The 55,636-nt window shown below is 71.7% G+C and carries 56 protein-coding genes and 2 pseudogenes (2 of these 58 only partly in view); 18 read left to right on the top strand and 40 right to left on the bottom strand.

Translation table 11 applies throughout. From position 1 onward, the window contains the following. Both ACGFIA_RS16365 and ACGFIA_RS16360 read right to left on the bottom strand, forming a co-directional pair. Positions 1-266, bottom strand: the 5' portion of a protein-coding gene (locus ACGFIA_RS16365; protein ID WP_357390596.1) for a PhzF family phenazine biosynthesis isomerase. Its footprint begins 586 nt before the window's first position; only the first 266 of its 852 coding nucleotides appear in the window; its start codon is at positions 264-266; its stop codon lies off the left edge, out of view. 10 nt (positions 267-276) lie between these two features. After that, positions 277-921, bottom strand: coding sequence for a TetR family transcriptional regulator (locus tag ACGFIA_RS16360; RefSeq protein ID WP_393260636.1), 645 nt, complete (start codon positions 919-921; stop codon positions 277-279). Between the two features lie 80 nt (positions 922-1,001). Here ACGFIA_RS16360 and ACGFIA_RS16355 point away from each other — a divergent pair, with 80 nt between their 5' ends. After that, positions 1,002-1,940 carry an oxidoreductase gene (locus ACGFIA_RS16355; RefSeq protein ID WP_393260634.1) on the top strand — a complete coding sequence of 313 codons (939 nt, stop codon included), beginning with the start codon at positions 1,002-1,004 and terminating at the stop codon, positions 1,938-1,940. A 92-nt stretch (positions 1,941-2,032) separates the two neighbouring features. Here the strand turns inward: ACGFIA_RS16355 and ACGFIA_RS16350 are convergent, their stop codons facing one another. The 3 genes from ACGFIA_RS16350 to ACGFIA_RS16340 all read right to left on the bottom strand — a co-directional run bounded on the left by ACGFIA_RS16350 (position 2,033) and on the right by ACGFIA_RS16340 (position 4,050). Next, entirely contained in the window at positions 2,033-2,548 is a 516-nt protein-coding gene (locus tag ACGFIA_RS16350) for a hypothetical protein (protein WP_393260631.1), read from the bottom strand. 113 nt (positions 2,549-2,661) lie between these two features. After that, on the bottom strand, positions 2,662-3,414 hold the full coding sequence (locus tag ACGFIA_RS16345; protein WP_393260912.1) for a GNAT family N-acetyltransferase: 753 nt from the start codon (positions 3,412-3,414) through the stop codon (positions 2,662-2,664). Positions 3,415-3,672: 258 nt separating this feature from the next. Further along, the gene (locus ACGFIA_RS16340; RefSeq protein ID WP_393260909.1) at positions 3,673-4,050 is read right to left on the bottom strand and encodes an MmcQ/YjbR family DNA-binding protein; all 378 of its coding nucleotides are present in this window, start codon (positions 4,048-4,050) and stop codon (positions 3,673-3,675) included. Positions 4,051-4,284: 234 nt separating this feature from the next. Between ACGFIA_RS16340 and ACGFIA_RS16335 the strand changes: the two genes are divergently transcribed. Continuing rightward, on the top strand, positions 4,285-4,776 hold the full coding sequence (locus tag ACGFIA_RS16335) for a DinB family protein (RefSeq protein ID WP_357390604.1): 492 nt from the start codon (positions 4,285-4,287) through the stop codon (positions 4,774-4,776). A 9-nt stretch (positions 4,777-4,785) separates the two neighbouring features. Here ACGFIA_RS16335 and ACGFIA_RS16330 read toward each other — a convergent pair. Continuing rightward, positions 4,786-4,974: pseudogene (locus ACGFIA_RS16330) on the bottom strand (dihydrofolate reductase family protein); the annotation flags it as partial. 202 nt (positions 4,975-5,176) lie between these two features. Next, positions 5,177-5,443, bottom strand: coding sequence for a hypothetical protein (locus ACGFIA_RS16325; protein ID WP_393260628.1), 267 nt, complete (start codon positions 5,441-5,443; stop codon positions 5,177-5,179). A gap of 375 nt (positions 5,444-5,818) precedes the next feature. On the opposite strand from ACGFIA_RS16325, the gene ACGFIA_RS16320 reads away from it, so the two are divergent. Then, positions 5,819-6,181 (top strand): nuclear transport factor 2 family protein, encoded by a 363-nt coding sequence (locus ACGFIA_RS16320; RefSeq protein WP_357390608.1) that lies wholly within the window; start codon positions 5,819-5,821, stop codon positions 6,179-6,181. A gap of 93 nt (positions 6,182-6,274) precedes the next feature. Further along, complete coding sequence (locus tag ACGFIA_RS16315) at positions 6,275-6,928, top strand: Type 1 glutamine amidotransferase-like domain-containing protein (protein ID WP_357390610.1); 654 nt, start codon at positions 6,275-6,277, stop codon at positions 6,926-6,928. Positions 6,929-6,934: 6 nt separating this feature from the next. On the opposite strand, the gene ACGFIA_RS16310 is transcribed toward ACGFIA_RS16315, so the two are convergent. The 3 genes from ACGFIA_RS16310 to ACGFIA_RS16300 form a co-directional block, all read right to left on the bottom strand. Beyond that, positions 6,935-7,858, bottom strand: coding sequence for an AEC family transporter (locus ACGFIA_RS16310; RefSeq protein ID WP_357390612.1), 924 nt, complete (start codon positions 7,856-7,858; stop codon positions 6,935-6,937). A gap of 7 nt (positions 7,859-7,865) precedes the next feature. Continuing rightward, positions 7,866-8,378 carry a hypothetical protein gene (locus tag ACGFIA_RS16305; protein WP_140946045.1) on the bottom strand — a complete coding sequence of 171 codons (513 nt, stop codon included), beginning with the start codon at positions 8,376-8,378 and terminating at the stop codon, positions 7,866-7,868. A 62-nt stretch (positions 8,379-8,440) separates the two neighbouring features. Continuing rightward, positions 8,441-8,869: a hypothetical protein gene (locus ACGFIA_RS16300; RefSeq protein ID WP_357390614.1), complete on the bottom strand. Its 429-nt coding sequence runs from the start codon at positions 8,867-8,869 to the stop codon at positions 8,441-8,443. A 59-nt stretch (positions 8,870-8,928) separates the two neighbouring features. Between ACGFIA_RS16300 and ACGFIA_RS16295 the strand changes: the two genes are divergently transcribed. Further along, positions 8,929-9,513 carry a GIY-YIG nuclease family protein gene (locus ACGFIA_RS16295; protein WP_357390616.1) on the top strand — a complete coding sequence of 195 codons (585 nt, stop codon included), beginning with the start codon at positions 8,929-8,931 and terminating at the stop codon, positions 9,511-9,513. A gap of 2 nt (positions 9,514-9,515) precedes the next feature. Here ACGFIA_RS16295 and pyrE read toward each other — a convergent pair whose 3' ends face one another. The 4 genes and pseudogenes from pyrE to ACGFIA_RS16275 form a co-directional block, all read right to left on the bottom strand. Further along, positions 9,516-10,040 carry an orotate phosphoribosyltransferase gene (pyrE, locus tag ACGFIA_RS16290; RefSeq protein WP_043324701.1) on the bottom strand — a complete coding sequence of 175 codons (525 nt, stop codon included), beginning with the start codon at positions 10,038-10,040 and terminating at the stop codon, positions 9,516-9,518. 104 nt (positions 10,041-10,144) lie between these two features. Further along, positions 10,145-10,363 carry a hypothetical protein gene (locus ACGFIA_RS16285; RefSeq protein ID WP_357471089.1) on the bottom strand — a complete coding sequence of 73 codons (219 nt, stop codon included), beginning with the start codon at positions 10,361-10,363 and terminating at the stop codon, positions 10,145-10,147. Then, positions 10,360-10,719, bottom strand: a pseudogene (locus ACGFIA_RS16280) (hypothetical protein); the annotation flags it as partial. The pseudogene ACGFIA_RS16280 and the gene ACGFIA_RS16285, both read right to left, overlap by 4 nt. 302 nt (positions 10,720-11,021) lie before the next feature. After that, positions 11,022-12,212, bottom strand: a complete 1,191-nt coding sequence (locus ACGFIA_RS16275) for a helix-turn-helix domain-containing protein (protein ID WP_357390618.1) — start codon at positions 12,210-12,212, stop codon at positions 11,022-11,024. Between the two features lie 175 nt (positions 12,213-12,387). On the opposite strand from ACGFIA_RS16275, the gene ACGFIA_RS16270 reads away from it, so the two are divergent. From ACGFIA_RS16270 to ACGFIA_RS16255, 4 genes are all read left to right on the top strand, one after another. Next, entirely contained in the window at positions 12,388-13,134 is a 747-nt protein-coding gene (locus ACGFIA_RS16270; protein ID WP_357390620.1) for a GntR family transcriptional regulator, read from the top strand. A gap of 83 nt (positions 13,135-13,217) precedes the next feature. Beyond that, a complete protein-coding gene (locus tag ACGFIA_RS16265; RefSeq protein ID WP_357390622.1) occupies positions 13,218-13,766 on the top strand; it encodes an HD domain-containing protein in 549 nt (182 codons plus the stop codon). Positions 13,767-14,012: 246 nt separating this feature from the next. After that, positions 14,013-15,149: a Shedu immune nuclease family protein gene (locus ACGFIA_RS16260; protein WP_393260620.1), complete on the top strand. Its 1,137-nt coding sequence runs from the start codon at positions 14,013-14,015 to the stop codon at positions 15,147-15,149. A 363-nt stretch (positions 15,150-15,512) separates the two neighbouring features. After that, the gene (locus tag ACGFIA_RS16255) at positions 15,513-16,661 is read left to right on the top strand and encodes a hypothetical protein (protein WP_357471097.1); all 1,149 of its coding nucleotides are present in this window, start codon (positions 15,513-15,515) and stop codon (positions 16,659-16,661) included. Positions 16,662-16,789: 128 nt separating this feature from the next. Here ACGFIA_RS16255 and ACGFIA_RS16250 read toward each other — a convergent pair whose 3' ends face one another. The 10 genes from ACGFIA_RS16250 to ACGFIA_RS16205 form a co-directional block, all read right to left on the bottom strand. Next, complete coding sequence (locus ACGFIA_RS16250) at positions 16,790-17,074, bottom strand: hypothetical protein (protein WP_357390628.1); 285 nt, start codon at positions 17,072-17,074, stop codon at positions 16,790-16,792. Between the two features lie 61 nt (positions 17,075-17,135). Next, entirely contained in the window at positions 17,136-17,534 is a 399-nt protein-coding gene (locus tag ACGFIA_RS16245) for a hypothetical protein (RefSeq protein ID WP_274477829.1), read from the bottom strand. A 161-nt stretch (positions 17,535-17,695) separates the two neighbouring features. After that, positions 17,696-18,337 carry a DUF7003 family protein gene (locus tag ACGFIA_RS16240; RefSeq protein ID WP_357390630.1) on the bottom strand — a complete coding sequence of 214 codons (642 nt, stop codon included), beginning with the start codon at positions 18,335-18,337 and terminating at the stop codon, positions 17,696-17,698. Positions 18,338-18,592: 255 nt separating this feature from the next. Beyond that, positions 18,593-19,336, bottom strand: a complete 744-nt coding sequence (locus ACGFIA_RS16235; protein ID WP_393260616.1) for a glyoxalase — start codon at positions 19,334-19,336, stop codon at positions 18,593-18,595. Positions 19,337-19,484: 148 nt separating this feature from the next. Then, positions 19,485-21,305: an acyl-CoA dehydrogenase gene (locus ACGFIA_RS16230; protein ID WP_393260613.1), complete on the bottom strand. Its 1,821-nt coding sequence runs from the start codon at positions 21,303-21,305 to the stop codon at positions 19,485-19,487. 16 nt (positions 21,306-21,321) lie between these two features. Next, positions 21,322-22,782, bottom strand: coding sequence for an ATP-binding protein (locus ACGFIA_RS16225; RefSeq protein WP_357384953.1), 1,461 nt, complete (start codon positions 22,780-22,782; stop codon positions 21,322-21,324). 117 nt (positions 22,783-22,899) lie between these two features. Next, a complete protein-coding gene (locus ACGFIA_RS16220; RefSeq protein ID WP_357384951.1) occupies positions 22,900-24,093 on the bottom strand; it encodes an alanine--tRNA ligase-related protein in 1,194 nt (397 codons plus the stop codon). A 241-nt stretch (positions 24,094-24,334) separates the two neighbouring features. Next, positions 24,335-25,753 (bottom strand): glycosyltransferase family 4 protein, encoded by a 1,419-nt coding sequence (locus tag ACGFIA_RS16215; protein ID WP_393260906.1) that lies wholly within the window; start codon positions 25,751-25,753, stop codon positions 24,335-24,337. 179 nt (positions 25,754-25,932) lie between these two features. Then, positions 25,933-27,072 carry an acyl-CoA desaturase gene (locus ACGFIA_RS16210; RefSeq protein ID WP_357384947.1) on the bottom strand — a complete coding sequence of 380 codons (1,140 nt, stop codon included), beginning with the start codon at positions 27,070-27,072 and terminating at the stop codon, positions 25,933-25,935. A 14-nt stretch (positions 27,073-27,086) separates the two neighbouring features. Then, positions 27,087-28,178: a ferredoxin reductase gene (locus ACGFIA_RS16205; RefSeq protein WP_393260609.1), complete on the bottom strand. Its 1,092-nt coding sequence runs from the start codon at positions 28,176-28,178 to the stop codon at positions 27,087-27,089. 84 nt (positions 28,179-28,262) lie between these two features. Here ACGFIA_RS16205 and ACGFIA_RS16200 point away from each other — a divergent pair, with 84 nt between their 5' ends. The 4 genes from ACGFIA_RS16200 (at position 28,263) to ACGFIA_RS16185 (ending at position 32,064) form a co-directional block, all read left to right on the top strand. Continuing rightward, on the top strand, positions 28,263-29,486 hold the full coding sequence (locus tag ACGFIA_RS16200; RefSeq protein ID WP_357471123.1) for a helix-turn-helix domain-containing protein: 1,224 nt from the start codon (positions 28,263-28,265) through the stop codon (positions 29,484-29,486). Positions 29,487-29,589: 103 nt separating this feature from the next. After that, complete coding sequence (locus ACGFIA_RS16195) at positions 29,590-30,594, top strand: Acg family FMN-binding oxidoreductase (protein ID WP_357471127.1); 1,005 nt, start codon at positions 29,590-29,592, stop codon at positions 30,592-30,594. 34 nt (positions 30,595-30,628) lie between these two features. Then, positions 30,629-31,366 carry a serine/threonine protein kinase gene (locus ACGFIA_RS16190; protein WP_357384939.1) on the top strand — a complete coding sequence of 246 codons (738 nt, stop codon included), beginning with the start codon at positions 30,629-30,631 and terminating at the stop codon, positions 31,364-31,366. 527 nt (positions 31,367-31,893) lie between these two features. Beyond that, on the top strand, positions 31,894-32,064 hold the full coding sequence (locus ACGFIA_RS16185; RefSeq protein WP_357384937.1) for a hypothetical protein: 171 nt from the start codon (positions 31,894-31,896) through the stop codon (positions 32,062-32,064). 46 nt (positions 32,065-32,110) lie between these two features. On the opposite strand, the gene ACGFIA_RS16180 is transcribed toward ACGFIA_RS16185, so the two are convergent. Continuing rightward, positions 32,111-32,371, bottom strand: a complete 261-nt coding sequence (locus ACGFIA_RS16180; protein ID WP_013285859.1) for a hypothetical protein — start codon at positions 32,369-32,371, stop codon at positions 32,111-32,113. 19 nt (positions 32,372-32,390) lie between these two features. Beyond that, positions 32,391-34,175, bottom strand: coding sequence for an N-acetylglutaminylglutamine amidotransferase (locus ACGFIA_RS16175; protein ID WP_393260903.1), 1,785 nt, complete (start codon positions 34,173-34,175; stop codon positions 32,391-32,393). 233 nt (positions 34,176-34,408) lie between these two features. Here ACGFIA_RS16175 and glnA point away from each other — a divergent pair, with 233 nt between their 5' ends. Together glnA and ACGFIA_RS16165 are read left to right on the top strand one after the other, a co-directional pair. Beyond that, positions 34,409-35,833: a type I glutamate--ammonia ligase gene (gene glnA / locus ACGFIA_RS16170; RefSeq protein ID WP_357478294.1), complete on the top strand. Its 1,425-nt coding sequence runs from the start codon at positions 34,409-34,411 to the stop codon at positions 35,831-35,833. 141 nt (positions 35,834-35,974) lie between these two features. Continuing rightward, positions 35,975-37,123, top strand: a complete 1,149-nt coding sequence (locus ACGFIA_RS16165) for a glutamate--cysteine ligase (RefSeq protein WP_357384933.1) — start codon at positions 35,975-35,977, stop codon at positions 37,121-37,123. Between the two features lie 34 nt (positions 37,124-37,157). Here the strand turns inward: ACGFIA_RS16165 and ACGFIA_RS16160 are convergent, their stop codons facing one another. Then, the gene (locus ACGFIA_RS16160) at positions 37,158-37,985 is read right to left on the bottom strand and encodes a PIG-L family deacetylase (RefSeq protein ID WP_357384931.1); all 828 of its coding nucleotides are present in this window, start codon (positions 37,983-37,985) and stop codon (positions 37,158-37,160) included. A 73-nt stretch (positions 37,986-38,058) separates the two neighbouring features. On the opposite strand from ACGFIA_RS16160, the gene ACGFIA_RS16155 reads away from it, so the two are divergent. Continuing rightward, the gene (locus ACGFIA_RS16155) at positions 38,059-38,772 is read left to right on the top strand and encodes a hypothetical protein (protein ID WP_357384929.1); all 714 of its coding nucleotides are present in this window, start codon (positions 38,059-38,061) and stop codon (positions 38,770-38,772) included. Between the two features lie 54 nt (positions 38,773-38,826). On the opposite strand, the gene ACGFIA_RS16150 is transcribed toward ACGFIA_RS16155, so the two are convergent. The 5 genes from ACGFIA_RS16150 to ACGFIA_RS16130 form a co-directional block, all read right to left on the bottom strand. Beyond that, positions 38,827-41,637 (bottom strand): glycoside hydrolase N-terminal domain-containing protein, encoded by a 2,811-nt coding sequence (locus tag ACGFIA_RS16150; protein ID WP_357471140.1) that lies wholly within the window; start codon positions 41,635-41,637, stop codon positions 38,827-38,829. Between the two features lie 152 nt (positions 41,638-41,789). Continuing rightward, on the bottom strand, positions 41,790-42,806 hold the full coding sequence (locus tag ACGFIA_RS16145) for a nitroreductase (protein WP_357471145.1): 1,017 nt from the start codon (positions 42,804-42,806) through the stop codon (positions 41,790-41,792). A gap of 2 nt (positions 42,807-42,808) precedes the next feature. Then, the gene (locus ACGFIA_RS16140) at positions 42,809-43,891 is read right to left on the bottom strand and encodes a GNAT family N-acetyltransferase (RefSeq protein WP_393260601.1); all 1,083 of its coding nucleotides are present in this window, start codon (positions 43,889-43,891) and stop codon (positions 42,809-42,811) included. After that, entirely contained in the window at positions 43,888-44,328 is a 441-nt protein-coding gene (locus ACGFIA_RS16135) for a hypothetical protein (RefSeq protein WP_013285846.1), read from the bottom strand. Before ACGFIA_RS16135 ends, ACGFIA_RS16140 begins: the two co-directional genes overlap by 4 nt. 3 nt (positions 44,329-44,331) lie before the next feature. Continuing rightward, entirely contained in the window at positions 44,332-45,894 is a 1,563-nt protein-coding gene (locus ACGFIA_RS16130) for a phenylacetate--CoA ligase family protein (RefSeq protein ID WP_357384922.1), read from the bottom strand. A 162-nt stretch (positions 45,895-46,056) separates the two neighbouring features. Between ACGFIA_RS16130 and ACGFIA_RS16125 the strand changes: the two genes are divergently transcribed. Further along, complete coding sequence (locus ACGFIA_RS16125) at positions 46,057-46,467, top strand: hypothetical protein (RefSeq protein WP_357471155.1); 411 nt, start codon at positions 46,057-46,059, stop codon at positions 46,465-46,467. 7 nt (positions 46,468-46,474) lie between these two features. Then, complete coding sequence (locus tag ACGFIA_RS16120) at positions 46,475-47,518, top strand: polyprenyl synthetase family protein (protein ID WP_393260597.1); 1,044 nt, start codon at positions 46,475-46,477, stop codon at positions 47,516-47,518. On the opposite strand, the gene ACGFIA_RS16115 is transcribed toward ACGFIA_RS16120, so the two are convergent. The 8 genes from ACGFIA_RS16115 to ACGFIA_RS16080 all read right to left on the bottom strand — a co-directional run. Continuing rightward, complete coding sequence (locus ACGFIA_RS16115; protein ID WP_393260594.1) at positions 47,515-48,486, bottom strand: acetylxylan esterase; 972 nt, start codon at positions 48,484-48,486, stop codon at positions 47,515-47,517. The genes ACGFIA_RS16120 and ACGFIA_RS16115 overlap by 4 nt on opposite strands. Then, positions 48,477-49,166 (bottom strand): N-acetylmannosamine-6-phosphate 2-epimerase, encoded by a 690-nt coding sequence (locus ACGFIA_RS16110; RefSeq protein WP_357384914.1) that lies wholly within the window; start codon positions 49,164-49,166, stop codon positions 48,477-48,479. The genes ACGFIA_RS16115 and ACGFIA_RS16110 overlap by 10 nt, the downstream gene beginning before the upstream one ends. Next, positions 49,163-50,101: an ROK family protein gene (locus tag ACGFIA_RS16105; RefSeq protein WP_357384912.1), complete on the bottom strand. Its 939-nt coding sequence runs from the start codon at positions 50,099-50,101 to the stop codon at positions 49,163-49,165. The genes ACGFIA_RS16110 and ACGFIA_RS16105 overlap by 4 nt, the downstream gene beginning before the upstream one ends. A gap of 2 nt (positions 50,102-50,103) precedes the next feature. Continuing rightward, entirely contained in the window at positions 50,104-51,042 is a 939-nt protein-coding gene (locus tag ACGFIA_RS16100) for a dihydrodipicolinate synthase family protein (RefSeq protein ID WP_357384910.1), read from the bottom strand. Beyond that, a complete protein-coding gene (locus tag ACGFIA_RS16095; RefSeq protein WP_393260590.1) occupies positions 51,039-52,106 on the bottom strand; it encodes an oligopeptide/dipeptide ABC transporter ATP-binding protein in 1,068 nt (355 codons plus the stop codon). Before ACGFIA_RS16095 ends, ACGFIA_RS16100 begins: the two co-directional genes overlap by 4 nt. After that, positions 52,103-54,061 carry a dipeptide/oligopeptide/nickel ABC transporter permease/ATP-binding protein gene (locus ACGFIA_RS16090; protein WP_393260587.1) on the bottom strand — a complete coding sequence of 653 codons (1,959 nt, stop codon included), beginning with the start codon at positions 54,059-54,061 and terminating at the stop codon, positions 52,103-52,105. The genes ACGFIA_RS16095 and ACGFIA_RS16090 overlap by 4 nt, the downstream gene beginning before the upstream one ends. Beyond that, positions 54,061-55,017, bottom strand: coding sequence for an ABC transporter permease (locus ACGFIA_RS16085; RefSeq protein WP_357384904.1), 957 nt, complete (start codon positions 55,015-55,017; stop codon positions 54,061-54,063). The genes ACGFIA_RS16090 and ACGFIA_RS16085 overlap by 1 nt, the downstream gene beginning before the upstream one ends. Positions 55,018-55,119: 102 nt before the next feature. Next, a protein-coding gene (locus ACGFIA_RS16080; RefSeq protein WP_357384902.1) for an ABC transporter substrate-binding protein crosses the window boundary here: on the bottom strand, positions 55,120-55,636 show its 3' end. It continues 1,109 nt past the right edge of the window; only the last 517 of its 1,626 coding nucleotides appear in the window; its start codon lies off the right edge, out of view; its stop codon occupies positions 55,120-55,122.

Here is a 55,636-nt window from a genome sequence, read left to right as displayed (position 1 = left end):
ACACCGGGGCCGTGCCGCTCGGCGTACGCGACCGCCGACGCGATCGTCGCGTGTCCGCAGAACGGCACCTCCGCCTTCGGGCTGAAGTAGCGCACCGTGAACCGTCCGTCGCGCGCGGGCACGAGGAACGCCGTCTCGGAGTAGCCGACCTGCGCCGCCACCCGCCGCATCTCCGTGTCGCCCGCGCCGGTGGCGTCCAGCACGACGCCGGCCGGATTGCCACCGGCGGGGTCGGCGGTGAACGCCGCGTATCGGAGGATGTCCATGATCATGACCCTAGCGGCGGCGGTCCGGCTCGTGTGCCCCGTGACTGGCGTCGAGGGCCGGGGCCACCATCGCGAACGCGCGGTCGGTCAGCTCGGCCAGGCGCTGCTCGTCGTCGCCCGCCCGCCACTGCTGGAGCACCGTGTCGAACGCCAGCAGGGCCATCCCGGCGGCCAGCCGCGGGTAGGGGTCGGTGTCCGGGTCGAGGCCGTGGCGCGCGGCCAGTTCGGCGGCCAGACCGGCACGCCACTGGATCTGGCGCTCCAGCCAGCGGGCGTGCAGGGCCGGGGCGTCCAGGATCAGCCGGACCACGACCCGGGCCCGCTCGGCGTGGTCGGGATGGCCGGTGCAGGAGGCGAGCGGCACCCAGACGGCGTGGCGCAGCGCGACCGACGGCGGCTCGCTGCCCGGTCGCGCGGCGAGTTCGGCGACGACGTCCGTTCCCATGTCGGCCAGGAACCGGACGACCACGTCCTCCTTGGACGCGTAGTAACGGAAGAAGGTGCGCCGCGACATGCCTGCGGCCGCCACGATGTCGTCGACTGTCACCGCGTCGAAGCCGCGCGTGGCGAGGAGCATCAGGGCGGCGTCGCGCAGCTCGTCGGCGACGAGCCGGCGTTTGCGTTCGGCCATGCTGCTGCCCGCACGAGATGCCATCAGTCGATGCTATGCCATGTCCTGCATGACACCCGACGCTTCCATTGACACTCAGTGCCACTAAGCGCACAGTGAGACTCATGAGTGCTGACGGCTGGACACCGGAACGGATCCCCGACCTCAGCGGCCGTACCTTCGTCGTCACCGGCGCGACCAGCGGCCTCGGCCTGGTCACCAGCCGGGCGCTCGCCGCCCGCGGCGCGCGCGTGGTGCTGGCCGTCCGCGACGAGGAGAAGGGCCGCCGGGCCGCCGCCGGCATCGCCGCCGCCCGGCCCGGCGTGGATCTGGAGGTACGGCGGCTCGACCTGGCCGACCTCGATTCGGTACGCGAGTTCGCCGCCCGCATGCACGCCGACCACCGCCGGGTGGACGTACTGATCAACAACGCCGGGGTGATGGCCACGCCGCACAACCTCAGCCCGCAGGGGCACGAGCTGCAGTTCGCCACCAACCACCTCGGACACTTCGCGCTCACCGGCCTCCTGCTGGAGCTGTTGCTGGCCGGCCGCGATCCCCGCGTGGTCACCGTCACCTCGGTCAACCACCGGCGGGCGAGGCCGCCCTTCCCCGACCCGCCCGGTGGGCGGCGGTACTCCCCGATGGGCTGCTACAACACGTCGAAGCTGGCCAACGCGATCTTCGGCGTCGAGCTGCACCGCCGGCTCCGCGCGGCGGCCAGCCCGCTGCGCAGCGTCCTCGCCCACCCCGGCTACGCCGCCACGAACCTGCAGACGAGCGCCACCACCGGGATCTGGCGGATCCTGCTGGGCCGGATCGGCAACCCGCTGCTCGCCCAGCCGGCCGACAGCGGCGCCTGGCCGCAGCTGTTCGCCGCCACCGACCCCACGGCGAGGTCGGGCCGGCTCATCGCGCCCGGCGGGACAGCCGAGCTGCGCGGCCACCCCGCGCCGGGCAGGCTCTCCCCCGCCGCCACCGACCCCGAGCACGGCCGCCGCCTGTGGGAGCTGTCCGAACAGGCCACCGGTGTACGGTTCGGCTCCCCGCACCCCTCCGGCTGACCGGAGTGGACCATGTACAACGCCGTGTACGGCTCGGACACCGCCCGGAGCGTAGCCGGGTCGCATCAGCCGCTCAGGTCACGCTCACACGGTCAGGAAGGCTCCCCCACGCGCGCGCCCCCGTACAACCGGACCCGGTGGTCGACGTCGCGGTCCGGCTCGCCGTACCCGAAACGCGCCACCGGGCCGTGCGCGACGTGCACCAGCCACTCCTCGTAGTACCAGCTCGGGCTGCACGCGCACCCGGTGAACCGGAAGTTGGCCCGGTAACGGCCGACCTGCCCCGCAGCGAGCGTGAACAGCCGTGCCGACGCCGACGGACGCGGATACCCCGCCGACCCGGGCAGCCGGTCCACGACGACCGACGCCCGGCCGGACCCGAGCCACAGCCCGGCCTCGCGGGCCAGCGCGACGCCGCCGGCGCGTACCCCTTCCCGGTCCTGGTAGCCGACCGCCTGGTCGGCGAGCACGTCGTGGACGACCACCTCGGCCTCCGGAAGCGGCCCGGGCAGCGGCCTCGGCCGGGCGAGGCCGCTGCGGGCGTTCGCGGCGGGCGCACCGCGGGCGTCGGCGGTCCACCGGACGCGGACCCGCTGAATGAGGATCACCGGTCAGGTGTACCCGGAGCCTCAGCGATCAGCGCGGCATTAACGGCTATCCGGTCGGCCCCGAAGTCCTCGGTGGCGTCTCGCGGATGCCGCGGCACCCGGCTGCTCCGTCCTCAGGTCATGGTGAGGTAGAGCCGCTGACCGGCGGGCCGGTAGCCGACGTGCTCGTAGACGCGCCATGAGTCCTCGCCGCCGGCCTCCAGCCAGGCGACCTCGGTATCGGCGCCGAACAGTCGCCGGGTCACCTCGGCGGTGATCGCGGACGCCAGTCCCCGGCGGCGGTACGGACGGCGTACGGCGATGCCGGCCACCTCGCTGACCGCGCCGACCGGCGCGGCAGCACCGCCGCCGCCCGCGCAGGTGCCGTCGTCGCCGACGGCCATGACGGCCACGCCTCCGGCGTCCTGCTGACGCCGCAGCCGAGCCACGTCAGCCTCGGAGGGGACCGAGTCGTCGCCGAACGCCTCGTTCTGCGCGCCGATCAGCGCCGCGCGCTGGGAATCGGCACCCGGTGCGCACAGGTGGAAGTGGTCCGGCACGGGTGGGGACGCCAGCGTCTCCGGCACGCAGAGCAGGTAGGTGTGCCGGGCTTCCACGACGAAGCCGGCGGTGGTCAGCAGCGCCTCCAGATCGGGGACGCAACTGGTGACGTACTCCAGACGGGGTTTGCGGTCCGCGGCGCCGAACGCCGCGACCAGGGCGGTGACGTCGGCAGCGGTGACGGCGGCGCCGGGACGCGGCGTCGCGTAGTTGACGTACGGGCTGGTAGTGGTCGGGTCGAGCCCGAGCACGAAGGGCCCCACCTCGACCGGCGCGGGCCGGCGGGACAGGTTGACGACGACTGACTGCTGGATGCGGGCATCCATGTTCACCGTGAGACCTCGATGCATGACAGAAGCTGCGATGGGCGGAGGAATCGTCGGGCCGCCCCGCCGTGTCGCAGGCGCGCGACGGTCATCCGTCGCGTGGTCGACACTCAGGCGGCCGCTCGGCCTACCCGGATCACAGGCGTCATTCCCTCATGCGGAGTGCCCACGCGAATCGCGGGCTCGGCGACAACAATTCCTCGCCCGGTGCGAACCTGTCAATCGTCGACACCGACGACGAGGGCAGAGACGGCCGGCTCACGCTCCGGTGCCCTCGTCGAGGTCACCGGTGAGCGAGTCGGGGGCACGCATCCGCCACGCGTCGGTGACCAGTTCCGTCAGGCGCTCGACGCCGACGTACGCCAGGCGCAGCATGACCAGGGGTGACCCGTCGTACGCGGGCGTGGTGAAGAAGAGGTCGGGCTCGCCCAGGAGCAACGCCTGCTTCTCCGCCTCGTCGCCCACGTACAGCACGGCGATGTCGGTGCGGATGCGGCGCGGTTTCCCGGGATTCCGCTCGGGATAGGACCAGACGAATCCCTTGCCGGCGACCCGGAAGTCGAAGCCGTCGCTGTCGATCTCGACCACATGGGGCAGCGACAGCGCCACCCGGCGGACGTCGTCCGCGTCAACCACGACGGTCACCCCGGGACCCCGCCTTCCACACCGGCACAGCCTAGCCACCGTGCCCTGTCCCACGGCGATGTGCTGCGTCACGACCCGGCGCTGCGCGCGGTACTGGACGGCATGCGTGAACTGGCCGAACGGCACGGCGAGGACAACGTACGACTCGTCGTCTGGTTCGCCAGCTAACCCGGTCGCCGACCGTGTGGCGGCGAAAGTGTCGGGGGTGGCAGCTAGCTTGCCGGCGTGTTGGTAGTCGATGTGGAGAAGGCCGCGCTGTGTGAGTTCCTGGACTATCAGCGCGCGAGTGTCCGGGCCATCCTGGCGGATCTGGACGAGATCGCGTTGCGGACATCCGTCCTGCCCTCCGGATGGTCGCCGCTCGGGCTGGTGGAGCATCTCGGGCACGCGGAACGCCACTGGTTCCAGGAGGTCTTCCGTGGTGCGGCGGAGCCCTTGCCCTGGCCGGACGAGAACACACCACTGCGCACCACTCGACCGCCGCCCCACGTCTTCGCCTTCTACCGCGACCAGTGCGACATCTCGGACGCGATCATCGCCGGGGCCCCGCTGACGGCGGCACCCGCCGGCCGGCATCCGGACGAGACGATAGCGTCGCAGACCACCGACCTACGCCGGATCATTCTGCACGTCATCGAGGAGACCGCCCGGCACGCCGGCCACCTGGACGTCGTACGCGAACTGATCGATGGGCGCACCGGGCTCGGACCGCGCTGACCGGGCGGAGCGGCGCACCCGATAGCGCAAGTGGAGCACCCGGTCGCCCGGGATCACCACGTCCGGGTCCGCCAGCAGGTGCTGCGCGTCCACCGGCCCGAAGAAGCGCCTGCCGGACCCGAGGACCACTGGTACGACGTCCATGCGTACCTCGTCGACCAGGCCCGCGGCGAGCACCTGGCCTCCGACGTCACCGGCATCGGCGGCAGCGTCAGCCGGGGGTACGGCGGCGAACCCGCCAGCTAGTAGAGGTCGTCGATCAGCCCGTCCAGTGGCGGTCGCGGCACTCTGGACACGTACTCCACGCCCACAGCCTCGCGGACGGCCCACCGTCCTCGCCGACGCCTCGCCGGGGCGGGTTCACGAAAGCCGGCGCGGAACCGACACCAGCCCACCAGGATCAGTTCACCGATCCGTCGCCGTAGAGGGCCACGAGGACGCGGTGCCGCAGGATCTCGTACTGCCGGCGGCAACGCCCGGGTGGGCCGGGAGGGCGGTGCTGCACCTGACCGCCGACGACGATCTCCGGTGGCTGGAACTGGTCAGCAGTCAGGTCCACCTCACGGCCGTCGGCCAGTCGATTCCAGTAGTGGTGGCCGACCTTGGCGTCTCCGGCGAAGACCTCACCGAGGATCAGCTCTCCGCCGAGCAGGTCCTGAACGATCAACGCGGTCACCCCGCACTGACCACGGGCTGCGTTGCCGGCGTGCCAATCCCGCACATCGTGCGGGTCGCAGGTGTCCGCTCCCCAGCCGGCGCGCAGCGCCGGACGCAGCATCTCCAGCCGGCGCGCAGCGCCGGACGCAGCATCTCCAGGTCGATCGCGAGAGGGACTGATCGGTGGTCGCGCTCGTCAGACGTCACTCGGGAAGGGTCATCCCTCGACCGGGTCGAGAGTCAAGGAGTTCCTCGCCTCGCGTCCCGACCGGCCGAGGGCCGGTTGGCGGGCCGACGTTCCACCGTCCGGCTCTGCCGAGGATCGCGTTCTGCTGAGCGCGAAGAGGTCACCATGAGGTGTCATCCCCAGGGCCATACTGATTCGATGGATCCGCCGAGGCGCCTTTCTCCCGAGGCCCTGCTCACGAACCTGTACGCGGCGTTCAACGAGCGTGACATCCCTGCGCTGCTGGCCGCGATGTCGCCTGACGTCTCGTGGCCGAACGGCTGGGAAGGAGGCGTCCTTCGCGGCCGGGGCCAGGTGGGCGCCTACTGGCGACGGCAGTGGGACCAGCTCGAACCCGTCGTCACGCCGACCGCGTTCCGCACAGAGGCCGACGGTCGCATCGCCGTCACCGTTCATCAAGTCGTCCACGACAAGGCCGGAGCGAAGCTCGCGGATCACACCGTCACGCACGTCTACCGCCTCGACAACGGGCTGGTTTCCGCGATGGACATCCGCGAGTGACGCCACGTCCTCGTCGTTCGCACCGGCACCCGCTCGGATCGGCGACGAGTTTCGATACGGCGTCCGCATGACCGCCACGCACAGGAGGCAGGCGTGAAGCTATTACTCACATCCGCGGGTGTCCAGAACCCGAGCATCCACGATGCGCTGGTCGGCCTGCTGGGCAAGCCGATAGCCGAGTCCAACGCACTCTGCATCCCCACGGCGGCCTACCCGATGGGCGGTCCGGCCTCGGCCTGGCGTTTCATCACCGGCCAGACGCCACTGCCCATGACCGGTCTCGGCTGGAAGTCGCTGGGCGTCCTCGAACTGACGGCGCTGCCCAGCATCGGCGAGGAGCGATGGGTCCCCTGGGTCCGGGAGGCAGACGCCATCCTCGTGCATGGCGGCGACGCGACGTACCTGTGCCACTGGATGCGGCAGTCCGGCCTGGCGGCCCTCCTGCCGTCGCTGCGGGACACCGTCTGGGTGGGATTGAGTGCCGGCAGCATGGTGCTCACCCCACGGGTCGGCACGGAATTCGTCGAGTGGCAGTCCGCACCCGACGACCGCGCCCTGGGGCTCGTCGACTTCTCGATCTTCCCGCACCTGGGCCTCGAACCGTATAACACCATGGCCGCCGCCGAGAGATGGGCGGCCGAGATCGCCGGTCCGGCGTACGCGATCGACGACCAGACGGCCATCACGGTGGCCGACGGCACCGTCGAGGTGGTCTCCGAGGGAAACTGGAGGCACTTCCCCGCGTAGCGGCAGCTACCCGAGCAGCATGGCCGCCGCGGCCACTGTGGCCAGTGACAGCGTCGTGGTCACCACCACCGCCCGGTTGGCCACCGTCTCGCCGGTGCCGTACTCCTGGGCGAAGATGAACGTGTTCTGCGCCGTCGGCAGGCCCGCGCACACCACCACGGCGAGCAACTGCGGCGCGGGCAGGTGCAGGGCCAGCCCGGTCGCGTACGCGATGACCGGTTGTACGACCAGCTTCAGCGCGGTGATCACGGCGAGCGCGGCGGGCTCGGCCGGTTCGGCCAGTGACGACGCGGTGCGGTGCAGCGACGCGCCGAGCGCGACCAGCGCCGCCGGGGCCGTGGCGCCCGCCAGCAGGGTCAGCGGCGCGGCGGCCGCCGACGGCAGGCGCACGCCCGCAGCCGAGCATGCGACACCGAGCAGCGACGCCAGGATCACCGGATTGCGTACGGGCAGGGAGGCGATCCGGCGCACCCGCACCCGCCCGGCGGGGTCGCGGTGCCGGTCCAGCGCGACCAGGATCACCGGCGTCACCACCAGCACCTGGAGCAGCACCACCTCGGCCAGGAAAGACACGCTGCCGAGAACCTGCGTCGCGATCGGGATGCCGAGGTTCGCCGAGTTCACGTACCCGGCGGCCATGCCCCAGATCGGCCGTTCGCCGGGCTCGTGACCGAACAGCCGGCTCGCGCCGGCCCACCCGGCCCCGATCACCGCGGCGGTGCTCACCCCGAAGGCGAGCAGCGAGCGGCCGGCGAGCCCGGACAGCGGCATCCGGGACAGGGCCAGGAACAGGGCGGACGGCATCGCGAGGTGGAACACGAACCGGCCGAGCACGGAGGCAGCCGCCTCGCCCAGCAGGCCCCAGCGACAGGCCGCGTAGCCGATCGCGGTGAGGATCCAGATCGGTACGAACGCCGCCACCAAGCTCATCCGGGCGTCACCGAAGGGCGGACGTCCGTGGCGTAGGAGAGGCGCCGGGTGCGGAGCCGACCACCAGGAAGGTGTTGTCGGGCCACTCGTAGGACTGGTCGCCACCGGGCGGGGCGGGCCGGAGGAAGACGATCCGCACCGTGCGGGGCCACCAGCGGGTCGGCTCCGACCAGGAGCACTGCACCCGCCGCTCCCCCGTGTCGGCGCAGTCCCCGACCTGTTCCCATCCGTCGAGCTGCCCGGCGACGGCGGACCGGACCTGCTCCCAGGCGGTCGTGGACGGCATGGCGTACGTGTCGACCATCGGCCGGCCGCGGTCGTTGCTCAGGTCGACGGAGACCTCGAGCGCCCGGTTGTCGACGACGTCCTCGTACGCGCCTTCCGGCAGCACGGTGGACGCCCCGGACGGCGCCGCGACGGAGACCGGTTCACCGGCCGTCGACCAGCGCACCCCGGCCACCGTCGCCGCGACCACGGCCAGCACGACAATCACCCCGGCGATCACCAGACGAACTCGCACAGGCGGGAGTCTATGAAGATGGCGCCAGCCGGACGAGTTCAGGCAACCCGCCGTCGCGACCGTCAACCCGGATTGCCGCCGTAGAGGGCGACGAGGACGCGGTCCCGCAGGATCTCGTACTGTCGGCGGCACCGGACGGGTGGTCCCGGCGGGCGCTGCTGAGCCTGACCGCCGACAACGACTTCCGACGGCTGGAACTGGTCAGCAGTCAGGTCCACCTCGCGGCCGTCGGCCAGTCGATTCCAGTAGTGGTAGCCGACCCTGGCGTCCCCGGCGTGGACCTCGCCGAGGATCAGCTCTCCGCCGAGCAGGTCCTGAATGATCAGTGCGGTCACCCCGCATTGACCACGGGCTGGGTTGCCGGCGTGCCAATCCTGCACGTCGTGCGGGTCGCAGGTGTCCGCTCCCCAGCCGGCGCGCAGCACCGGCCGCAGCGTCTCCAGGTCGATCGCGAGTGGGACTGATCGTCGGTCGTGCTTCTCAGACGTCACCCGGGAAGGGTCGGCCCTCGACCGGGTCGAGAGTCAAGGGAACCCGCCAACCGCCTAGGATGGTCCCGGTGACCTTCCCCGAACGGCGATCCGCCGACGTCCCGACCGACGAAGAACGGGTCGACGAGGCCCTGCGGTTGCTCTCCGGCCCGCCGGTCGCGCTCGACGTCGCCGTCAAGCGCCTCGCCCGTGGCAGCGGCGTCTACGCCTGGTGGGCCCCGCCCTCGGTCCTTCCCGACCTCCCCGGGCCACCGAACGACAGCGACCCGTCGCGGCGGTTGCTCTATCTCGGCCGGGCAACCAGCCTGCGGGGCCGGATCCTGCGCAACCATCTGCGACGGTCGGGCAGCTCGACGCTGCGCCGCACGCTGGCCGGGCTCCTCGTGTCCGAGGGCTACCGGACGACCTGGACCGACCGCGTCGTCCTGGTCCCCGAGGACGAGACGCGGCTGACCGCGTGGATGCACACGCACCTGCGCCTGACCTGGGCGGAGGACCCCGAGCCGGCGGACATCGAGGCCGAACTCGTCCGGCGTCTACACCCGCCGCTCAACGTCCACGGCGTCGACCCCGAGCACATCCAGGCAGCAGTGGTCGCCGCCAAGAACTCGTACAACGTCAGCAGCGGCCCGGCGCAGCCCTAGCCTTACGCCGTCAGTGCGGCTTCCAGATCCCGGCGGGTGAGGGCAGCGCGGAGGTGCAGTCCCTCGGCCGCCAGGTTCTCCCGGCCGCCCTGCTCGCGGTCGATGGCGCAGACCACCGTCTCCACCTGCGCGCCGACCGACCGCAGGTGTCCGCACGAGGCCAGGAGCGCGCCGCCGGTGGTCACGACGTCCTCGATCACCACGACCCGCAGACCGCTCACGGGCCCGCCCTCGGCCACCTTCGCGGTGCCGTACTCCTTCGCCTGCTTCCGCACGAAGACCGTGGGCAGCCCGGTCAGCTGTGACATCACCGTGGCGATCGGAATGCCACCCATCTCCATCCCCGCCAACACGTCGCACTCCGGCAGCAGAGCGACCATCGCCTCGGCGACCTCGCGCAGCAGCTCGGGCTTCCCCTCGAACAGGTACTTGTCGAAGTACTCGTCGCTGACCTGCCCGGATCGCAGATGGAACCGGCCGGTGAGATGGCAGGTGTCATAGACGCGGCGCGCGAGCGGGTGAGTCACCCGCTCAGTCTCGCATTCGCCGCACGATCGGCCGGGATCACACGATCCGTCGAGTGCGTACCCGTCGCTGTAGTGGAACTTCTCGTCCCCGGCCCGCAACACGCTCACCGCACCCACCCCAGGAACCGCCGATGCAACGCCCCGGCCGGCGCCCAGCTCAGATCCGCCGTCGCCCGCACCAACTGCGCCCCCAGGTACACCGCAAGCGACACCGGCGCGCCCTCGTACTCCGCAAGCAGCTCCCGCCGCCGCGTCGCGCACGGCCACGGCGCACCGCACCCGCCACACGTCCAGACCGGCGGCACCGGCCCGTGGGTGCTCACCCGCGCACCCCGAGGAAGCGGGCGACGCTCGCGCGCGCCTGCCGGCTGGTCGCCCACGCGACCTGCCAGCAGGGGTACGGAGTCAGCCGCGCCCACCACAGCCGGCAACCCACGCACATGCCGTCCAGACCCCGTACGTGCACCGCGAGGATCGCCTGTTCCGCAGTGCTCACTGGTCCTCCTGCGACGGCCAGTGACCGCGATTGATCGGTACGCGGTGCCGGTTCCGGCACGGCAGGTCCGCACCACACCGGCACACCCACCGCCACTTCCGCCACGACCAGGCCGGGCGATGCCGGCGTACGAGCGTCGACGCGACAGCGAGGAGGTAACCCTCGTACGGCAGGCGCCGCTCGACGGGTGCGACGAAGTCGGCGTCCCGGCGCGGCGCTTGGGCCGCTGCCGACTCACCGGGCGCTGCCTGCGAGTGATCCGATTCAGCCAGTGCGAGAATCCGCCTCTTCGCCGCCTCCCATTCGGCCTGCTGCGTCTCCTGCCCCGTGCGGCGCCAACCGTTTCGCCCGCCCATCACCACCTCCGTCCGCTCCGGCGCGACGGATCACTTCACAAGGAAGTGCGGCGCGCCCGGCAGGATGAGGCGCTTCCTCACCCGAAAACGGACACTAGGGCCGCATGGTGATGGAGAAATTACCGCTGGTTATGCCGCCAGGCTGATGCCCAGACGCCCGGCCAGCAGACGAAGCTCGTTCGGCACGGCCCGCCGCTTGGCCCGCTGCGCCATCGCGACGACGGCGTCCTGGGCGAGCGGGTTGAGCGAGAACGGCACCGGCGCGGCCTGCTCGGCGCGCACGAACGCCGCGATCGCCTCGTTGTCCCGGCGACCGGAATCGGCCAGCGCCCGCCCGAGGTCGAGCCAGTACGACATCTGCCGGATCGACGCCGCCAGCACCTGCGGCCGTACCGTGCGGGACAGCTCGATCACCCGGCCCGGCTCGCCGGACTCGGCCGCGATGGACATCTCCCACAGCGTCACGTTCGTCGGCCCGAAACCGCAGCCGTTGAACCCCATGCCGTCCGCCGGGTCGCCGAGGGTCGCCGCTTCCCGGGCAGCCTCGGTCAGATGGTCACGCGCGTCGTCGAGGTGCCCGCTGACTGTCGAGGCCAGAGCCGCAGACAGGTGCAACTGGCCGAGCATCTGCCGGACCCGCTCGTCGGAGGCGGCGGACTGAAGCTCCGCGAGCGACCGGTCAGCCGCCCGCGCGGCGAGCGAAGCGGACTCGATCGGCAGGCTCTGCGCGTACGCGAAACGGGTCGCGCCCAGCCACGCCGCCTCCTCCACGTCCTCGGCCGCCGTCACCGCCACCCGCGCCGCGTTCAACGCCAGGTGGCGGTACCCGAGGTGCCGCAGGCAGGCCGACGCCTGGTACGCCACCTGCGCGAGCGCCGGCCCGTCTGCCGCAGCCGCCTCCAACAGCAGGCCGGGCAGCATCTGGGCCATGGCCGGAAAGTTGGAGCGGTGACGGAGCCGCTCACTGCGGGCGATTCCCGCCGCCAGTTCCTCAGGGGTACGCGTCGACGGCCGCCGCTCACCGTCCTCGATCTCGATCAGCGCCGACCAGATTGCCGGCACGCACTCAGCCGCGCGCTCGCGTGCCGGATCGCCCGTCTCGGTGCCCTGACCGAGCAGGTCCGCGACGGTGATCTGCAACGCGGCGGCGACGGCGACCAGAGTGGAGCGCCTGTCGATCGTCTTACGGCCGGACTCGACCTGGGAGATGTAGGACTGGCTGACCCCGGCGAGCCCGGCGAGGACGGCCTGGCTCATCCCGCCACGGCGCATCCGCCAGTAGCGGATCCGGGCACCGATCGTGTCGGCCTTGCTGGCCATGTCTCGCCTGCCTCCCAGGACGAGGGCTGGGACTTCGGCACCGGCCGGTGAGCCGGCATACCCGTGCGCCAGTGTACGTGGATCGGTGCTCTCGCATTGACGTCGAGGGGTTCCTACCTGCCGCTCCCCCGCGCTCTGTGGTCGACTGGTTGGGCTGACCGGAGGTGCCGCCGACATGCCAATGCCGCCTGCCTACTTGGCTATCGCCGCCGACCTACGTGCCGCGATCCTGTCCGGAGAGCTGCCCACCGGAGCGAGGTTGCCGTCCGAGTCCGGCCTGATGCGCCAGTACGACGTGAGCCGGACCGTCGCCAAGTGGGCCATCGCCGTGCTGAAGGGCGAGGGCATCGTGGAGGGTCGCGCCGGATCCGGCGTATACGTCCGAGGCACCACCCGGCTGGTTCGTCACGCCCGGGGCCGCGATGTTCGCTCCGACGACGGGCCGACTTCCCCGTTCGCGCGCGACGCGGCCGGCGCCGGGCAGCAGGGCACCTGGGAGCACGACAGCCGACATGAGCGGGCCGATGAGCGGATTGCCGCCCGGCTCGGCATCGAGCCGGGCGCACCGGTGATGCGGACGTCGTACCGCTTCCTCGCCGACGGTGAACCGATACAGCTTTCCGTGTCGCACGAGCCTCTTGCTCTCACCAAGGACACTCCGATCGAGTGGCCCGAGGACAGCGACGTGAAGGGCGTCGTCGCACGCATGGACACCATCGGCGTGCGGGTCGACGAGGTTGTGGAGCGCGTCAGCCTTCGCTCGGCGACCGCAGAGGAGGTCGAGGCGCTCAACCTGCCGGCCCGCACGTTCGTGCACACCATCGAGCGGACCTACACCGCGGGCGGTACGCCGGTGGAGACGGCCGACATCGTGCTACCAGGCGGCCGGTATGACCTCGTCTACCGTCTCCCCATCGACTGACGACTGGCGAGGGGGATGCGGTGTCGACGAGCTCAGCGGGTGAGAGGGCACTTCCGGTGGACAACGATCCTCATGCAGGAGCCATGAGCTTCATCTTCGAGGCGGGCGCGCTCAAGCGCGCCGCGCGCACCGGATGGTGGTTCGCCGGCGTGAAGCATCCGGAGTCGATCGCCGAACACTCGTTCCGCACGGCGCTCATCGGCATGATGCTCGCGGCCATGGAGGGCGCCGACCCGGCTCGCGTCTCGATGTTGTGCATCCTGCACGACACGCAGGAAACCCGGATCACCGACATCCCCCACATCGCCAAACGCTACCTCACCGCTGCGCCCAACACCGCCGTCACCGCCGACCAGGTCGCCGACTGCCCGCCCGCCGTAGCCGATCTGATCAACGCTGCCGTCGCCGAGTACGAGGCCGGCGAAACCCTGGAAGCGGTCGTGGCCCGGGACGCGGACAAGTTGGAGTGCCTCGTCCAAGCGGTCGAGTACCGGCATCAGGGAGTCGCGGACGTTCAACGCTGGATCGATAGCTCGCAGGCGGCACTCAAGACGCCGTCCGCCCAGCGCCTAGCTGACGCCGCTCTCAACGGCGCACCGATGGCGTGGCTGAGTCCGCCCAGCCTGACATAGACGTCGGCTGCCGCCCGGCTCCCTCCGGCTTCCACATCTGCCGATGAGAGTGTCACCCTGGGTAGTCTCTCAGGTAGCGACTGACGGTAATGCTGGCACAGATTCCCCGACGGGCTCACGAGACGCGGGCCAATGGGGTGCAATAATGCGTTGCAGCCCCTGGTGCGAGGCGTCGAAATGCCGCAAATGCAAGATTCCTAAGATAAGTCACATGTTGGAGAGATGTTGAGCCGGGGAAGAACCAAATTGAGGCCGGAGCAGTTCACGATGTGGTGGCTAGACGCTCAACCGCAAGCGCCGCGAGAGGAAGACGCGAACCGCCGCGCCAGGCATGACGAGGCTGATGCGTCTATCAGAAAAATAGCTGGAGTATTTGTCGCGCTCGGCCAGGCTGGCGAGCTTGGGCTAGTCGAGCAAGTACTCAGGGATGAGCGGCGGATCGGTTACACCGAGAGGATGAGCTACGCGGAAATTGCGGCGGGTGCCGCTCTTGTTGCGGGTGACCCTGGCGTTCGGCTACTAACCGAGATTGCCGCAGATCAAAGTTATAAATCATGGGCCAAGTATGCAGTCAGGGCGTTGTGGCTGGCGGCCTCGGGCGAAGCTATCCCAGGTGATGGCTACACTAGGTCCCTGTTAGGCAAGTCGTTTCCGATCGCTGATGGCGCCCGGCGGGAGGCGAAGATTGCTCTCGACGAACTAATCAATGCGTCGAAGGAGAATCGGTCGCTGTTCTCGAGGGTAATGACACTTGCCAGCGAGGAAGCCAGCGCCAATCATGTGGTCGGCGGAGTTAATGACTTCTCTCACTACGTAATGAGGGTGTTCGCGGCCGGCTCAATCTCTGTCCCCCCTTCGCTCCTCGATGATTTCGAAGCCTTGGTGGCCCAAGATCTCGGAGAATCGAGCTACCAGGAATTTCTCAAGCATCATCCTACTGTCCTGGATCCCTTAGCTGCAGAGGTAGTGCCGAAACATCAGTTTGGTGACGACTACGTCCCGGATTTCGTCATCAGGAGGCACGATTTCCGGTACCTGGTGGTTGAGATTGAGAAGCCAAAGGACAGAATCTTCAACAAGAAGGATGACTTTACCGGAGAGTTCTCCCATGCCCTGGGGCAAGTTCTCGACTTCCAAGGCTGGGTTGCGGAACGTGGTGAATATGCTCGCAGCAAGCTTCCAAGCATTGAAAATCCGCGAGGACTCCTGGTTATCGGGAGAAGGTCGGCTCTGACGGAGAAGCAAGAGAAAAAGCTGCGGCGCTGGTGTGTTAACAGCAGTCTTATCGATGTTGTTACCTTCGACGACTTGGTGATCTCTGGGCGTCAGTTATTCAGAAGCCTCCATGGCCTACTTCACGAGAACGGAGGGCGCGGTAACTGAAGGTAGGCTCTTTGGGGCGAATTCCTCGCTGCTGCTGCGCTGCGTGCGCTCATGCCGACGGGAGTGCCGGTGGAGCCAGTTTGTGATTCACCACAAGGCGAGCTGCCGCTCAGGGTAGCTGACGCCCTGGGATCAAAGCGTGACTTCCTTGATGAGGACACGTAGGCGTCCGATGCCCCCCACGAGGCAGCTTTAAAGTCTTTGGTCCCCGGTGCAGCCGCAAGCACTTGGTCACTCCTAATGTGAACTTCTGTCCCATGAAGGGAAGCGCATTGAAGCTTCTCATGCGCACAGCGTGGGTCGTACGAGAACGGGTGCGTTGCACCGAGGGCACCCGATTTCGGCACCGCGTAAGATCACGGCGTGACGGACTCGACGCCCCATTGGCTCCCCGAGCGCCATCTCGGCGTCGCCGCGACGCTCTCGCATGCGGATGAGCTCATCGGACAGGTCGGCGATCTGCTCTATGGCTACCAGACACAGTCCCACGGCGTGATCGGCTTGCGTGAGGTACCGGCGGGGCCGGTCAGTCGGACCGTCGTGGGCAGCGTGGCTCCGATCCCACGCAAAGTGCCACTCCTCGTCGCCGACGCGTTGGTGGCACTACGGGCCGCGCTTGAGCACGCGCTGTTCGCCGAAGTCGAGTTTCTGGATGGCGCGCCGCTCGACGAGAAGGCGGCCAGGCTGGTCGAAATGCCCGCGTCGGACACATGCGAAAAGTTCGAGGAGTGGACGAAGAAGCAGCTCCGTAACCGTCCGGCAGCGCTGCGAGCTGGCAGCGAACTCGTGCGGCGGATCGATCGCCTACAGCCCTTTCACCGTCAGAGCGATCCTCAGATGCACCCTCTGGCTCGACTGGTGCTCCACACGAACCACGCAAAGCACAGGACGCCCGCGATCACTGCGGTCCGCTTGGCTGCCATGTACCAGGATAACCGGTTGCCCCGCTCGGTCCGCGACCTGCCACCGCAGCCCGAAGAGCCGCTGCGTGTGGGGGACGTCATCGCGGAGACACCGATCGGCACCATCATTCCCGTCACCCTGTTTCCAACGGTCGGGATCAATCGACCGGGCACGGGCCAGTGGCCAGTGCTGATGCAGGAGCTCGATGAGATCTGCCATTGGGTCCGCACCCAGGCGGTGCCGCGCCTAGTCACGGGCACGGAGCCGCCCGAGCCAGCGCTTCCGACGCGCTATGAGATCGTCGTTGGTCATCAGGACGAACGCCGCGCTATATCGATGGGTTCGACGACATCAGCCGCACAATGCCACGCTCGGCGCTTAAGCGCGGCAGTCGTACGGACCGACCTGGCCGATCTGATCGGCCAAGTGGACAGCTCCCCGGACGGCAAGCAGATCGCAGCGTGGCTGGCCCAGTTGGCCGACGAGGAGGTGCTCGATCGGATGTCGAGGCTAAGGTTGACCAATACCTACGACCCCGGCGCCATGCTGCAGAACATCGAAGTGCTGAAGGGACTCCGTGACGAGGCTCTGAGATTTGCCGGGTGCTGACGCCTGGTCTCGCTTGACCGAAGGCAGGTATCACCCGGGCCATCAGCGGCTTGCGACACGATGGCGTCGAACTCGCAGATAGGTTTTACTGTTCTGCCGCCTTCCGGGCGTACTGACCAGCAGGGCCGTTACTCGCCGTCCGAGTGCCAGATCCGCTCGAACTCGACACCCGTGATCTCGAAGCCACTCCAGTCTTCATCCGAGTCGTAGAGGCTGGCTTGGCCGAGGCCTCCGTAGCGGTCTTCGCCGCACTTGGGCCCATAACGAAGGACGTGGCCTGCGTCGTACACCTCGATCTGGCGGACGGGCCAACCGTCATCGCCAACCTCGAGATACCAGAGCGAGCGGCCCCAGTCGTCGAACTCATCGCCTCTGGTCTCGTTCCAACGACGGCGATAGAAGCGGTTCGGCACGGCGGCAGAATACCGTCACGCGACATCCTCTTCTGCCGCGCTGGGGACGTGGCCCTGACTGCTACCGAGATCGAGGTAGAGCGGCAGGCGTCCCATCCAATTCGTCAAGCAGTGCCTGTAACCGGTCGCGGCATCGCAGGATGAGGCTGGAGATTTCGTCGAAGGTCGCCGCGCTGACGAGTCCGTTCTCGAACCACATCGCGCGCACGGCGGTCCGGCCCTGCGCCAGGTATGTCGCGGCGGCCTCGATCAGCCCGGTGAACTCGTCACGGTGGTCCGGTGAAGCGAGCTGAGCGGATCGTCGCGCCGTGCGCAACGGCTCGTCGGCAGCGGTGAAGATCGCGGCACGATCGTCGTCGGCCTGGCTGGCGCCGATGCCTGCGAGAAGGTACTCCAACTCGGTCGCGGCTAACGTCAGCCTGCCAACGGCCATGACCGTCTCGTCGGTAAGTCGCCGCATCGGCCAACCGTAGCGGACTTGGACCCACATCCAGCTTCCTCTCATGCCGCCGACCGGGCGCGGCCGGTTTCACCGCAGCCATGGCAGGGCGGGATCACGAGCGCAGACGGTACAGGTCATGGGCTCTTCTGCTACGAGGTGAGCGGCTTGGTCCGGCCCGGCTACAGGCTTCCCGAGTCCGGCCAGTTGGACCAGTGGGTGTTGGGCGGCAGGCTCGGCGCGTATCGCCTGAGGTCGCCGGTTGTCAGGACATCGGCAATCTGGCGGAAGGTCTCAGACTCGCTGGGTCGTAGCCCGCCGGCCAGGTCGGGGTGGTTCCACTGGTCCAGCCGGAGCACCTCGGGTATGTCGACCCGGATTCGGCGCCGCAGTTCTTCCTCGTCGGCAAGGAGAAGCTCGCGATGGCGTGGAACGAGCCGGCGCAGCACGTCGACCAGGTCCTCGCCCGGCTCGGCCGCAAGGGCGATCGTCTGGCCACGAACCACTACCGGTCCTCCCCGGTAGGTCTCGGGCTCGTCGGGGTCTTCTGTCTCGTCCCAGTTGTCGACTCGGTCGAGAAAGTCACCGTTGCCATAGCCAGGTTCGCCGCTGGTCAGGCAGTTGCCGAACACGTGGAGCACGTCGGTGAGGTTGCCGGCCCGTGGCGAATAGCCGACCGCCTCGACGATGAGGGCCCACTGCTCAGCGTCACGATACCCATGTAGCCGAACGTCAACAGCGTAGTTGTAGCCGTGGCCCAAGTCCGGAAACAGGAACTCCTCGGCTGCGGCGTCGAACTGTTCGAGGACCTCGACCGAGCGCATAGCCGAGCAGTGTAACCAGGCACGCCCGTGACCCGAGACGCCCGCACATGCCGCTGACCGTCTGTTGGCCGCTCGACCGGGCTTCCGCAACTGCCGAGAACGGTGCGTCATCGAGCCCCTGATGCGGCCGACACCGGCGGACCGGCGAAATCCACCGCGTACGTTGTGTAGGCCAACAGACGAACGTGACGGGGCGTGCTGCTATGACGCTGTGGAGTCCTCCTCATCGGCGTCACAGGGTGGCCGGTGCGTCAGTCAGGCCGTGGCGGGCATCCACCGCTCGAGCAGCGTGGGGTCGGCAACGACGGACTCAACCTGACGACGCTCCTCCATAGTCAGGCTGAGTTGCCGAAGCCTGGTGCCCCACTCCGGCACCCGTTCCGACTCCTCCAGTGCCGTCGACAGCTCGATGAGCACGGCCAGCGCCATTGCCTGCTGCACGGTCGGTGCGCTGTCGCCGTGGCGGCGCAGTCCCGAGTTCAGGGCTCGGAAGGCATGCCGGTCGTCGTTCTTGAACTCGCGCAGGATCCGAGCGTTGTCCAGAACCCGGGCAAGCCCTTGCATCTGCTTGGAACCGCCGTACTCCAACTCCGTCGGCTCGTCGCGCTGGATGAAGATGATCGAGTTTCCCGACGGGTCCGTGACGGTGAACCGTGAGGCGCCGGGCCGGCACCGCGTTATCCGAGGTAGCCCTTTGGCAAGCACCTTCCCGTACGTGCGGCGCATCGCCTCGGTGAACGCTGCGTGGTACGGCGCGACCGTATCGACCATTACCAGGCATCCGCCGGTGTTCTCCGACGGGTCCAGGTTGCTGGACGCGCGCCCGTAGTGCAGCTCGAATCCGCGCCACCGGAACACCAGGTATAGGTAGGGCTTCGTCTGTTCGTAGGTCACAGCGAAGCCCAGGGCGCGCCAGAAGGCCAGGGTTTCCTCCGGTGCCACACAGGGCAGCATCGGCACGGTGGTCTCGTTGGGCTGGACACCTTCGTCAAGCATCATCAGCACCTTTTGTTCAACAGGGCAGGCGACGCAGCAGTCTGCCAAACCCGCGACCATCACGCACGTGCGAGAACTCCAGGCAGCACCGACACGGTGCTTAGTGGCTCTGGTGGTGACGGCGGGGCTGGCTTTGCCGGACCCACACGGCTCAGAACCAGCTCTCCCGCATGTCCAGCGTGGTCCGATCCAGCCCCTCCAGCAGGTCGAACTGCGCCCCCACCTTCGGCAACTCCCACCTGTAGAAGTACCGCGCCGCCTGCCTCTTCCCCGCCAGGAACTCCCCCTCGGCCCCGTCCGGTGACCCCAGCGCCTCCACCACCAGCACCTGCTCCAGCCACATCCACGCGATCACCACGTGCCCGACCGCCTCCAGGTACACCGAGGCGTTCGCCAGCGCCAGCTCCGGATCACCCGGAGCCCACAGCCGCCGCGTCACCACGGCGATCCGGTCCACCGCGGCGACGAGCTGTCCGGCCAGTTCGGAGGCGAACCCGTCGGCCTTCCACGCCCGGCTGACGGTGCCGCGGATCGTCTCCAGCAGCAGTTCCAGCGCGGCGCCGTCGCGCATGGTGACCTTGCGGCCGAGCAGGTCCAGCGCCTGGATGCCGTGGGTGCCCTCGTGGATGGCGTTGAGCCGGTTGTCCCGCCAGTGCTGCTCGACGTCGTAGTCGCGGGTGTAGCCGTACCCGCCGTGCACCTGGATGGCCAGGTCGTTGGCGGCCAGGCACCACTGCGCCGGCCAGCTCTTGGTGATCGGGGTGAGCAGGTCCAGCAGCAGCTGCGCGCGTTCGCGGTCGGCCTCGGCGGGCGCGGTCTTCTGCTCGTCGAGCAGCCGTCCGCAGTAGAGCACCAGCGCGAGTGCGCCCTCCACGTAGCTCTTCTGCGCCAGCAGCATCCGGCGTACGTCGGGGTGGGCGACGATCGGCACCTGCGGCGTGGTGGGGTCCTTGTCGGCGACCGGGCGGCCCTGCGGGCGCTGCCGGGCGTACGCGACGGACTTCAGGTACGCGGTGTAGCCGAGCGCGGTGGCGCCGGCCCCGATGCCGATGCGCGCCTCGTTCATCATGTGGAACATCACGGCGAGCCCTTGGTGCGGCTGCCCCACCAGGTAGCCGACCGCCCCGGCGCGCCCGTACGGGCGGTGCACGCCCTCGCCGAAGTTCAGCAGCGTGTTTGTGGTGCCCCGGTAGCCGAGCTTGTGGTTGAGGCCGACCAGCGCCACGTCGTTGCGCGGCCCGAGGTTGCCGTCGTCGTCGAGCAGCACCTTCGGCACGATGAACAGGGACAGGCCCTTCACGCCGGGCGGCGCTCCGGGGATGCGGGCCAGCACCAGGTGGACGATGTTCTCGGCCAGCTCGTGGTCGCCGCCGGAGATCCACATCTTGGTGCCGACGACCCGGTAGGTGCCGTCGTCCTGCGGCTCGGCCCGTGTGGTGAGGTCGGTCAGGGAGCTGCCGGCCTGCGGCTCGGACAGGCACATGGTGCCGAAGAACCGGCCCTCGACCATCGGACGGACCCAGGTGTCGATCTGCTCGGTGCTGCCGTGGGCGAGCAGCAGGTTGGCGTTGCCGAGGGTGAGCATCGGGTACGCCGACGTGCCCACGTTCGCGGCCTGGAACCAGGCGAACGCGGCGGCGGCCACCGTGTGCGGCAGTTGCAGGCCGCCCACCGACTCGTCCATGGTGGCGGCGAGCAGCCCGGTCTCGGCGAACGCCGCCAGGGCGGCCTTGACCTGCGGGATGGTCCGCACCCGCTGCCCGTCGAACGTGGGTTCGCCGGTGTCGGCGGCCCGGTTGTGCGGGGCGAAGCGTTCGGCGGCGACCCGCGCGGCGAGGTCCAGCACCTCGTCGACGGTCTCCCGGGTGTGCTCGGCGTAGCGGGGGCGCTCGGTCAGCCGGGTCACGTCAAGCCAGTCGTGCAGCAGGAACGCGAGGTCACGGCGGGACAGCAGCAGATCGGACGAGGACAATGTGGACTCCTTCCGGTCAGCCGCGGCGCAACCCGGCAACGGCCTCCCGCAGGTCATCCTGACCGATCGGAGCCGGCGGCGCACCCTCCGCCGCCTCCCGCAGTGCCTTGGCGAGTTGCACCCGGCGCAGTGCCTCCCGCAGGTCCGCGCCGGTCAGACCGGCCGTGTCGGCCGCCAGGGCGGCCGGGTCGAGGTCGTCGGCGAACATTTTGAAGCCCGGCCGTTCGTGCCGCTCGATCAGCTCGCGGACCATCTTGGTGAGGATCTCGGCGCGTCCGTTCTCGTCCGGCGCCGGAATGGCGATCTTCAGGTCGAAGCGGCCGGAGCGGATCAGCGACGCGTCCACGCGCTGCGGGAAGTTGGTGGTGGCGACCACGATGACGTCGGGGTTCTCCTCGAACAGCGTGTTCATCTCCTGCTTGAAGATGCCCGCTACCGCGTTGACCGCCTGGCTGGCCGCGTCGCCGCCCGCGCCGGCGTAGCTGATGATCGAGTCGAACTCGTCGAACAGCATCACTGTGGGCCGCCGGTAGCGGCGTGCCTCCCGGAAGATGCGCTTGATGTTGCGTTCCGAGCCGCCGAGGTACTTGTCCAGGATCTCCGGGGTACGGATCTCCACGAAGTCCGCGCCGACCTCGTTGGCGAGGGCCCGGGCCAGCATGGTCTTGCCGGTGCCGGGCGGCCCGTACATCAGGATGCCCTGTGGCCGGCGCGCGCCCCAGCGGGCCATCGCCGCCGGGTGCCGGAACGACACCGCCACCTCGCGGAACCGCGCGACCACGTCGGACAGCCCGCCGACCTGGTCGAGGGTCACCGCCGCGCTGCGCGGCCCGGCCGCCGTCACCGGTCGCCGCCCCACGAGGTACGTCCGTCCGCGCAGCACCGTCGGCTCGTCGCTGTCGCCGGACAACTCGCGTACGGCCTGGAGCAGCAGGCCCAGCACGGCATGCAGGTGCGCCGGTCCCACCTCGGCGCTTGGTACGTCGGCGCGGATGCGTACCGTGCCGTTGGCCTGGTCGACGCGGGGCCGCAGCCCGGCTTCCCGGGCCGTGCGCAGCACCTCCCGGCCGGCCTCGTCGCCCGGCGGCGCGGCGAGCGTAGCGACCGGTCGCGGCCAGATCCGCCGACCGGCCTCCGCGGCGATCCGGCCCACCGCGGCGGCCGGGCCGTCGCCGCCGCGCGCGGCCAGCCGCTCGGCGAGCAGCACGCCGACCGGCCCGGCCAGACCGAGGGCGAGCAGGCCCGCCGGTGTGTTCTCCACCCGCAGGTACGCCTCGAAGCGGTGCACCGGCTGCCCATCTGCGGCGTCGGCGCGCACGGTGCAGCGCATCTCCCGCACCGGGGCCGGGAAGTCGCCGTCGACCAGCAACTCCACCGGCCCGTCGACGGCGGCGGCGAGCAGCCCGGCCGCGCCGGCGATGCGCACCTCGGCGCCGAGCAGCGGCACCGTCTCCTCGTCCGGCCGTACCTCGGTCATCGGCTGCCCTCTCCTCGCGGCGGCGTCCGCTTCCCTCGCGTGGCGTCCGCCTCCGAGTCTGGCACCGCCCCGGACGGGCGGCCACCGCTGCGCCGCCGCCGCTCACCCGGCCGCCGCTCAGCTCGCGTCGGCGAGCAGGCCGTCGACCAGGTCGCGGGGCAGTCCGTGGGTGTCGTGCAGCCAGTGGTAGTCGCGCTCGGACAGCGGCCCGCGCGCCCGTACCCGGTCGACGAGCGGCCGTCCGCGTCGCAGCAGCCCCCGGAAGCGGCGTTCCTCGTCCACGAGCGTCGCGTGCGGCGAGCCGACGTCGACCGGCCGCGTGCTCCGATCGGGCAGCTGGCGGAAGCGGTGCAGCGTGTCCGCGTACAGCTCGGGCGGCAGCTCGTCCAGGCTGCGCGCCGGGTCGTCGCGCCACAGCACTGTGAGCGCGCGGCGCAGCAGCCGCCGCAGCACGTACCCGCGACCGGTGTTGCCGGGGCGTACCCCGTCACCGAGCACGACCACGGCGGACCGCAGGTGGTCGGAGACCACGCGCAGGTCCTCGCCGCGCAGGTCCCACCGCTCCGCCACCTCGTCCACCCATTGGCGCAGGCCGTCGCCGGTGAACACGGACCGGTCGCCGCGCAGCACCATCTCCAGCCGTTCCAAACCCATGCCGGTGTCGATGCTGGAGTGCGGCAGCGGCGTGAGCCGCCCGTCGGGGTGCCTGTGGTAGCGCATCTGCACGTGGTTCCACACCTCCACCCAGCGTGCGTCGGTGCTGGGTGTGCCGGTGGGCGGGCCGTCGCCTGTCCACACGAAGATCTCCGAGTCCGGTCCGCAGGGGCCGGTCGGGCCGTTGGACCACCAGTTGTCCTCGCCCAGCGCCTCCACCGGCACGCCGAGCGCGGTCCAGGTGTCGCGCGCGGTGTCGTCCGGCCCGAGCCGGTCGTCGCCGCCGAACACCGTCGCGTGCAGCCGCCCCGCCGGGATGCCGAACCGGTCGGTGAGCAGCTCGAAGCCCCAGCGCAGGCTGGCCGCGATGCCGTAGTCGCCGAGCGACCAGGAGCCGAGCATCTGGAACACGGTCAGGTGCGTGTCGTCGCCTACCTCGTCCAGGTCCGTCGTGCGCAGGCACCGCTGCACGTTCGCCAGTCGCCGTCCGCCCGGGTGCGGGCGCCCCAGCAGGTACGGCGTGAGCGGGTGCATGCCGGACGTGGTGAACAGCACCGGGTCGCCGGGCGGCGGGATGAGCGAACTCTCCGGCGCGTCGCGGTGGCCGTGCCTGTGGTAGTGGTCGAGGAACGTCCTGGTGATGTCGTCTGGTGTCATGGCGGGTGCCTTCCGGGTACGGGTGACCGGACGGCCCGCCGCGCGCGTTGACGTCGACACGACGACGCCGGCGGACCGTTTCCGGTCGCCGGCGTGGGTGTGGGGCAGGTCAGGCGGCGGCAACCGGCGAGCGGGAAGCTCGCGCGGCCGCGGCGGTGAAGGTGCGCCTGCTCTGCATACCTCGACGGTAGCCCGGTCCGCACACTCCCGCCCAGCCCTTTCCCGCGCCCACGTGCGGGCGTCAGCGGTTGGGGGTGAGCAGGCGGCGGTAGAGCGTGTCCAGGCGTTCGGCCTGCGCCTCCCACGTCCACCCCGGCAGCGGGGAGTCCTCGCCCTCGTAGGCGGCGCGGTAGCGGGCCGGGTCGGCGAGCACCGCTCGCACCGCCCGGGCCAGGTCGGCGGCGTCGCGGGCGCGGAACACCTCGCCCTGGCCGGTGGCGCGGACCGTCTCGGCCATGGTGCGGACGTCGCTGACCACTATCGGCAGCCGCGCGTGCGCGTACTCGAAGAATTTGGTGATCAGCGCGATCTCGTGGTTGGGCCAGTGGTGCAGCGGGATCAGGCCGACGTCGGCGGTGGCGAGGAACGCGACGAGCTGCCGGTGCGGCACGTACGGCAGCACGTGCACCCGGTCACCCACACCGAGCCGGGCGGCGCGGGCGACGACCTGGCGGACGTAGGGGGCGGCCGGGTCGGCGACGACGAGCGCCAGGTGCACGCCGGGCAGCAGCGGCAACGCCTCGACCACCGTGTCCACGCCGCGCTGGGCGGCCATCGCCCCGCTGTAGACGAGCAGCGGCGTGTCCGGGGGCAGACCGCAGCGCTCCCGCAGGTCGGGGGCGTCCTCGTCGGGTGTGGCGGTGACCGGGGCGTTGAGGACCACTGTCGGGCGCTCCGGCAGGGCGTGGTCGCGTACCAGCAGGTCGGCGAGCGTGTCGGAGACGGTGACGACCGCGTCGGCGGCGCCGACGTACTCGCGGACGTAGCCGAGGTGCGCGGGCAGCCAGCGGGCGTTGTCGCGACGCGGCCGCGCGCCGGGCAGCCACTCGTGCGCGTCCCAGACCAGCTTGGTGTCCCGCCCGGCGGCCCGGGCACGCTCCACGGCGCGGGCGGCCACGCCGAGCATCCGGAAGTCGTGCGCGTGGATCAGGTCGGGGCGCAGCTCGTCGACGACGGGACCGGCGGCCCGCTCGTAGTCCCAGAGCCCCGGTTCCAGCCGCCGCCACGCCCCGTCGCGCAGCCGGGCCCGCCAGTAGCGGACCTGGGCGTGCTCCACCGGCCGGCGGGCCAGCCGCGCCGCGCGCAGCGGCAGCCCGCCCCGGGCCACCAGCCGAGCGCGCAACCCGGACCCGCCGCGCAGCCCGGAACCGTCGCGCGGACCTGCGTCCCGGCCCGAAGCGGAAACGCTGCCGACCCCGGGACCGGAGACGGCGGAGACACCGCCGCCCGGATGAGAGACGACGGCCGGTGCGGTGACGGGCGGGAGGGCGCGAGCACTGGACAGCGGCAGGACGCGCACCTCGGCCTGGCCGATCCGCCAGCGGCGTTCGGCGTCGACGTGGGCGCAGCCGATCAGCGTGACGTCCCAGCCGGCGTCGGCGGCCGAGCGGGCCGCCTTCTGCACCCGCGAGTCACAGTCGACCGCGTTGTCGACGAGCATGACCACGCGCCGCATCTCGCACCCTTCACCCGTACGCCCTGACGGGCGCGAGTGTACGGCGGCGCGGAACCGTCGCGACGGCCGCGAAACCCGCCTTGAGCTGGGCGGATGCCGACTGTGCAGGCGATGGTCAGGTGCCGGCCGGTGGAAGTTCACCGGCCGTGCACCGACCGGGCGGGTCAGGCCGTGCCGGAGGAGGCCAGCGCGGCCGGGGCGACCGGCTGCCGGCTGTCCTTGCGGTTGGGCAGCGACAGGCGGATGACCTTCCACCAGGCGGAGGCGACCTGCTTGGGCAGCGGACCGGTGGTGTAGTGCAGGCCGTACCTGTCGAACAGCGCCCGCACCTGCGGGGCGATCTCCTGGTAGCGGTTGCTGGGCAGGTCGGGGAAGAGGTGGTGCTCGATCTGGTACGACAGGTTGCCGGTCATGATGTGCAGCAGCCGGCTGCCGCTGATGTTTGCCGAGCCGAGCATCTGCCGCAGGTACCACTCGCCGCGGGTCTCGCCGTCGATGGAGGTCTTCTCGAACGTCTCCACGCCGTTGGGGAAGTGCCCGCACATGATCACCGAGTGGCTCCACACGTTGCGCAGCAGGTTCGCGGTGAACGTGGCGGCGAGCGTGGTCAGGAACGACGGGCCGGACAGCAGCGGGTGCACCACGTAGTCCTTGAGCACCTGGCGGCGGATCTTGCGGCCGACCGCCCGGGCCTTGGCCCGGAACTTCGGGTCCTTGAGCCTGCGCTGCTTGAGGTGGTCGCCCAGCTCCATGTCGTACGCGGCGATGCCGTACTCGAAGAACATGGCATTGATCAGATTCCACAGCGGCTGGCCGAGGTGCATGGGGTGCCACGGCTGGTCCTCGTCGACGCGCATGATGCCGTAGCCGAGGTCGTTGTCCTTACCGACGACGTTCGTGTAGCGGTGGTGCAGCTCGTTGTGCGACTGCTTCCACTGGTCGGCCGGGGAGACGTGGTCCCACTCCCAGGTGGTGGAGTGGATCTTCGGGTCGCGCATCCAGTCCCACTGGCCGTGCAGGACGTTGTGCCCGATCTCCATGTTCTCCAGGATCTTGGCGACGGTGAGGCCGGCCGTGCCGACGACCCACGCCGGCGGGAACAGCGAGAACAGCAGCACCGCCCGGCTACTCATCTCCAGTGTCCGCTGGGTCTTGACCACCTTGCGGATGTAGCGGGCGTCCCGCTCCCCCCGGTCGGCGAGTACCCGGTCCCGGATCGCGTCCAGTTCCTTGCCGATGATCTCGATGTCCTCGGCGCTCAGATGGGCGATCGGGTTGACGGCCTTCTTCTGGATGACGGTCACGTGGGTGGCTCCTGTCAGATATCGATGTCGCAGGTACCGGCGGCGGCCGACACGCACGTCTGTACGAGCACGCCGTCCCCCGGTACGGCAGTGGTGATGTCGCCGTTGCGCAGGTCGCGGACAGCGCCCTGGCGCAGCGGTACGACGCAGCCGAAGCAGATGCCCATCCGGCACCCGGAAGGCATCAGCACTCCGGCGTTCTCCCCCGCGTCGAGCAGGGTGGTGGACCCGTCGGACTCGACTGTCACACCCGCCCCGGTGAAGGTCACGGTTCCTCCCTCGCCCGGCGTGATCACGGTCGGGCGGAACCGCTCGGTGTGCAACCGCTCGACGAGGCCGTTCGAGGACCAGTACCCCTCAACCGCGTCGAGCATGCCGATGGGTCCGCAGGCCCACGCCTCCCGGTCGAGGTGGTCGGGCACCAGGGCGGCCAGTTCCGCGACGTCGAGCAGGCCGTCGGTGTCGGTGTGCCGCTCGATCAGCCGCAGCGCGCCGCGTTCGGCGAGCGCCCGCAGCTCCGCGCCGAAGACGACGTCGTCGCGGGTGGGCGCGGAGTGCACGAGCACCACGTCGGCCCGCTCGGCCAGCCCGGAGCGCAGCATCCCCATGACCGGGGTGATGCCGCTGCCGGCGGTCACGAACAGGACGCGCTCGGGCGTCGCGGCGGGGAGCACGAACTCGCCCTGGGCCTGGTCGAGGTGCACGATCGTGCCGGGCCGGAGCCGGCGTACGAGGTGGTTGCTGACCTTGCCGTCGGGGATGGCCTTCACGGTGACGGAGATCCGGCCGTCGGCGGCGTCCGGCGGCGAGGTGAGCGAGTACGCGCGCCACTGGCGTACCCCGTCGACGTCCACGCCGAGGCGGATGTACTGGCCGGGCTGGTGGCCCTGCCAGGCGCGGCCGGGCTGGATCACCAGGGTGGCCGCGTCCCGGGTCTCCGGGCGGACGGCGACGATCCGGCCGCGCAACGGGGCGCCGGCGCGCAGGGGCGCGATCAGGTCGAGATAGTCGTCGGGCAGCACCGGTGTGGTGACCGCTCCGGCCAGCCGCAGCAGCCTGTCCCGGAAGGTGACCTTCTGAGGGCGGCGGGAGGCAGTTGTGGTCATATGACCAGCGTGGCCGCCCGATCGCATAACATCTTGACCAGCAAAGGTGAAACACGCGCGGGTTTTTGTTCGGAGGGAACAAACATGACGTTGGAGGCCGGTGCGGGGCAGCGTGCCGCCCACCTCAACCTCGACGCCGGGATGGCCGAGGCGCTGCGCGCCCGGCTGCCGATGGTCGCCGAGCGGACCGTCTCCGCGATCACCGCCGAGGTGCCGGACTACTCCGGTGCGCTCACCGGCGCCATGCGGGCGAAGATCGAAAACGCGGTACGCATCGCGCTGGGGACGTTCCTCCAGCTCATCGAGGGTACCCAGGCGTTCGACCCGAGCACCCCCCTGGCCCCGGCGCTGGAGGCCGCGTACGCGCTGGGCAGCGGCGAGGCCCGCTCGGGGCGCAGCATGGACGCGCTGCTGGCCGCGTACCGGGTCGGTGCCCGGGTGGCCTGGCGCGAGGTGTCCACCACGACGGTACGCAGCGGGCTGGCCGCCGCGACGGTGGCCGAGTTCGCCGAGTTGATGTTCGCCTACATCGACGAGCTGTCCGCCGCGAGCGTCGCCGGGCACGCCGACGAGCTGGCCAGCGCCGGCCGGATGCGCCGCCGCAGCCTGGAACGGCTCACCCAGCAGTTGCTGGCCGGCGAGCCGGAGGAGTCGCTGCGGCGCAGCGCCGAACGCGCCGACTGGCCACCACCGCAGACGCTGACGGTGGTGCTGCTCCCCCGCCGGCACCTGCGCGCGGTGCTGGCGTTGCTCAGCCCGTACACGCTGGAGAGCGGCGAGGACCTGCCCGGCATGGACCCGGTGGAGGAACTGGCCGTCCTGCTGGTGCCGGACATGCACGGCGGCCGCCGTCGCCAGCTCACCCGGCTGCTGCACGGGCACCGGGCGGTGCTCGGCCCGGCCCGGCCCTGGCACCGGGTCGCCGCGTCGTACCAGCGGGCCACCCGGGCGCTCGCGCTCGACCTCGGCGAGCCGGACGCGGGCCCTGTCGACACCGAACGCCACCTGTCCACGCTGCTGCTCAGCATGGACCCGGAGGCCCTCGCCGACCTGCGCGCGCAGGCCCTCGCGCCGCTGGCCGCACTGCCGCCGGCCACCGCACAGCGGCTGGCCGAGACGCTGCGCTCGTGGCTGCTGCACCAGGGACGCCGCGACGAGGTGGCCGCCGACCTGTTCGTCCATCCGCAGACCGTCCGCTACCGGATGGGCAAGCTGCGCGAGCTGTTCGGCGACCGGCTGCACGATCCCGCCACGGTCCTCGACCTCACCATCGCCCTGGCCGTACCCCAGGAGCCGGACGACGCCTGACCCCCGGGGGCGCACGGCCCGGTGCGGCCGGGACCTCCGGCCCTGTCCGCCCGCGAGGGCGGCGGGCAGGGTCGGAAGGGGACGAGCAACCAGGAGGGCCGCCATGAACAGCTCATCGACCCGCACCGACCAGGATCCGAGGGTACGGGTGCTGGAGGCGGCCGCCCGGCAGTCCCTGCACGCCCCGTCGGTGTTCAACACCCAGCCCTGGCGCTGGCGGGTCACCGGCGACACGCTGGAGCTGCGCGCCGAGGCGGACCGGCAGCTCGCCCACACCGACCCGGACGGGCGGCTGCTCATGCTGAGCTGCGGTGCGGCCCTGCACCACGCGCGTGCGTCGCTGACGGCGGTCGGCTGGGCGGTCACCGTCGAGCGGCTGCCCGACCCGGCCGACCCGTCGCTGCTGGCCCGGCTGCGCACCACCGGCCCGGCCGACCTGGACGTGCCGGCGGGCCGCCTGGTCGAGGCGATTCCGCGCCGCCGCACCGACCGCCGGGCGTACGGGGACCGGCCGGTGCCCGAGGCCGTACTGGCCCGGCTCGGGGACGCCGTCGAGGCCGAGGGCGCGCACCTGCACGTGGTGCGGCCGGACCAGATGCCGATGCTCGCCGTGTCCACCGGACGCGCGGCGGACACGGAGCTGGCCGACCCCGCGTACCGGCAGGAGCTGCACGACTGGACCCACCGCCCGGCGGGCAGCGGCGACGGGGTGCCCGCCGCCACCGCCGTGCGCCCGTCCGCGCGACGGGTGCCGCTGCGCGACTACGCCCCCGGCGGGGCGGCCGGGCTCAGCGCGGGCGCGGACTTCGACCGGGGTGCCGCGTACCTGATCCTCTTCGGCGACTCGGACGAGCCGGCCGCGTGGCTGCGCGGCGGCGAGGCGCTGTCGGCGCTGCTGCTCACCGCCACCGCCGAAGGGCTGGCCAGCGCGCCGCTCAGCGACGCCGTGGAGCTGGCGTGGCCGCGCCGGATGATGCGCGACCTGCTGGCCGGCATCGGCGACCCGTACCTGGTGGTGCGCGTCGGCTGGGGTCCGGACGCGGAGCTGCCGCCGGCGCCGCGCCGCGCGCCCGCCGACGTGATCGAGGTGGTGGAGCAGTCGCGGTGACCCGGCGTGGCGGGCGTCGTCGTAGCCTCGACGGGTGTGGAACCTGGACCTGGCTCATGCGTTCGCCGTCTTCGGCGACCAGGACTCCGGATGCGTCTCCTACGGAGTGGAGTCGGCGGGCCGGCGCTGGTTCGTCAAGCGGGCCGGGACACCGGCCGCGCGTGCGTCGCTGACCCGGGCCCTGGGCCTGCACGCCGCGGTCCGGCACCCGGCAGTGGTCCGGCCCGAGCTGGTACGCGACGGCACGGACGGCCCGACGCTGGTCTACCCGTGGCACGACGGCGTCGTGCTCAACCACGCCACCACCGGCGGCGGCAGCGACCGGAGCGGGCTGGTCCGCTTCCAGCGGCTGCCGGTCGCCGAGGTACGCGCGGCGCTGGACATCATCCTCGACGCCCACCTGGCCGTGAGCGCGGCCGGGTACGTGGCGGTGGACCTGTACGACGGCTGTTTCCTCTACGACTTCGACGCCCGGCGGATGCGCCTGATCGACCTGGACGAGTACCGCCCGGGCCCGTTCGTGCTCGACTCCGACCGGCTGCCCGGTTCCCGTCGTTATCTGTCGCCGGAGGAACTGACCCGGGGCGCTGTGATCGACGAGCGCACCACGGTCCACGCGCTGGGTCGTACGCTGCACCACCTGCTCGACGGTCCGTCCGGCTGGCGGGGCACCACCGCCGAGCGCGCTGTCGCCGACCGGGCCAGCCGGCCTGACCCGGCGTCGCGGTACGCCACAGTGGCCGCTCTGGTCCGCGACTGGCGAGCCGCCTGATCCGCCCGCCGTTCGACGCGATCCAGCTCCGGCGGCCGGCGTTTCGTGGCTGGCCCGCGTCGGACGTGACGCACCGTCACGTCGCCTCGATCCGGCAGTGAGTCACAGAGGGTGACGACCCGCCGTCAGGCGGAATAGGCAGATTTGGGCATGACAAGCTCCCGACCAGCGTCGATGCGCGGCCAGGCACCTGCCGCACACACATCCCTGTGCGCCCTTTGCTCTGCATCCATTGGCGCAGCGGTGACGCACGGCCATCGCCGCGTATGAGGCTGCAGAGCAAAGGGCGCGCGGTGAGCCATGTCGCGGGCAGCTCCACGACTACAGGAGGTGACGGGCAGGGCTGGCGAAGCCGGGGGTGCCGGGCTTCGAGGGCGTCACGACGGCGTACCGGGTCCCGCCCCCGCGACGAGCCAGGCAGGTGAGTGCGGCCGTCGGGCGGAAACGTGCTCCCGGTGCCCGGCCGGCACATAGCGTGGGACGAGGGGCGGCCTGCTCGGGGCGCCGGTGAGCGGAGGGAGAACACGGTGACGGAGCCGGAGGAGGAGCAGGAGAAGACCAGCAAGACCGATCGGGTGCTGTTCTCGCCCGACGGCGACCCGCACCACACGCTGGCCGAGGCGCCCCAGCCGGACGAGCACCTGCCGCCCACAGTCACCCGCGACGGCCACACGGACGTGCTCGACGACGAACAGTGAGCGCACCGTCCCGCCCGGGCTCGTGGGCCGGGCGGGACGTGTCGCGTCAGACCGGCGGGATACCCGAGCGGCCGATGTCCGACATGTCGTCGCCGATCTCGGTCCGGGTGCCGGCCACCGGACCGGCGCCGGCCTCGGTGCGGTCCTCCACGCAGGCGTCGCCCAGCCCGTGCATCAGCTCACCGACGACGGCGAGCGCCGAGCCCTTGTCCGGGCAGGGCGCGCCGGTGGCGAGCACCTGGCCGTCGCCGCCGACCACTGTGAATCCCACGCTGCCGTCGGCCTCGCTCTCGATCACGAACTTCACAGTGCTCCTCCCGCTTAGCTCAGCTCACACCGTGCGTCTGCAACCACAGCTCCAGCAGACCCAGCTGCCACAGCTTGTTGCTGCCCGCGGCGGCCTGGGCCCGCTCCGGCTCGGCCAGCAGCTCGTCGACGTACGCCCGGCGGAACAGCCCGCGCCGGCGCGCCTCGGGCGCACCCAGCGCCTCGACCACCAACTCTCGCACGGGTCCGTCGACGTTGCGCAGCGCCGGCACCGGGAAGTAGCCCTTCGGCCGGTCGATGACCTCGGCGGGAAGCACCTCCCGGGCCACCTCCTTGAGCACGCCCTTGCCGCCCTGAGCCAGCTTGTGCTCGGGCGGGCACGCGGCGGCGAGCGTGACGAGATCCTGGTCGAGGAACGGCGTGCGCACCTCCAGTCCCCACGCCATGCTCATGCTGTCCACCCGCTTGACCGGGTCGTCGGGCAGCATCAGGTGCGTGTCCAGGCGCAGTACCGCGTCCACGGCGGTCTGCGCGCCGGGCGCGGCCAGGTCCGCGGCGACCAGCTCGCCGCTGACGTCGCCGACGCAGGCGTACGCCGGTTCGACCACCTCGGTCAGCTCCGCGTGGTCGCGGTCGAAGAACGCCGCGGTGAACCCGGCCGCCGCGTCCTCGCGGGCCGAGCGGGCCAGCCGGTGGTGGTAGCCGTAGCCGGCGAACACCTCGTCGGCGCCCTGGCCGGACTGCGCCACCTTCACGTGCTTGGCGACCTGCTCGGAGAGCAGGTGGAACGCCACCACGTCGTGGCTGCCCATCGGCTCGGTCATGGCCGCCACGGTGGCGCGTACGGCCGGGCCGAGGTCGCCGTCGGCGAGCCGGATGCGGTGGTGGTCGGTGCCGAACGCGCGGGCGACCAGGTCGGAGTAGTGGAACTCGTCGCCGGTCTCGTCGCCGCGGCTGTCGAAGCCGATGCTGAACGTCTGGAGGTGGTGCTGTCCGGCGTCGTCGAGCAGCGCCACGATCATGCTGGAGTCGAGGCCGCCGGAGAGCAGCACGCCGACCGGCACGTCGGCGACCAGCCGGCGGCGTACGGCGGTGCGCAGCGCGTCCCCGACGGCGGCCCGCCAGTCGGCGGCGTCCATGCCGGCGTGGGCCGGGTCGCGCCGGTACGCGGGCCGCCAGTAGACGCGCTCGCGGCTGCGCCCGTCGGCCTCGACGACCCGGACGGTGGCCGGGGGCAGCTTGCGGATGCCGCGCAAGATGGTGCGCGGCGCCGGAACGATCGAGTGCCAGGACAGGTAGTGGTGCAGCGCGACCGGGTCGATGCCGGTGTCGATGTCACCGCCGGCCAGCAGCGCCGGGAGCGTGGAGGCGAACCGGAGCCGGCCGGGCGACTCGGCGAGGTAAAGGGGTTTGATGCCGAGCCGGTCGCGGGCCAGCACGAGACGGCGCCGCCGCCGGTCGACCAGCGCCACCGCGAACATGCCGACCAGGTGGTCGACGAACCGCTCCCCCCACTGCGCGTACGCGACCAGGATCACCTCGGTGTCGCTGGTGCTGTGGAACGTGTGCCCGGCCGCGCGCAGCTCGTCGCGCAGCTCCGGATAGTTGTAGACGCAGCCGTTGAAGACCAGGGCCAGGCCGAGGTCGTCGCGGACCATCGGCTGGGCGCCGGCCTCGGACAGGTCGATCACTGTCAGCCGGCGGTGCCCGAGGGTGATCCAGCCGTCACTCCACGCGCCCTCGCCGTCCGGGCCGCGTGAGCGCATGGCGGCGGTCATCCGGTTCACCGCGGCGGCGTCGGGTAGGGCCCCGTCGAATCTGGCCTCACCGCTGATCCCGCACATCTCAGCGTCCACCGGTCAGCCGAGGAGCACCCACCACGCCAACCTCCCGCCGCGTCGTCTCCCGGGCGGTCCGCCGGGTACGGCGACTACCCGGCCTGTGGCGTAGGAAACCCGGATGGGCGGTTGCCGAGCCGGGCCGGGCGAGCCGTCGTACGGTGGCGGTACGGGCCATGTCCCCGGGCGGTCCGGCCACGGGACGTGGCCAGGATCAACGACGCCTGCCAGGAGGACGTGTGTTCGCCAATTCCGAGGAACTCCTGCGATACCTCACCGACGAGGACGTGAAGTTCGTCGACGTACGTTTCTGTGACCTGCCCGGCGTGATGCAGCACTTCAACCTGCCGGTCGAGTCGTTCGACGACAGCGTGTTCACCGACGGCCTCGCCTTCGACGGCTCCTCGATCCGTGGTTTCCAGTCGATCCACGAGTCCGACATGCTGCTGCTGCCGGACGTGGCGACCGCGTTCGTGGACCCGTTCCGCACGCAGAAGACGCTCGCGCTGAACTTCTTTGTCCACGACCCGTTCACCCGGGAGGCCTACTCCCGCGACCCGCGCAACGTGGCGAAGAAGGCCGAGGCGTATCTGGCGGCGAGCGGCATCGCGGACACCGCGTACTTCGGCGCGGAGGCGGAGTTCTACATCTTCGACTCGATCCGCCACGAGACGTCGGCGCACCAGTCGTTCTACTACATCGACTCGATCGAGGGCGCCTGGAACACCGGGCGGATCGAGGAGGGCGGCAACCGGGGTTACAAGACCGCCTACAAGGGCGGTTACTTCCCGGTTCCCCCGGTGGACCACTACGCCGACCTGCGCGACAGCATGGTCCGCCGGATGGTGGACGCCGGTTTCACTGTCGAGCGGTCGCACCACGAGGTGGGCACGGGAGGGCAGTCGGAGATCAACTACAAGTTCTCGACGCTGCTGCACTCGGCCGACCAGCTCCAGCTCTTCAAGTATCTGATCAAGAACGAGGCGTGGGCGCACGGCAAGACCGCGACCTTCATGCCCAAGCCGGTCTTCGGTGACAACGGCTCCGGCATGCACACCCACCAGAGCCTGTGGCGGGGCGGCGAGCCGCTGTTCTACGACGAGACCGGCTACGCCGGGCTGTCCGACGCCGCCCGCTGGTACATCGGTGGCCTGCTGCACCACGCCCCGTCGCTGCTGGCCTTCACCAACCCGACGGTGAACTCCTACCGGCGTCTGGTGCCCGGCTTCGAGGCGCCGGTGAACCTGGTCTACTCGCAGCGCAACCGCTCCGCCTGCACCCGCATCCCGGTGACCGGCAGCAACCCCAAGGCCAAGCGCGTCGAGTTCCGCGTCCCGGACCCGTCCAGCAACCCGTATCTCGCGTTCGCCGCGATGCTGATGGCCGGCCTGGACGGGATCAAGAACAAGATCGAGCCGCCGGCGCCGATCGACAAGGACCTGTACGACCTCCCGCCGGAGGAGTGGGGCGACGTCAAGCAGGTGCCCGGTTCGCTGCCCGAGGCGCTGGCGGCGCTGGAGGTCGACCACGACTACCTGCTCGACGGTGGGGTCTTCACCGACGACCTGATCTCCACCTGGGTCGACTGGAAGAACACGAACGAGGTAGACCCGGTGCGCCTGCGGCCCACGCCGCACGAGTTCGCGCTCTACTTCGACTGCTGATCCGCACCGCCACCGCTCCCGCCACCCGTGGGGGCGGTGGTCGGCGGAAACGGCTTCGGACCGTCGTCCGCCCTCGTACCGTCGGGATATGAGCCCGACTCACGACGGTCCGCCGCCAGTTCCGTGCCGGTGGAGCCGTCGGTGAGGCCGCGGCCCACCACCACCACCGCCGCCACCACCACCCCCGAGATTCCCGCCGTCCTGACCCTCGGGGTAGAGGAGGAGTTCCTGCTGCTGGACCCGGTCAGCGGCGAGAGCATGCCGGTCGCCGACCGGGTACGCGACGCGCTCTCCGGCACCGCCCGCGAGCAGAGCCGGCAGGAGTTCCGGCACAGCATGGTGGAGATGGTGACGCCGGTCAGCCCGGACCTCGGGGAGCTGCGCGAACACCTGGTCACGCTGCGCCGGGCCGCCGCCCGGGCGGCCGACGCGGCCGGGGCGCGGCTGGTCGCCGTCGGTGCCACACCGGTCTGCGAGGCTCACCGCACGGTGCCCGACGAGCAGCGCTACCACGACATGTCCCGCCGGTTCGGCCCGGTCGCCCACGATCCGGCCGTCTGCGGCTGTCACGTGCACGTCGGCGTGCCCGACCGGGAACTGGCCGTGCAGGTCTGCAACCACCTGCGCCCGTGGCTGCCGGTGGTGCAGGCGCTCACCGCGAACTCGCCGCTGCACGACGGGCGCGACACCGGGCACGCGAGCTGGCGCTCGATGCAGCTGGAACGGTGGCCGAGCATCGGACCCACACCGCACTTCGACTCCGCCGCCGACTACGACGCCACGGTGGCGGACCTGATCACCGCCGGGATCATGCTCGACGCCGCGATGGTCTACTGGTACGCGCGCCCGTCCGCGTCGTACCCGACGGTGGAGGTCCGGGTCGGCGACGTGTGCCCCACTGTCGACGACACCGTGCTGGTCGCCGGGCTGGTCCGGGCGCTCGTGGCGACGCTGATCGACGACGTCCGCGCGGGCGTGCCCGCCCTCCGCATCCGGGACTGCCTGGTCGCCGCCGCGCACTGGCGGGCCGCCCACGACGGCGTCGACGGCCGGCTCGTCGACCTGCGCACCGGACGGCCCCGGCCCGCCTGGGACCTCGTCGACGACCTGGTCGTCACCGTCACGCCCGCGCTGGCCCGCCACGGCGACCTGGACCTGGTCCGAAGCGAGCTGGAGCGGGTACGCCGGGACGGCACCGGCGCCACCCGCCAACGACGGATCATGGCCGAGACCGACGGCGACGTGGGCGCGGTGCTGGCGCACCTGGCCGCCCAGACCGTCTCGGCGTGAACCGGTGACCGCCCCGGACCGGGCCCGCGACCGGTCAGCGCAGCCCGGCGAAAAGGTCGTCCTCGGGCGTCGCCGCGCCGGTGGTGTCCCGCACCCGCACGAACGTCTCCATGCCCATCAGCTCGGTGAACCGCTCCTGCCCCAGCCGCAGGAAGAAGATGTTCTCCGCCTGGCTGGCATGCGCGGCGAGCGAGGCGAACTTCTGCCCGCCGTAGCCGCTGGTGTCGACCCAGGTGGTGATCTCGTCGTCCGGCAGGCCCAGCGCCGGCATCTCGTCGGTCGCCTCCGGCTCGGGGAACTCCACCCCGATCTCGCGCATGATCGTGCCGAACTGCTGGAACGCGCTGCGCGGCACTGTGGTCCAGTAGACCTTGGCCGGGATGCCGGTCTGCTCGACCGCGGCCATCGTGATCCGGTGGGCCTGGATGTGGTCCGGGTGGCCGTAGAAGCCGTTCTCGTCGTAGGTGACCACCACGTCGGGGCGGTAGCGGCGGATCAGCTCCGCCAGCCGGTCGGCCGCCTCCGCCACCGGCGTGTTCCAGAACGCGCCGGGCGCGTCGTTCGTCGCCCAGCCCATCATCCCGGAGTCGCCGTAGTCGAGCGTCTCCAGGTGGGTCACCTTCAGCGCCTCGCAGCTCGCGGCCAGCTCGGCGCGGCGCATGTCCACCACGGACCGCGGGTCGTGCCCGTCCTCGCCCGGCTTGACCCCGCCGGGTCCGTCTCCGCACGCACCGTCGGTGCACGTCACGAGCACAGTGGTGACGCCCTCGGCCGCGTAGCGGGCCAGGACGCCACCGGTGCTCGTCGCCTCGTCGTCGGGGTGAGCGTGCACCGCCATCAGGGTCAGGGATCGATCGGTCACCCCGTCACCATACGAGCTCCGACCGACGAACTAGCATTGCCCGGTCCGCAGACGGCGACGGAAGCGAGGCGCGATGGGTTGGCTCCAGCGGTTGCTCGGTGGCGGACGGGTCGAACTGGACCCCACACGTCAGCAGGAGCTGCTGCGGGACGTGCGGCAGTCCTACGGGGCGCACGCCCGCCTCCGGTTCCCGGAGCAGGCCGACGCGATCACCCGGCTGCTGTCCGATGACGACGGTCTCGTGGTGGCCGCCGGGATCGTCTGCGAGGCCGCCGACCAGGCGCACGCCGACCTCCAGGGGCAGGCGCAGGAGGTGTTCCGGCGTACCGGGCGGCGGCTGCTGGTGCACCGCCGCAACTACCGTCCCCTGTGGAAGGAGGCCGGGCCGGCGCTGCGCTGGCCGCTCGGCGCGCTGCCCAGCGGGCTGCACCCGTACGCTCAGGTCACCGCCGCCGTGGCGGTGGTCGGCGGGCGGGCCGACCGGCTGGACCGGGTGACCGACCCGCAGCCGTTCGTGACGCGCCTGTTCGAGGTGCTCGACCTGACCACCGTCGGCTGGGAGTTCGGCCGGGTGCGTGTGGACACCGACAGCGCGACGCTCGTGGAACGGCTGATGGGCACCGGCGCGCGGGTGCTCGCGACGATGGACGACCCGCCCCGGCTGCCGCCGGCGGTGCGGGAGATGATGCGCCGCAACCACCGCATCGCCGTGTACGACCCGGCCGGTCCCCGCGTGGTCGGCGAGCTGAACCTGGGTGCGCGGCTGCGCGAGACGCTGCTGGCCTGATCGGCTGTGCGACGCGCCCGCCCGGGCCGGGTGGCCGGGCGGGGCGCGCGGTGGTCAGGTGGTCGTGCAGGTGATGTTCGTCGGCGGGTTGTTGGCGCCGCCCGCCGAGCCGATGAAGCCGAACGTGGTGGAGCCGCCGGCCGGCAGTGAGCCGTTGTAGTCGACGTTGCGCACCGTCACGTTCGCGCCGTTCTGGGTGTGCGTGCCGCTCCAGATCTGGTTGATGACCTGACCGTTCGGGAACGTCCAGGACACCGTCCAGCCACGGATCGCGGTGGTGCCGGCGGTCACCGTGACCTCGGCCTGGAAGCCGCCGGACCAGGAGCCGGTGATCGAGTACGTGGCACGCGCGCCGGACGGCGCCGGGGAACTGGTGGTCGGCGTCGGGGTCGGTGACGGCGTGGAGGTCGGCGTCGCTGTCACCGTCGGCGAGGGTGTCACGCCCGGCCGGGCCGCGCGGTAGGTGTGGCCGGCGCGGACGGTGAGCGCGACGACGTCGGACTCCGGGCGGGTGGTGGCCGGTGTGCTGCCGTCGGTGACGTCGGCGAGGGTGAAGCTCCCGGTGAACAGCCGGGACCGCAGTCGCAGCGTGCCGTCACGGTCGGCCCGGACGGTGATCTCGTCGGCCTGGCCGACCGTCCAGGCCAGCGCCACCGTGTAGCCGCCCCGGCCGCGCAGGCCCGCGACCCGCCCGGCGGGCCAGGCGGTCGGCAGCGCGGGCAGCAGGTGCAGCTCGCCGGTGTGGCTGTGCAGCAGCATCTCGGCGATGCCGGAGGTGGCGCCGAAGTTGCCGTCGATCTGGAACGGCGGGTGCAGGTCGAACATGTTCGGCGCGAGCCGGTCGGTGCGGACCAGGTCACGCAGGAGCTTGTGGGCGCGGGCGCCGTCCTCCAGCCGGGCCCAGAAATTGATCTTCCAGGCGAGGGACCAGCCGGTCCCGTCGTCGCCGCGCAGCTCAAGCGTCCTGCGGGCGGCCTCGTACAGCGCCGGGGTGCCCCGCTTGGTGATCTGGTTGCTGGGATGCAGCCCGTACAGGTGGGAGACGTGCCGGTGGGTGCGCTCGGTCTCGACCCAGTCGGCCAGCCACTCCTGCACGTTGCCCCGGGAGCCGACGCGGCTCGGCGGCAGCCGGTCCTTTGCTGTGCGCACCTGGGACCGGAACGTGGCGTCGACGCCGAGCACCTCGCTGGCCCGCGCCGCCGCGTCGAACAGGTCGCGCAGGATCTGGTTGTCCATCGTGGGCCCCGCGCAGACGCTGGCGTTCGCGTGGTGCGCCAGTTCCGGCGAGTTCGACGGGTTCGTCACCAGGTAGCCGAGCGTGGGGTGGGCGACCAGGGTGTCGAGGAAGAACTGGGCGGCGCCCTTCAGTGCCGGGTAGTTGGCCTGGAGGAATCCGCTGTCGCCGGTGAACAGGTAGTGGTCCCAGATGAGCGTGCTGAGCCAGGCCCCGCCGGTCTGCCACATGCCCCAGAACGCGCCGTCCACCACCGACGCGCCCCGCCAGGCGTCGGTGTTGTGGTGGGTGACCCAGCCGCCGGCGCCGTACTGCGCCTGGGCGACCCGCGCGCCGGTGACGGTGAGGTCCTTGACCATGTCGAAGACCGGCAGGAAGCACTCGGACAGGTTCGTGGTGTCGGCCGGCCAGTAGTTCATCGGCAGGTTGGCGTTGACCGTGTACTTCGAGTCCCAGGACGGCGTCAGCGAGTCGTTCCAGATGCCCTGGAGGTTCGCCGGCTGGGTGCCCGGCCGCGACGAGGAGATCAGCAGGTACCGCCCGAACTGGAACAGCAGCGCGGCGAACTGCGGGTCGTCGGTGCTCGCGTGCTGCGCGATCCGCACGTCGGTCGGCTGGTCGGCGGCGGCCGTGCGGCCCAGGTCGATGGTGACCCGGTTGAACAGCGCCTGGTAGTCGGCGCGGTGGCGGGTGCGGAGCTGGTCGACGTCGACGCCCTTTGCCGCGTTCAGCCGGTTGCGGGCGATGCCCTGGTAGTCGCCGTTGACGGTGCGGTAGTTGACGTAGCTGGACCCGATCGAGATCAGCACCGTCACGCTGGTGGCGCCGGACACCCGCAGCGTGCCGCCGGAGCTGCTGACCGTGCCTCCGGTGACGGCGGCGTTGGCCAGCGCGAGGAAGCGCACCGAGCCGTTCACCCCCTCCATCGAGCCGGAGATGCCGTCGAGGGCGATGGTCGCGCCGTCCGGGCTGGACGCTGTGGTCCGCTGCGGGCTGTCGAAGGTGGCGGAGAAGGTGATCGCGTTCGCCCGGTCGGCGGTCAGCCGGAGCACGATCACCTGGTCGGGCGCGCTGGCGAACACCTCCCGCTGGTGCCGTACGCCGCCCTGGACGTAGGTGGTGGTGACGGTGGCGGTGGTGAGGTCGAGGGTCCGGTTGTACTGCGTCGCCCCGCTCGCCGAGCCGAAGGCGAGCCGCAGGTCCCCGACGGTCTGGTAGGCGAGCTGCCCACCCGGGCTGCCCATCATGGTCTGGTTGATCAGATCCTGTGCAGAGGTCCACTGGTCAGCGAAGACGCGGCGGCGGATCTCGGCCAGGCTGGCCGCGCCCCGGGTGTTCGCCGAGTCGTACGGGCCGCCGGCCCAGACGGTGTCCTCGTTGAGCTGGAGCCGTTCGGTGTCGACGTTGCCGAACACCATCGCGCCGAGCCGCCCGTTGCCGATCGGCAGGGCGCGCAGCCAGTCGGTGCCGGCCGGTTCGTCGTACCAGAGCGCCAGGTCGTTCGCGGCCAGCACCTGTGGTGGCGCCGCCGAGCCGGCGCGCGCGGTCGCGCTCCAAGCGGCCGGCACCAGCGCGGCACCGGCACCCGCCGCCGTGGCCTTGATGATGTTTCGTCGTGTCACTTCGGACATGGTTGCTCCCAACCGCGCAGATCAGAGATGGGCCCGGGTGCGCGGCGGCGCTGTTATCGCTAACAGCACACACGCGCGCACCCGGACGCCGCATTCCTGCCACTACGCGCCCAGGGCTCCCGACCGGGCGACACATCAGCCACCATGGACTCTCATGTATGGAGTAACACCGCGTCAAGGGGTGTTACCGCTAACAGATCCGATCCGCGCTCCACTCGCCGGGCCGACCGGGGCGCGGGGCCGGCCGGCCGGCCCACCCGGGCCACGTGCACGATCCGCTCCGGCGCCACGTCCAGCAGTGTGCCGAGCGCGTCCCGGGTGGCGGCCACGTCGACGAGCTGACTGAGCGGGTGGGCGGCCAGCCCGGCCGTGTGCAGCGTCAGCCACATCCGCATCAGCACCCGTCCGAACTCGACCTGCCCGGCCGCGTCCAGACCGGGCGGCGCGACGAGCGCCAGCACCCCGCCGCCCTGCGCCAGCGGATCACCGCCCGCGGCGGCGAGCAACCGGGGCAGCCCCAGCGGGCGCAACGCCGGGTACGCCGCGAGCGCCGCCCGCAGCCCGGTGGCCGTGGCCCGGCCCAGCCCGAGGCACCTGTCACTGAGCCCGTCGGCCCGGTAGCGCGGGCCCGACCGGTCCAGGCGCAGCCAGCGGCGCAGCTCCGCGACCACCGCCGGGTCGGCGTACACCTGCCGGTCCGCAGTGCGCAGCAACGCGCGCAGCCGCCCGGCCGCCGGCACCGCGCGGACCGCGCCACCGGCCCGGCGGGCGACCGCGTCCACGGCGGCGACCAGGTCGGCGTCCGGGCCGCCGGTGAACCGGCCCCGGTGGGTACGCCGGTCCCGCACGTCGGCGGTGCGGAACGGCGTCCGGTACGGCTGCCGTGCCGGTCGCAGCCGCCCCACCCGCCGCTCGGACTCGTCGTGGTCGGCGGCCCAGTCCAGCCGCAGCCCCGCGTCGGCGGCGACGATCAGGCAGGTCTCCACGAAGGCGCCCAGTGACAGCCGCAGGTCCCGCCCGGCCGGGTCGCCGGCGGGCAGCGCGTCGGCCGGGTCCCAGCCGACGGTGATCGCCCAGTGCTCGTAGCGCAGCCGCCACGGCTGGGTGTTGTGTGCGCTCGGTGCCCGCCAGCACAGCGGCTCCAGCGCGCGGAACGCGGCGAGGTCCATGGTCACCGCTCCTTGGCGTAGAACGTGTAGCCGTGCAGCGGGCGCCCGCCGAGGCGCCGGTACTGGGCGGCCGAGGCCGGGTTGTCCCGCCCGACGTACGTGCTGCGCAGCGCCGCGTAGCCGCCGTCGTGCAGGTTGTGGTGCAGGTGTGCGGAGAGCAGCCGCTGATAGCCGCGCCCCTGGAACTCCGGCACCACGCCCTTGACGATCAGCACCGCCTCCCGGCGGTAGCGGCGGCGGGTCGCAAGCAGCCGCAGCTGGTTGACCGGGTTCAGGTCGCCGCGCACCGCGACCAGGAAGTCGCTGATGTCCGGCACGCAGAGCACGAACGCCACCGGGCGCCCGTCGCGGGTCAGGTAGAGCAGCAGGGACTCGTCCAGCAGGTACGCCAGGCCGTCGGTCTGCCGCCGCAGCTGGGCCGCCGAGATCGGCGTGTAGTAGCCGAGCTGGGCGAAGGAGTCGTTGAGCATCCCGCGCAGCAGGTCGAGCTGTTCGTCGAGCCGCCGGGTGTTCCCCCGGTGCAGTTCCAGCCGGGAGCCGTCGGGCTGCACGCCGAGCGCGGGCGGCGGCCCGGCCGGCGGCGGGACCGGGCAGATCCAGGTGTCGGAGACGAACCGCCGGGTGAACCCGTTCTCCTCGTACGCGTCCGGGTAGTACGGCGGGTTCCACGCGCTGTCCACGAAACCCCGGTCGGCGTACCCGGCGGTGATCACGCCGCCGGCCTGGTTGGGCAGCAGCGCCACCGGCCCGAACAGCAGGTCCCGGCCGGGTGTGGCGTGCGCGGCGATCGCGTCGAACAGCGGCCGGGCGGCGGGCTCGGTGAACTCGGTGAGCCCGAACAGCTGGCACCGGCGGCCCAGCTTGGCGTCGAGGTCGGCGTCGGTGTGCAGCGTGGTCCGCCCGGCCACGGCGCCGGTGGCGTCGCGCAGCACGTACATCGGCACGCCGTCGCGCCACCACCGGCGGATCTGCTGCCGGGGCGTCGGCACGTACCGGGGCTCGCCCGCGTACAGCCGGTCGGTGAGGGCGAGGAAGTCGCGCAGGCCGCGCCGGCCGGTGACGCGCTCGAACCGGTGGCCGGTCACCGGCGCACCGCCGGTCCGGTCGTCTCCGCGCCCAGCGGCGTGAACCGCTCGATGTGGCCCATCGCGCCGTCCTCGGCCCGCCACGCGCCGTTGGAGTAGCCGTCCGGGGACGCGGTGTAGAGCCGGATGAACCCGGCGGTGGCGTTACGGTCGCCGTCGGTCAGCCACATCATCAGCTTGCGGTGGTGCCGCGTCCGGGCGAAGCGCAGCAGCGCGTCCCGGTCGGTGAAGAACGCGATCGTGCCGAGCGTCAGCGGGAACTGCCAGTAGACGGTGTGCCAGCAGTAGCCGGACATCCGGCGCATGTCGCGCACCATCCGGATCCAGTCGGGTGCCAGGCGCAGCAGCACCAGCGGGTTCGCGTACCGGGTGCCGCCGATGAACATGGCGCCGGCGCGGGCCTGGGCCGGGGCGCGGGAGAAGTCACGGGTACGCATCGTTCACCTCACCAGGTAGACGTTCTTGATCTTCTGCATGGCGGCGAACGGGCCGCCGTCCGGTTCGTGCAGCTCCACCCGCAGGTCACCGGCGGTCGGGTCCTCCACCAGGGACTGCGCGAAGTCCCGCGACACCGAGGTCAGGTGCGCGCGTACCCCGTCGCGGCAGGCGTCGGCGAGCGCCGCGCGGGCCGCGGTGTCCAGCGGGCGGCGCAGCTCGACGTGGATCACCGGCCGGGTCTCCAGCGCCGCGTCCTCGTGCAGCGTCAGGCAGAACCTGTTGATCTCGGCGGCGTACGGGTTCCCGGTGTACAGGCCGTACTCGACGTCCTGCGGATAGAGGTTCGCGCCCAGGTAGGACACCGTGGAGTCGCTGCGGCCGAACAGCAGCAGCAGCGGCAGCGTCATCCGCTCCTCGGCCGCGGCGGTACGGAACTCGGCGCGGCGCACCGGGTCGGCGTGGGCCAGCTCGACGATCCGCCGGTACGGCACGAGCAGCGCCTCGTCGCCCACGTTGTAGCGCAGCCGCGGCTGGAGCACGTGCGGGCTCGTCACCGTGCAGAGCAGTTCCCGCCGCTCGTTGGTCTCCAGGTAGGTGGCGAACGGGTTGTACTGGAACACCATCGGCAGCCGCTGCTCGCCGCGCCCGAGCAGTTCCGCGCGCAGCCCCGCGTCGGTGCGCAGCCGCCGCCGCAGCCAGACCGTGAACCGGGTCTCCGCACCGATGCCGATGGTCAGGTCCGACGCACCGTACGCCGACCGCACCCGCACGAACCGCTGCTCCAGGTAGTCGCGCAGCGCCTCGGTCATGCCCTCGCCGCCGCAACTGGCGAAGATCCGGTACCGCGACCACGGAAAGTCCTCCGCGTCGAGCCGGTCCCGCAGGTGCTTGAGGAACGGCGGGTACGCGGTCACCAGGTAGTCGTGGCCGGGGCCGAACTCGCGCAGCGTGTCGACGATCTTCCCGAGGTCCGGGCCGGTGTTCTTCACCGTCGCGATCCGGGCCATCGCCGCGCCGGTGGTGGTGCCGGTCGCCCAGGCGCCCATCGAGTACGCGTTGATGACGAACGGGCGACGCATCGGGAACGCCAGCCCGGTGTAGCCGGCGATGTCCCGGTGCACCCCCCGCAGCTCCCGCTCGCCACGCGGCCAGTTGAACGGCCGCCCGGACGAGCCGGCCGACTCGTCGACCACCACGCCCCGCTCCGGCATCCGCCCGTCCCGGCACCGGGCGGAGGCGTCGTACGCCATCACGTACCCGCGCTTGTCGGTCTCCGGGAAGTCCCGCAGCCGCCGGCGCAGGCCGCCGGGGCGGGCCCGCAGGAACGCCTGGTACGCGGGCACCCGCCGGGCGGCGCGCACGCAGGTCGACCGCGCGTTCGCGGCGGCGAGCCGATCGAGGACCGGGTGGTGGCGCCGGGCCAGCCAGCGCCAGCCGGCCGGGTGGTGGGCGACGAGCCGGGCCAGCGCGGCGACCGCGCGGCCGGCGGGGGCCAGCGCGGCCTCGGCGGGCAGCGGCGTGTCGACGGTACGCAAGGCGGCGTGTCGGTGCAGCGTCTCGGCCATGACAAGCATCCTGTCGACGCCGCAACGCCGGCACATGAGCGACGAGACGGTACCGCGCTGAGTACCCGTACCCAGTCGCGAAGGCTGCCCGGGCTGGCCACGCTCAGTCACCATGGCGACACTCGCCTGGTGTGTCGTCCCTGGTCCGGTGACACTTCGCCCATGACAGACGGCAAGCGTGAGCGCACGAACGAGCGCTTCGAGAAGGTGGCCGAGGAGACCTCGGAGACCGTGACCCACGCGGCCACGGTGCTGGAGGAGGAACTCGCGGCGGGGCTGGCCGGCGCACGGCGGCTCGAGGAGAAGCTGACCGAGAGCCGCCGGGTCGACCCGGAGGCGTTCGACGAACTGGTCGCGCGGGTCCGCACCGACGGGCACGCCCTCATCGACACTGTGGTCGGGCAGTTGAAGATGGCCGACGACCAGCGCGGCGAGGTGATCCGGCGGTACACCTCGGACGCGCACGACGCGCTGGACACCGTACTCAATCTGGCGCGGCTGGCCCCCGAGGTCGCGAACGGGCTCGCGGACCGGCTCGCGTCGCCGGCCCCGAAGCGGCCGGCGGGCCGGTAGCCGCGCGATGGCGCCGACCGCCGGGGTGGCCGGCGGGCACGTGGAACGGATGCTGGAGCGCTATCGCGGGCTCGCCCTCGGCGCGCTGCTCGACGACGTGCCCGACGGCGGCCCGCGTTACCTCTACGACCTGGTCGCGGAGTACCCGCGGCGCTGGGGCAAGGGGCTGCGCGCCGCGCTGTGCCTGGCGACGTGCCGGGCGTTCGGCGGCGGCGACGCGGTGGGCCTCAACGCCGCCGTGACGGTGGAGCTGTTCCACAACGCGTTCCTCATCCACGACGACATCCAGGACGAAAGCGAACAGCGGCGCGGCGGGCGGACGCTGCACGCCGAGTACGGCGTCGGCGTGGCACTGAACGTCGGCAACATGACGAACCTGCTGGCGTTGCGGCGGCTGGCCGCTAACCGGTCGGCACTCGGCTCCGGGATCGCCTGGCGGCTGTTCACCGAGACCGAGCTGATGATGCGCCACTCGCTGGAGGGGCAGGCCATCGAGATCGGCTGGATCCGCGACAACGTGTGCGACCTGGACGCCGACGACTACTACCGGATGTGCCTGAAGAAGACCTCCTGGTACACGTGCATATACCCGTGCCGCACCGGGATCCTCGTGGCGACCGGCCGGGAGAACGCCGTCGACGTGCTGGACCGGTACGGCTGGTATCTGGGTGCGGCGTTCCAGATCCAGGACGACGCCCTCAACCTGACCGGCGACTACGCCCGGTACGGCAAGGAGATCGCCGGTGACCTGTGGGAGGGCAAACGCACGCTGATCCTGATCGACTTCATGCGGCGGTGTACGCCGACCGAACGCGAACGGCTCGTGCGGCTGCTGAGCCGGACCCGCGCGGAGCGCACCGACGCCGAGGTGCGCTGGCTGCACGGGCGGCTGCTCGCGTACGACTGTGTGGAGTCGGCGCGGCGCAGCGCCCGGGATCTCGCACTCGCGGCCCGCCGCGAGGGTGAGCGGGCGCTGGGTGCCGCCGCCGACACCGAGGACGGACGTTTCCTGCTCGAGCTGACCGACTACGTGGTGGAACGCGCCCGCTAGGCGCCCAGGACGCCGCGCAACCAGGTGAGCTGTTCGCGCTGGTGTGCCGCCTCGCCGCCCTCGTGGTCGTTGAACTCGTACACCCGCACGTCCTTCTCGCCGCCGTAGCGGTGGTAGGCGGCGAAGCAGGTGGACGGCGGGCAGACCTGGTCCCGCAGGGCGATCGAGAACAGCGCCGGCGCGGTCGCGCGGGGCGCGAGCACTGCGGCGTCCAGGTAGGACAGGGTGCGGAACACCTGGTCGGCGCGGTCGCGGTGCAGCGCTAGGTAGTCCACGATCTCGGCGTATGGGCTGTCCGGCCCGGCGACGCGCACGCCCCGGCGGATGTCGCACAGGAACGGCACGTCCGGCAGGACCGCCACGACGTCCGGGCTCAGCGCGCCCACCGCCAGGGCCAGGCCGCCGCCCTGGCTGAAGCCGGTCACCGCCACCCGCGCGGGATCGACGGCCGGGTGCCGCCGGGCGGCCTCGGCGAAGCGCACCGCGTCGGTGATCAGCCGCCGGTAGTAGTGCTCCGCCGGTTCGGCGACCCCCCGGGTGAGGAAGCCGGGCACGGTGCCGGCCGGGTAGGGGTGCGGATCGGGGGTACCGCCGATGGCGGCGCTCCATCCCTGGCCCCGGCTGTCCATGATCAGGTGCGCGAAGCCGGCCGCCGCCCAGAACAGCTTCTCGTGCGCCAGACCCCGGCCCCGGCCGTAGCCGAGGTACTCGACCACGCAGGGCAGCGGCCCGTCGGCACCGGCGGGCAGGTGCAGCCATCCGCGTACCGGCTCGCCGCCGAAACCGGGGATCGTGGCGGCGTACGTCCGGATCTGGGTCAGCCCGGTGTCGACCGGTTCGTAGACCGCCGCCTCCGGGTCGCCGCCGCCGTCGAGCGTGCGCGCCCAGAAGGCGTCCAGGTCCGCCGGCACGTCCAGCTCCGGCCGGTACGCGAGGCAGCCGGCCAGGTCGAGGTCGGTCAGCGGCACGACGCAGCCTCCTGGACGGCGGCGGCGAACCAGCCGGTGATGGTGCTCGGGTGGGTGATGGCGGTGCCGACGACCACCGTCCACGCGCCCGCCCGCAGCGCCCGCGCGGCCTGCTCCGGGGTGTGGATGCGTCCCTCGGCGACCACCGGTACGTCGACCGCGGCGGCGAGCCGGGCGACCAGGCCCAGGTCCGGCCCGTCGCCCTTTGTGGTGTACGCGGTGTAGCCGGCGAGCGTGGTGCCGACCAGGTCGGCGCCGGCGGCGGCGGCCGCGACGCCCTCGTCAAGTGTGGAGCAGTCGGCCATCACCAGCGCGCCGGTGCGCTCGTGCACGGCGGCGATCGTCTCGGCGAGGGTCCGGCCGTCGGGCCGGGGCCGGGACGTGCCGTCGAGCGCGACGACGTGCGCCCCGGCGTCGGCGACGGCCAGCGCGTGCTCCAGCGTCGGGGTGATGAAGACGTCGTCGTCGCCGTCCTTCCAGAGCCCGATCAGCGGCAGGTCCACCGCCGCGCGGATGGCGGCGATGTCCGCCAGACCCTGGGCGCGGATACCCGCGGCCCCGCCCCGGGCGGTGGCGAGCGCGACCCGGCGCATGGTGTCCGGGTCGCGCATCGGCTCACCCGGGTACGCCTGGCAGGAGACCACCAGGCGGTCACGGAGCTGGTCGACGAGCGCGTTCATGAGACCTTCCAGGCGAGCGAGGCGGCACCGAGCAGCGGCGCGTCGGGGCCGAGGGTGGAGGCGAGGACCGGTACGCCGGCCAGCGCGGGCAGCGTCTCGGCGGGCACCGCGTCGCGCAGCGCCCGCCACCACGGCTCGCCGAGGCCGGTGACGCCGCCGCCGATCACCACGGCGGCGGGGTCGAGCACGTTCACCAGGCCGCCGACGGCGGAGCCGACGGCCGCGCCGCCGAGCTGGACGACCTCGCGGGCCGTCTCGTCGCCGTCCGCCGCGAGCGCGGCGACGGCCCGCAGGTCGGCCACCGGCCGCCCGGTACGCCGGACGTACTCGGCGGCGAGCGCCGGCCCGGCGGCGATCGCCTCCAGGTGCCCGCGCCCGCCACAGGTGCAGGGCAGCGATCCGGCGTACGGCGACGGCTGGTGCCCGGCGTGCCCGGCTGCGCTGTGCGCACCGGCGAGCACGGTGCCGCCGAGGACGAACGACGCGCCGACGCCGGTGCCGACGGCGACGTAGAGCACCGTGTCGTACCCGGCCGCGACGCCGTGACGCGCCTCGCCCAGCGCGTGGGCGTGCACGTCGTTGACCACGGTGACCGGCACGCCCAGGCGCCGGCTCAGGTCGCCGCGCAGGTCCGTGCCGGTCCACCCGGCCAGCACGTCGGTGGCGGACAGCACCAGGCCGGAGCCGCTGTCGATGACTCCGGCGCTGCCGACGCCGAGCGCCAGTACGACACCCGGCGCGTCCGCCCGCAGCTTCTCGACCAGGCCGGCGGCGGTGTCGAGCACAGCGACCGCACCGGAGCGACCCGGCGTCGGTGCGGTGCGCCGGCCGACGACCGCTCCCCCGGCGGTGACCAGGGCGGCGGTGGTCTTGGTACCGCCGATGTCGAGCGCGGCGACCAGGTCGGCCGCGCCCGTGGTGCTCAGGTCGGGCATGGTCAGAGCAGCCCGGCCAGTTCCAGCTGGGTACGCACGCGGCCCGTCTCGGCGGCGTCCAGCGGCCGCAGCGGCAGCGACACCGCGTTTCCGGCGATGACGCCGAGCAGGGACAGCGCGGTCTTGAACGCGCCGACGCCCCGGGTAGCGCCTGCCGAGGTGGCCGGGTCGGCGGCGTCGACGATGCGGAACAGCCGGGTCAGCCGGTCCTGCTCCCGGCGGGCGGCGGTCCAGTCGCCGGCCACACAGGCGCGGTGCAGCCGCACGTACCCGGCCGGGTCCACGTTGCCCAGTCCGGGCACCGAGCCGGAGCCGCCCGCGAGCATCATCGCGTCGACCACCACCTCGTGGCCGGTGAGCAGGCTGAAGTCCCGTTCCGGTGCGTGCTCGGCGACGGCCAGCGCCAGCTGGCGGAACGCGACGTCGTCGCCGCTGGAGTCCTTGACGCCTGCAAGCACGCCGTCGGCGGCGAGCCGGGTCAGCAGGTCGACGGAGAGCTTGCTGTGCACGCAGACCGGGATGTCGTACGCCAGCAGGGGAAGCTCGACCGCCGCGGCGACCGCGCGGAAGTGCCGCTCGATCTCGTGCGGGCCGACGATGGCGTAGAACGGCGCGGTCACGACCAGGCCGTCCGCGCCGAGGCGGGTGGACGCCTCGGCCCGCTCCACGACCCGGCGGGTGGTGGGTTCGATGCAGCCGGCGATGACCGGCACGGCACCGCCGGCGGTCTTCACGATGGTCTCCAGTGCCAGGTCCCGCTGCCGGTCGGTGAGGAAGACCGTCTCGCCGGAGCTGCCGAGGGCGAAGATGCCGTCGACACCGGCGTCGAGCAGCCACTCGACCAGCCGTTCCAGGGAGCGGACGTCGACCTCGCCCTCCTCGGTCAGAGGGGTCACGGCCGGCGGCACGACTCCGGCGAACCGCGGGGCTGGGGTGGTCACAGGTTCTCCTCGACAGACTCAGATGTGGTGCGGCCGGTCGCCGAGGTGGCGAGCGCGACCAGTTCGGTGTTCGCGGTGCCGGCGGGCACCGGGTGGTGACAGCGGAACTCGTGGCCCTCGCCCTCGGCGGGGCGCGGCGCCGGCATGTCCACGGCGCAGCCCTCGGTGGCGGCCCAGCAGCGGGTCCGGAACGGGCAGCCGCTCGGCGGCCGGGTCGCCGACGGGACCGGGCCGACCAGCGGAATGGGCTCGATCGGTGACAGCAGACCCGGCGTGGCCGAGAACAAAGCCCGGGTGTACGGGTGCCGGCCGCCCTCGGGCAGCAGGTCGGCGGGGGTCTGCTCGACGATGCGGCCGAGGTACATGGTGACCACCCGGTCGCTGACCCGCTTGACGGTCTGGATGTCGTGCGACACCAGCACCATCGCCAGGCCGAGCCGGTCCTTGAGGTCCAGCAGCAGGTTGAGGATCTGGGCCCGCACCGACACGTCGAGCGCGCTCGTCGGCTCGTCGGCGATGACCAGCCCCGGTTCCAGGGCCAGCGCGCGGGCGATGGACACCCGCTGGCGCTGCCCGCCGGAGAGCTGGCTGGGCAGCACGTCGGCGACCGAGCGGGGCAGGCCCACCAGGGACATCAGCTCGGCCACCCGCTGCTCGCGCTGCTGCCGGGTGCCCCGGCGGTGCACGTCGAGCGGGTCGCGCAGGATGTCGCGGACCGGCATGCGGCGGTTCAGCGACGTGGCCGGATCCTGGAAGATCATGCCGACGCCCGCGCCGATGTGCTCGCGCCGCTCGGCGGCGCTCATCGACCACACGTCCTTGCCGGCGAACGACACCGTGCCGGCGGTCGGCCGTTGCAGGCCGACGAGCACCTTGGCGAGCGTGGACTTGCCGCAGCCGGACTCGCCCACGATGCCGACCGTCTCACCGGCCCGGATGACCAGGTCGGCGCCGGTGAGCGCGTAGACCTTCTCCCGGCTGAACATGCCGCCGCCGCGCGCGGCGTGCACCACGTGCACGCCGCTCAGTTCGGCGATCGGCCGGTGCTCGGCGGTGGCGCTCATCGGGCCGGCTCCTTCTCGCTGACGGTGACGGCGGGGTGGTGGCAGGCGTACCCGTGACCGTCCGTGCCGGCCAGGGCGGGCGCGGTGTCCCGGCAGATCTCGGTCGCCATCGGGCAGCGGTCGGAGAACCGGCAGCCCTTCGGGAAGTCGGCCGGTGACGGCACCACGCCGCGGATCTGGGTGAGCCGTTCCGCGCCGTTCTCCAGGGACAGGACGGAGCCGAGGAGGCCGCGGGCGTAGTGGTGGGCGGGCGCCTCCAGCACGTCGGCGGTCACGCCGGTCTCCACGATCTGCCCGCCGTACATGACCACGACCCGGTCGCAGACGTCGCTGACCAGGGCGAGGTCGTGGCTGACCAGGATGAGGGCGAAGCCGAGCCGCTCGCGCAGGTCCAGCAGAAGCTTCATCACCTGGGCCTGCACGGTGACGTCGAGCGCGGTGGTCGGCTCGTCCGCGATGATCAGCTTCGGGTCGCGGGACAGCGCCATAGCGATCACGACGCGCTGCCGCTGCCCGCCGGACAGTTCGTGCGGGTACGCGGCGAGCGTGCGCCGCGGGTCCAGCCCGACCAGCCGCATCAGCTCCTCGGCCGAGCGGGTGCCGCCGCGGCGGATCATCTGGGCGAGCTGGGCGCCGACGCGCAGCGCCGGGTTCAGCGCCGACAGCGCGTCCTGGTAGACCATGGCGATCTCGCGGCCCATCAGGGCGCGGCGGCCCCTGGCGTTCAGCGTCAGCAGGTTCGTGTCCTGGAAGCGGATCTCGCCGCGTACCCGGGCGCCCTGGGGCAACAGGCCCATCACGGCCAGGACGCTGAGCGACTTGCCCGAGCCGGATTCCCCCACCAGGCCGACGACCTCGCCGGGGCGGACGTCGAAGGAGAGCCCGTCGACGATGTCCACGCCGCGGTGGCGGCCGGCGAAGCCGATGGACAGGTCGCTGACCTGAAGGACCGGCTTGCCCTGCGGCAGCGGGCGGGCGCGCTCGCGCAGCCGCTGTGCCGCCTCGGCGAGACCTGGCAGCTCGACCACCTCGCCGGTGCCGGGCTTCGCCTGCTCCAGCGCGTCACCGCTGGTGGTGGACGTGGCGCGGCGCGCCGCCGGCGCGGCCCACGCGTCGGACATGCCCTCGGAGAGCACGTTGAGCGCCAGCACGGTGAGCAGGATCAGCAGGCCGGGGAAGAACGTGGCCCACCAGCCGCCGATCTGCACCATCTCCTTGCCGAACGCGATCACCGAGCCCCACGAGGAGGCCGCCTCCTGCGGGGCGAGTCCGCCGCCGATGAAGGACAGCGACGCCTCGAAGACGATCGCGTCGGCCACCATGACGGTGACGAAGACGAGGATCGGGGCGGCGCAGTTGCGCAGGACGTGCCGCCAGAGGATGTGCGGTCGCCGGGCGCCGATGATCCGCTCGGCGGCCACGTAGTCCTCACCGTACTGGGACAGCACGTTGGCGCGGACGATGCGCGCGACCGACGGGGTGAACACGAAGCCGATCGCGATGACGAGGACCAGCAGGCTGTTCTTGCCGAACGAGATGATCAGCAGCGCGGAGAGCACGATCGCCGGGAACGCCATGACCACGTCGAGGCAGCGCATGATGATCTCGTCGACGGCGGTGCGGCTGCTTCCGGCGATCGCGCCGAGGATCGCGCCGAGCACCAGCGCGATGCCGGCCGCGCCGAAGCCGACGATCAGCGAGCGCCGGGTGCCGGCGACCAGCCGGGAGAAGACGTCGCGGCCGAGCTTGTCCAGGCCGAACCAGAAGTCGCCGTTCGGGCCGGTCAACGCCGGCCCGAGCCCGGTCTGGGTGGGATCGTGGCGCAGCAGCAGCGGGGCGAGCACGCCGACCACGACGATGAGCGCGACGAAGCCGAGCGCGAACCGGGCCGCGAGACCGAGCCGGGCGAAGGCCATGCCGGGGCGGGACAGCCGCGTGGCGAGGGAGCGGCGCATCAGTGGCCTCCGCGCAGTCGGGGGTTGGCGAAGAGGTAGAGGATGTCGACGACCAGGTTCACCAGGACGAAGCCGAGCGCGATGGTCAGCACGGTGCCCTGGGCGAGCGCCGTGTCGTTCTGCTGGACGGCGCTCATGATCTGGGTGCCCATGCCTGGTAGCGAGAAGATCGCCTCGATGACGACGGTGCCGCCGATGAGGTAGCCGATCCGCAGGCCGAGCGCGGTGAGCGGGTTGACAAGCGCGTTGCGCAGCACGTTGCGGCCGATCACCACGCGCGGCGGCAGTCCGGCGCCGATCGCGGTGCGGACGTAGTCCTTGTCGAGTTCCTCGACCATCGACGTGCGGACGATGCGGGCCAGCGAGCAGCCGACCGGTACGGCGAGCGCCAGCGCCGGCATGGTCAGCGACTGCAACCACAGGCCGACCGAGTCGGCGGGGTTGACGTAGCCGCCGGTCGGGAAGATCGGGCGGCGGACCGAGAACTCCTGGATGAACAGCAGGGCGAGCCAGAACGAGGGCGTGGCGATGCCGGCCATGGAGACGATCCGGATGACCTGGTCGGGCCAGCGGTCCCGGTACAGGGCGGCCGGGATGCCGAGGGCCAGCGCGATGACGAGCGCGCCGACGACGCCGAGCGCGGTGAGCTGGATGGTAAGCGGCAGCGCCATAGCGATCTTCTCGGCGACCGGGACCGACGGCGGGAACGTCATGCCGAGGTCGCCGCGGACGAGGTCGCCGAGGAAGTGCAGGTAGCGCAGCGGCAGCGGGTCGTTCAGGCCGTTGGCGGCGCGGAACGCCTCGACCTGCGCCGGCGTGGCCTGGTCACCGAGGACTGAGAGCGCCGGGTCGATCGGGGAGAACTGCATGATCACGAAGACGAAGAGCGTGATGCCCAGCACCAGGGGGATCAGCGTCAGGAATCGTCGTGCGACCAGGTTCAGGACGGTCAGCATGGATTCTCTTTCTCGTGGCGGGGGCGCCGGGACGCCCGCCCGGCCGCACGGGTCACGTGGGCCGGGCGGGACGTCTGCGGGGCCGGAACCCCGCGCGTGGGCTCAGCCGGTCCGGCCGGTGCCCAGGAAGTACAGGCCGGTGGTGGAGGCGCCGGAGAAGCCGTCCACCTTGGCCGGGTCGTACGCGGTGACGACCTTGGTGTGCAGGATCGGGTAGAGCGGCACCTGGTCCGCCGCCATGTCCAGGGCCTGCTTCCACAGCGCCTTGCGGGCCGCCTCGTCGGAGGTCTGCGCGGCCTTGTCCAGCAGGTCGCCCATGGCCTTGCGGTCGGCGTCGCTCCAGCGGTAACGCTGGCCCGGCCAGGTCTCGCCGAAGTAGTACCAGCGCATCAGCAGGTCGGTGTCGACGCCGAAGACGCTCGGGTCACCGGTGGCCATGAGCACCCGGAAGGTGTCCTTGGGCACGATGTCGCCGTAGATGGCCGAGGACGGCACGGTGTTCAGCGTGGCGGTGACGCCGATCTTCTTCCACTGCTCGATGACCAGCGGGGCGACGTCCTTGACCACCGAGCTGTCGGTGGTGTCGAGCCGGAACGACAGGTTGGTGACGCCGGCCTCC

Origin of the sequence: Micromonospora sp. NPDC049203 (assembly GCF_043197215.1) — a bacterium.
Taxonomy (GTDB): Bacteria; Actinomycetota; Actinomycetes; order Mycobacteriales; family Micromonosporaceae; genus Micromonospora.
The sequence above is the reverse complement of the archived record's forward strand: the minus strand, read 5'-3'. Positions and strand labels throughout refer to the sequence as shown.

Excerpts from the sequence above, each read along its gene's own strand:
- ACGFIA_RS16195 (WP_357471127.1), top strand. The coding sequence starts at position 29,590 with ATGAACAGCTCATCGACCCGCACCGACCAGGATCCGAGGGTACGGGTG.
- ACGFIA_RS16155 (WP_357384929.1), top strand. The coding sequence starts at position 38,059 with ATGGGTTGGCTCCAGCGGTTGCTCGGTGGCGGACGGGTCGAACTGGAC.
- ACGFIA_RS16175 (WP_393260903.1), bottom strand. The coding sequence starts at position 34,175 with ATGTGCGGGATCAGCGGTGAGGCCAGATTCGACGGGGCCCTACCCGAC.
- ACGFIA_RS16205 (WP_393260609.1), bottom strand. The coding sequence starts at position 28,178 with ATGACCACAACTGCCTCCCGCCGCCCTCAGAAGGTCACCTTCCGGGAC.
- ACGFIA_RS16120 (WP_393260597.1), top strand. The coding sequence starts at position 46,475 with ATGGCGCCGACCGCCGGGGTGGCCGGCGGGCACGTGGAACGGATGCTG.
- ACGFIA_RS16360 (WP_393260636.1), bottom strand. The coding sequence starts at position 921 with ATGGCATCTCGTGCGGGCAGCAGCATGGCCGAACGCAAACGCCGGCTC.
- ACGFIA_RS16240 (WP_357390630.1), bottom strand. The coding sequence starts at position 18,337 with ATGCGCTCGGTCGAGGTCCTCGAACAGTTCGACGCCGCAGCCGAGGAG.
- ACGFIA_RS16085 (WP_357384904.1), bottom strand. The coding sequence starts at position 55,017 with ATGCTGACCGTCCTGAACCTGGTCGCACGACGATTCCTGACGCTGATC.
- ACGFIA_RS16090 (WP_393260587.1), bottom strand. The coding sequence starts at position 54,061 with ATGCGCCGCTCCCTCGCCACGCGGCTGTCCCGCCCCGGCATGGCCTTC.
- ACGFIA_RS16220 (WP_357384951.1), bottom strand. The coding sequence starts at position 24,093 with ATGACACCAGACGACATCACCAGGACGTTCCTCGACCACTACCACAGG.
- ACGFIA_RS16145 (WP_357471145.1), bottom strand. The coding sequence starts at position 42,806 with ATGGACCTCGCCGCGTTCCGCGCGCTGGAGCCGCTGTGCTGGCGGGCA.
- ACGFIA_RS16345 (WP_393260912.1), bottom strand. The coding sequence starts at position 3,414 with ATGGATGCCCGCATCCAGCAGTCAGTCGTCGTCAACCTGTCCCGCCGG.
- ACGFIA_RS16200 (WP_357471123.1), top strand. The coding sequence starts at position 28,263 with ATGACGTTGGAGGCCGGTGCGGGGCAGCGTGCCGCCCACCTCAACCTC.
- ACGFIA_RS16105 (WP_357384912.1), bottom strand. The coding sequence starts at position 50,101 with ATGCCCGACCTGAGCACCACGGGCGCGGCCGACCTGGTCGCCGCGCTC.
- ACGFIA_RS16130 (WP_357384922.1), bottom strand. The coding sequence starts at position 45,894 with ATGGCCGAGACGCTGCACCGACACGCCGCCTTGCGTACCGTCGACACG.
- ACGFIA_RS16310 (WP_357390612.1), bottom strand. The coding sequence starts at position 7,858 with ATGAGCTTGGTGGCGGCGTTCGTACCGATCTGGATCCTCACCGCGATC.
- ACGFIA_RS16275 (WP_357390618.1), bottom strand. The coding sequence starts at position 12,212 with ATGGCCAGCAAGGCCGACACGATCGGTGCCCGGATCCGCTACTGGCGG.
- ACGFIA_RS16295 (WP_357390616.1), top strand. The coding sequence starts at position 8,929 with ATGGTCCCGGTGACCTTCCCCGAACGGCGATCCGCCGACGTCCCGACC.
- ACGFIA_RS16110 (WP_357384914.1), bottom strand. The coding sequence starts at position 49,166 with ATGAACGCGCTCGTCGACCAGCTCCGTGACCGCCTGGTGGTCTCCTGC.
- ACGFIA_RS16095 (WP_393260590.1), bottom strand. The coding sequence starts at position 52,106 with ATGAGCGCCACCGCCGAGCACCGGCCGATCGCCGAACTGAGCGGCGTG.
- ACGFIA_RS16320 (WP_357390608.1), top strand. The coding sequence starts at position 5,819 with ATGGATCCGCCGAGGCGCCTTTCTCCCGAGGCCCTGCTCACGAACCTG.
- ACGFIA_RS16245 (WP_274477829.1), bottom strand. The coding sequence starts at position 17,534 with ATGCGGCGACTTACCGACGAGACGGTCATGGCCGTTGGCAGGCTGACG.
- ACGFIA_RS16215 (WP_393260906.1), bottom strand. The coding sequence starts at position 25,753 with ATGCTCGTCGACAACGCGGTCGACTGTGACTCGCGGGTGCAGAAGGCG.
- ACGFIA_RS16270 (WP_357390620.1), top strand. The coding sequence starts at position 12,388 with ATGCCAATGCCGCCTGCCTACTTGGCTATCGCCGCCGACCTACGTGCC.
- ACGFIA_RS16135 (WP_013285846.1), bottom strand. The coding sequence starts at position 44,328 with ATGCGTACCCGTGACTTCTCCCGCGCCCCGGCCCAGGCCCGCGCCGGC.
- ACGFIA_RS16150 (WP_357471140.1), bottom strand. The coding sequence starts at position 41,637 with ATGTCCGAAGTGACACGACGAAACATCATCAAGGCCACGGCGGCGGGT.
- ACGFIA_RS16125 (WP_357471155.1), top strand. The coding sequence starts at position 46,057 with ATGACAGACGGCAAGCGTGAGCGCACGAACGAGCGCTTCGAGAAGGTG.
- ACGFIA_RS16355 (WP_393260634.1), top strand. The coding sequence starts at position 1,002 with ATGAGTGCTGACGGCTGGACACCGGAACGGATCCCCGACCTCAGCGGC.
- ACGFIA_RS16225 (WP_357384953.1), bottom strand. The coding sequence starts at position 22,782 with ATGACCGAGGTACGGCCGGACGAGGAGACGGTGCCGCTGCTCGGCGCC.
- ACGFIA_RS16265 (WP_357390622.1), top strand. The coding sequence starts at position 13,218 with ATGAGCTTCATCTTCGAGGCGGGCGCGCTCAAGCGCGCCGCGCGCACC.
- ACGFIA_RS16235 (WP_393260616.1), bottom strand. The coding sequence starts at position 19,336 with ATGATGCTTGACGAAGGTGTCCAGCCCAACGAGACCACCGTGCCGATG.